The organism is Pseudomonas sp. GW821-FHT07E12 (assembly GCF_058986605.1).
In genome coordinates, this window is record NZ_JBYSVX010000029.1 from 1 (window position 1) to 55959 (window position 55959).

Below are 55959 nucleotides of genomic sequence, written 5' to 3' on the forward strand. Positions count from 1 at the left end.
CCCCCCCCCCCCCCCCCCCCCCCCCCCCCCCCCCCCCCCCCCCCCCCCCCCCCCCCCCCCCCCCCCCCCCCGCTCCTGCGAGGAGGGTGGAATCCTGCGGATGTTAAGCTTCGCGGCTTGTCAGGACTGTCTTTCCGATGAATCTCCTCGCCTTCGAAACCTCCACCGAAGCCTGCTCCGTCGCCGTCCATGTCGATGGTCGCGTGCTGGAACGTTTCGAGGTCGCGCCGCGCCGGCATGCGGAACTGGCGCTGCCCTGGGCCGAGCAACTGCTGGCCGAGGCCGGGCTTGCGCGTGCGCAGCTCGATGCGATCGCAGTCAGTCGTGGCCCGGGCGCGTTCACTGGCGTGCGGCTGGGGATCGGGCTGGCGCAGGGCATCGCGTTGGCGCTGGATCTGCCGGTGGTGCCGGTGTCCACGCTGCACGTGCTCGCGTTGCGCGCGCCGGCGGATGCGGCGCGCGTGCTCGCCGCGATCGACGCGCGCATGGGCGAGGTCTATGCGGCGTCATTCGAGCGTCGTGACGGCGTGCTGGTGCCGGTATCGACGGAAGTGGTCTGCGCGCCGGAGGCGGTGGAACTGCCAGGTGATGCCAACGACTGGTATGCAGTCGGCACCGGCCTGGGCGCAGCCAATGGTGTGTTGGCCGAACGCCTCGCCTCGCGGCTGGCCGGCGTCGATGCCCAGGCGTTGCCGCATGCGGCGGACCTGCTGGCCTTGGTGCTACCGGCTTTCGCGCGCGGCGAAGCGATCGCGCCGGAGAAGATCGAACCGGCTTACCTGCGCGACAACGTGGCGCTGACCCTGGAACAGCAGCGCGCTGCCCGCGAAGCAAAAGCGTAGAGCAGAGCTCGCTCGGCTGGGGCATTACCGGGAAAGCTTCAGCCGAGCGAGCTCGGCTCTACGAATCCCTGCTTTCCACAGCCGAATGGCTGGTCATTCCCAACCCCCGCCCTTCACCGATCATCCCGCAGCTCGCCGCCAGGCAGAAACAGCCACGTCCGCGTGACCTCGAGAATGTCGACGTTGTCGTCGGTCTTGGGCAATGGCGGGAACGGTTGAGCCAGTTGGACAATACGCAGCGCCGCTGAATCGAGCACCGGTGTGCCGCTGGATACCAGCACGCGGCTGCTCTCGATGCTGCCGTCGCGACGCACGCCGACCGAGATCACCACGCGCCCGCTGAGCCGCTTCTGGCGCGCTTCGTCCGGATAGTTCAGGTTGCCGACGCGCTCGGCACGATCCACCCACGCACGCAGGTAGTTGGCGTAAGCGTATTCGCGGGTGCTGGCCGAGACGAACTTGCGATTGGGGCGCTTGGCGTACTGCTCCGAGCGCAGGTGCACTTCGGCGGCCAGCCGCGCCATTTCGGCGTTGCGCCGCTCGCGCTCGGCGTCGGCCGGGGTCTGCGGTGGCTCGGTCTGCGGGTTGGTCTGCGGCGCCGGCAGGCGGTCCTCACCGTGCCGGCTGGTGACCACGCGCGCCTCGGGCGGCGGGGTCTGCGCCGCGGTGGTGGCCTGCTGCGGTTGCGGCGCCAACCCGGTGCGCTCCTGCGGCACCACGCCGGGCTGGCTGTCGCGCGGGCGTTGCGGCTTGTCGCTGTCGCCGCCGCCCTGCTGGTTGGCCTGGGCGAGGAAATCTGCCTGCTTCGGGGTCAGCGGGGTGCTGGTCTGGCTGAAGATCACGTCCAGGGTCGGCACCAGTGGTGCGTTGTCGCTGACCGCGAAGCCCACGCCCAGGATCAGCAGGCCGTGCACGATCAGCGACAGCACCAGGGTCGCGCTCAGGCGCTGGTTGGCATCGATGCGCGGCGATGCGACCACGGCGCTCATTGCGGACGGCCGGCCTCGATCGCGTCGAACAGCAGCCCGGCGATGTTCAGGCCGAACTGCGCATCCAGTTCGCGCACGCAGGTCGGGCTGGTGACGTTGACTTCGGTCAGGTAGTCGCCGATCACGTCCAGGCCGACGAAGCGCATCCCGCGCGCCTTCAGTTCCGGGCCGACCTGCGCGGCGATCCAGCGGTCGTGCTCGCTGAGCGGACGGCCCTCGCCGCGGCCGCCGGCGGCCAGGTTGCCGCGGAACTCATCGCCCTGCGGGATCCGCGCTAGGCAGTAGTCGACCGGTACCCCGTCGATCAGCAGGATGCGCTTATCGCCGGCGCTGATGTCGGGGATGAAGCGCTGCACCAGGGCCAGCTTGCGGCCGCCGTCGGTCAGCGTTTCCAGGATCACGTTCAGGTTGGGGTCGCCGGTGCCGCTGCGGAAGATCGAGCGGCCGCCCATGCCGTCCAGCGGCTTGAGCACGGCCTGCCCGTGTTCGAGCACGAACGCCTTCAGCGCGGCGGCATCACGGCTGACCAGGGTCGGCGGACAGCACTGCGGGAACAGCAGCGCCGCCAGCTTCTCGTTGTAATCGCGCAGGCCCTGCGGATCGTTGACGATCTCCGCGCCGGCGCGCTGGGCCACGCTCAGCACCTGGGTGTCATAGATGAATTCGGCATCGACCGGCGGATCCTTGCGCATCAGCACGACCTGACCGGGGCCCAATGCCTGCTCGGCGAACGCGCCGAGGGTGAACCAGCCGGCCTTGTCGTCCTTGACCGTCAGCGGCGCCAGCTGCGCCACCGCCACCCCCTCACGCAGGGCCAGCCCGCCGGGGCGGACGTAGTGCAGGCGGTGGCTGCGGCGCTGGGCTTCCAGCAACATGGCGAAGGTAGTGTCCTTGGCGATCTTGATGCTGGCGATGGGGTCCATCACCACGATGACGTCGAGCGGCATGGGGGCAGCCTGAAAAGAGTGCCGCCGATGTTAACGGTTGAGGCGGTGGCGATGCGATCCACAGGGGAAGATGCCGGGTTCCACGCGGTCCGGGGAACTGCGAACCCGGTCGCAGTGGTCCCTCCGGTGCAAGGGTCATCCGTCACGTGCTCTTGACAGCATGAGCCGGTGCTGGGATATAGATGGTGTTTCGCAGTGGCGTCGGAACGGATGAAGCGCCACGCGTGCCGGGGAAATTGGAATGACTGAAAACATGGCTGCGGGTGGGGAACTCGCAGGACTGAGGGTGATGGTCATCGACGATTCGAAGACCATTCGCCGCACCGCTGAAACACTGCTCAAACGTGAAGGCTGCGAGGTCGTCACGGCGACGGACGGGTTCGAGGCGCTTGCCAAGATCGCCGACCAGCAGCCGCAGATCATCTTCGTCGACATCATGATGCCGCGGCTGGACGGGTATCAGACCTGTGCGCTGATCAAGGGGAATCAGCTGTTCAAGTCGACGCCGGTGATCATGCTGTCGTCCAAGGATGGCCTGTTCGACAAGGCGCGCGGCCGCATCGTCGGGTCCGAGCAGTACCTGACCAAGCCATTCACCCGTGAAGAGCTGCTGAGCGCGATCCGTACATACGTCAACGCCTGACCAGGGGGGAAGGGCAACAATGGCTCGAATCTTGTTGATCGAGGACTCGCCGACTGACCGGGCGGTCTTCAGTCAGTGGCTTGAAAAAGCCGGCCACCAGGTCGTGGCCACCGACAATGCCGAGGACGGCCTTGAGCTGGCACGCGGCCAGGCACCGGATCTGGTGCTGATGGACGTCGTGCTGCCGGGCATGAGTGGCTTCCAGGCCACCCGTGCGATGTCGCGCGACGAGGCCACCAAGCACATCCCGGTGCTGATCGTCAGCACCAAGGGCATGGAGACGGACAAGGCCTGGGGCATGCGCCAGGGCGCGGCCGACTACATCGTCAAACCCCCGCGCGAGGAAGACCTGATCGCGCGGATCAAAGAACTGGTGGGCTGATGCGTTCCCCGTTCGACATCCTGGAAGGCTACGAGCAGCGCAGCCTGGCCCATGCGGTGCAGTTGCCCGGCCGGCAGTTCGCCGCGGACATCTGGCGTGGCGTCGGTTACCGCGTCGGCACGCGCCGGTTGGTGTCCGACTTCCGCGAGGTGGTCGAAATCGTGCCGATGCCGCCGGTGATCCCGGTGCCGGGCGCGCAGCCGTGGCTGTTGGGCGTGGGCAACCTGCGCGGCAACCTGTTCCCGGTGGTGGACCTGAAGCAGTTCCTGGAAGGGCGCCGCACCGTGCTGCACGAGGGCCAGCGCGTGCTGATCATGCGTCAGGCCGGTGGCGACGTCGCGCTGACGATCGACGAGCTCTATGGCCAGCGCAGCTTCGAGCAGGACCAGGCGATCGAGCCGGGCGAACTGGCCCAGGGCCGTTACGCCAACTTCATCGACCGTGCCTTCCGCAGCGACACCCAGGAGTGGGGCGTGTTCTCGCTCTCGCTGCTGTCGCGTACTCCCGAATTCCGACAGGCCGCCGCCTGAGCGCGGCCGTCATGCATCAGACCTAGAGGTTGCCCATGAGTAGCACCGCTCCGGACACCAGCAAGAACCATAAGCTCGGCAGTGTCAGCACCAATTTCTGGTTGGGCCTGCTGGTGTTGTCGATCGTTGTGTTCGGCGCCAACACCGGCGTGGCGACCTGGCAGGGCAGCCGCTTGGCCGGCGCCAGTACCGGCGCGGCCGACCTGCAGGTGCTGTCGCAGCAGATCGCCAACCAGGGCCGCGAGGCGGTCAGCGGTGACGCCAAGGCCTATGCGGCCTTCAAGGACACCAAGGCGCGCATCGAAGCCACGGTCAGTGACCTCGACGGCCGCTACGGCAACGAGACTGGCGTGGCGGGGGCGATCCGCCAGCTCAAATCGACCTGGACGCCGCTGGGCAAGAACGCCGGCCAGGTGGTCACCTCCGAAGCGGCGGTACTGGCATTGGCCGGCAATGCCGACCGCTTCAGTGCCAGCGTGCCGCAGTTGCAGGCACAGTTGAACGAAGTGGTGCGCGCGATGACCGTCAGCGGCGCGCCGGCTGCTCAGATCTACAACACCCTGCAGCAGGTGGTGGTTGCCGGCACCATGGCCCGGCGCGTGACCGAAATGCGCGCCGGCGGCACCGGTGCCGCGGCGGCCGGCGACGCACTGGCGCGTGACTCGGTGGTGTTCAGCCAGATGCTGGAAGGCCTGCGCAACGGCAACGAGGAACTCGGCATCGCGGCGGTGCGCAACGCCGCGGCGCTGTCGGCGCTGGAGCAGTCGCAGGCGCAGTGGACGTCGATGAAGACCGACCTCGACGCGATCCTGGCCACCTCGCGCAATCTGTTCGCCGCGCAGTCCTCGGCGGCGGCGCTGACCGCCGGCTCGGGCAAGATGCTGGATGACAGCAAGAAGCTGTTCGATGCGTTCTCCGCGTTCGGTTCCACCCGCGATACCCGCATCTTCCCGAATTTCTGGTTGAGCGTGGCCTCCGGCTTTCTGCTGATCCTGTCGCTGGGCATGTTCATCTGGTCCACGGTGCGTTCCCGCTCGCGCGAACAGGAAGCCCGCTACCAGAACCAGGTCGAGTTCAACAGCCGCAACCAGCAGGCGATCATGCGGTTGCTGGACGAAATCAGCTCGCTCGGCGAGGGCGATCTGACCGTGAAGGCCTCGGTGACCGAGGACATGACCGGCGCGATCGCCGACGCGATCAACTACGCGGTCGACGAACTGCGCCATCTGGTGACCACGATCAACACCACCTCGGCGCAGGTCGCGGTGTCGGCGCAGGAAACCCAGTCCACCGCGATGCAGCTGGCCGAGGCGGCCGGCCATCAGGCCAATGAAATCACCACCGCGTCCGAGCGCATCAACGAAATCGCCTCGAGCATTGAACAGGTCTCGCGCAACTCCACCGAATCGGCCGAAGTGGCGCAGCGCTCGGTGGTGATCGCCGCCGAGGGTGCCGGCGTGGTGCGCGAGACGATCCAGGGCATGGACCAGATCCGCGACCAGATCCAGGAAACCTCCAAGCGCATCAAGCGGCTGGGCGAGTCCTCGCAGGAGATCGGCTCGATCGTGGAACTGATCAACGACATTTCCGAGCAGACCAACATCCTCGCGCTCAACGCGGCGGTGCAGGCGGCCTCGGCGGGCGAGGCCGGTCGCGGTTTCGCGGTCGTGGCCGACGAAGTGCAGCGCCTCGCCGAGCGCACCTCCAGTGCGACCAAGCGCATCGAGGGCCTGGTGCAGGCGATTCAGGCCGATACCAACGAGGCGGTGACCTCGATGGAGCAGACCACCTCCGAAGTGGTGTCCGGTGCGCGCCTGGCCGAGGACGCCGGCACCGCGCTGACCGAAATCGAGCGCGTGTCCAACGCGCTGAACAACCTCATCAAGAACATCTCGATCGCCGCCCACCAGCAGGCCGCGGCGGCGACCGACATCACCCAGACCATGAGCGTGATCCGCCAGATCACCGGCCAGACATCGCAAGGAGCCGGGCAGACCGCGGATTCGATCGGACACCTGGCGCAGCTGGCATCGGACCTGCGCCGCTCGGTTGCCGACTTCAAGCTGCCGGTGTGATCGATGGACGGGCGGCGGGCAAAGGAAGCGCAGATGACGCGTCGTGATACGTCAATGCAAGTGATCGCGCGGCAGACGCGTGTGGTCACAGGAAGGGGATTGGAATGAGTGCGCTTGCCGATGCGATGAGCCACGCCGCACTGGGCTGGGTCAAGCCGGAACTCGACGAGACCATGCGCCAGGCGCGGGCCGAGATCGAGGCGTTTGCCGAGACACCGTCCGACACCAGCCGCATGCGCTTCTGCGCCGGCTACCTGCACCAGGTGCAGGGCACGCTGCGGATGGTCGAGCTGTACGCCCCGGCGATGGTGGCCGAGGAACTGGAACTGCTCGCCAACGCGGTGCAGGCCGGCCAGATCGCCGACCGCGACGAAGCCTGCGCGATGCTGATGCGCGGCACCGTGCTGCTGCCGGATTACCTGGAGCGCCTGCAGAACGGCCATCGCGACATCCCGATCGTGCTGTTGCCGCTGCTCAACGAGATCCGCGCCGCGCGCGGCGAACCGGGACTGAGCGAGAGCGTGCTGTTCGCGTTCGACCCGGTGGCCGGCGACGCCACGCCCGCCGAGCTGGAACACGCCCGTGGCAGCCTGAGCGGGCGCAACCGCGAGCTGCTGGATACCGTCGGCAACGCGGTCAAGGAAGAGCTGCTGCGGGTCAAGGACGCACTGGACCTGCATCTGCGCACCGGCGGCGATGCCTCCGAGCTGCGCGGCCAGGTCACCGAACTGGGCGCCGTGGCCGACACCCTCGGCATGATGGGGCTCGGCGTGGCCCGCAACGTGGTAGTGCAGCAGCGCGACGCGCTGCGCCGCATCGTCGATGGTCAGCAGACGGTCGATGAGGGCCTGCTGTTGGATATCGCCGGCGCGTTGCTCTATGTCGATGCCTCGCTGGATGACCAGGTCGCCAGCTTGGGTGCCGATGTCGGCGACGCCGACGTCAATGCCAGCGCGAATGCTTCGGAAGTCCGTCGTACCGTCGAGGTGCTGGCGCACGAGGCGATCGCCAATTTCGCCGCCGCACGCGAGCATTTCGTCGCGTTCATCGAAACCAACTGGGACCACTCGCGCCTGACCGAAGTGCCGCACCTGCTCGACGAGGTCGGCGGCGCGATGCGCATCCTCGATCTGCCGCAGCCGGCTGATTATCTGGAAGGCGTGCGCCGCTACGTACGGCACGAGCTGATCGACCGGCAGCGCATCCCGAGCGGTCGCCAGCTCGACACCCTGGCCGATGCGATGGCCAGTCTCGAGTATTACCTCGAGGCGCTGCGCGAACGCCGTCCGGGCCGCGAGGAAATCCTCGACATCACCCGCAACAGCCTGGAAACGCTGCGCTACTGGCCGTTGCCGACGATCGCCGACGAGCCGCTGCCGGAACCGGTGCAGGTGCCGGCACCTGCGCAGACATACGTGGCCGAAGCCGAAACAGCGGCACACGCACTGACCGTGGAACATGCCGAATCCGCGCCCTCGACGGGGGCATGGACAGTCGCTCCGCTGGAATACGACGGATTCGCGCTCGACGATGCTGCCGCCGAACCGGCAGCGCCGCTCGAAACGTCGGGCGCCGCCTTCTCCTTCGATCCGGTGGCAGCTGAAGAAGAGCACCCGGGCATCGATGCTGCCGCGCCGACACAGATCGCGCCGATCGAGCTGTCCGTGGATGGTGGTCAGGCGCCGGGCAACTGGAGCGCCAGCTTCGTCCTGCAGAAGGGCGAGGCCCCGGCATTCGATCCGGTGGCCGCGGAACAGCTCGAGGAACCGCCGGTCGAGCCTGGCGAGGTACATGAGGCCGATGCGGCGCATTACGTCTTCGACGTGGCCGCACCGGACGCCGCCGTGGACCACACGCTGGCAGCGCAGGCGGAAGCCGCGCATGAGCCGTCGCTGGAAGCTTCCGTGCCGGAAGCCGTGGAAACGTCCGCTTTCGTTGAAGGCGGTATCTCCGACGAGACATCCGCCGTAACGGAGCCGAAGGCCGAAGCCGGGAACGTTGCCGAAGAGGTACAACTGCCGGCATTCGAGCAGGACAGCCCGTTCGTTGAATCGGCCAAGGCCGAGGACGTCGCGGAACTCGAAGAGGAAAATTCGCACCAGGGCGTGCATGAAGCCGTGGTCGGTACGATCGAGCTGGACGAGGCATCGCGCGCGTTCCTGGCCGAGCTGGATGCGGCCGCGGCCGGGTTCACGCTGGATGCGTTGGAGGACGAGGCGCCTGAAGCGCCCGTGCAGCCGGTCGAATCGGCGCCGGCCATCGCGATCCAGGGCGGGTTCGAGGACAGCGGCAACGAGATCGACAGCGATATCCGCGAGGTGTTCCTCGAGGAGTTCGACGAGGAACTGTTCAACCTGTCGCAGTTGCTGCCGGTCTGGCGCGCCGCGCCGGGCAGTGTCGAGAACCTGCGGCCGATCCGACGTGTGTTCCACACCTTGAAGGGCAGCGGCCGCCTGGTGGGCGCGCGCATCCTGGGCGAGTTCAGCTGGAAGATCGAGGGCATGCTCAACCGCGTGCTCGATGGCAGCCGCCCCGCCAGCCCGGCGGTGGTGACGCTGGTCGAGCAGGCCCAGGAGGTGCTGCCGCAACTCAACGCCGCGCTGCGCCACGGCACGCCGATCCACGCCGACCTGCCGGCGATGCAGGCGGTGGCTGACCGCGTCGGTGCGGGCGAGGAAACGTTCTACGTGCCCGTGCTGGCGGATGCTGCGGCGGCCGTGCCGGAATACGCGGCCGAAGAGGGCACGCCGGCCTCGGTGGACAGCGTGTTGCGCGAGATCCTCGAAGCCGAGGTCGCCACCCATCTGGAAACCGTGCACGCCTGGCTGCAGGCCTCGCAGGAGCAGCCGCAACCGGCCACCGAGCCGCTGTTGCGCGCGGTGCACACCATGAGCGGTGCGTTCGCGATGACCGACGTGCCCGAGATCACCACGGTGACCACGCCGGCGGAGAGCTACGTCAAGCGCGCCCTGGCCGCCGGCGTGACGCCTTCGCGCGAAGCGGTGGAGGGCATCGGCGCGACCGCCGCGGCGATCGCCACCACGATTTCCGCGCTGCAGACCGAGTCGCCACGGGTTCCATCGTTCGCCACCCTGGCCGCGCACCTGCGCGAGCTGGTGGACAGCCTGCCCGAGGCGCAGTGGCCGCCGCAGCATTTCGATGAAGAGGCCGAGCTGGACGCTGAGTCGGCGCAGGCCCCGGAGCAGGACCGCGAGCTGACCGGGGTCGAGGACCTGAGCGCGTATCTGGACGAAAGCGCGCTGTCGTCGGCAACCCAAGTACCGGTGTTTCCGCTGGTCGAGCCGCCGACGGGTGCCCACGCGTCCGAGCCGTCGGCGGAAGCGCCGGCTGCACATGCCGAACCCGAGGCGTTCGACATCGCCGCGCTGTCCTTCGAAACAACACCGGAAGCACCTGCCGAATCCGAAGCCACGCCGTTGGCGGGTGAGGCGTCGGCTTTCGTCGCTGAAGCAGACGAAAGCACGCTGGAGACCGAGGCCTTCGATCCGTCCGCATCCGACGATGTGGAAGAGATCACGCTGGAATCGCTCGAGCTGGCCGAGCCGGTCGAGAGCGGGGCGACCATTGAGTTCGATGCGCCGTCGATCACGGACGCATCGTCGCTCGACGCCGATGGCTACATCCGCTTCGACGAGTCTGCCGAGACCGCCGACGAAACCACCGCATTCGATTTCGCGGCGTCGAACGACGAACAGGCCGAACCGCTGGCTACCGAGGTCGATGACCACGCGGTGTCCTTGCAGGATTCGCAGTCGAAGACGCCGGCCGAAGCGCCGGATCACCTGCAGGAATTGACCGAACTGGCCGAAGAGGCCAGCGCCGCCGCCGGCTATGAGGCCGCCAGCGACCTCGACGCGCATGCAGTGGCCGAGCCGTCACAGGCGGACGCCATCGCGCCTGTCGTCGAGTCCGTCATCGACGAGCCGGCCGCCGAGGCCGATCCGGTTGATCTCGGCCCGCTCGACGCCCACGAGCTGGACGCCGAGCTGGTGGACATCTTCGTCGAGGAAGGCAAGGACCTGCTCGACCATTGCGATGGCCTGCTCGCCAGCCTGCGCGAGACCCCGGACGAGCGCGAATCGCTGATCGGCCTGCAGCGCGACCTGCATACCCTCAAGGGCGGCGCGCGCATGGCCGGCATCAATGCCATCGGCGATCTCGGCCATGGCATCGAATCGCTGCTGGAAGCCGTCGCCGCCCGTCGCACCGAACTGGCACGCGACGACGTCGGCCTGCTCGAACGCGGTTTCGACCGTCTGCACCGGTTGCTGGTGCTGACCGGCAACCACCGCGCCGTGGCGATGCCGACGGACCTGATCGAGGCCTTCGACGCACGTACCCACGGCCGTGGCGAAACCGTTGCGGAAGCGCCTGCGCCGGTGGCGTCGGCACGTCCGAAGCCGGCCGCCGAACTGGTCGCGCCGGCGCCGCTGTCCGCGCCGGTGCCGATCGAACCGCAGGTGGAGGAAGAGTTGCTGCCGCGCGTGCAGCAGGAACAGGTGCGCGTGCGCGCCGACCTGCTCGACAGCCTGGTCAACCACGCCGGTGAAGTGGCGATCTACCGCTCGCGGCTGGAGCAGCAGCTCGGCGCCTTCCGTGGCGCGATGGGCGAGTTGGACCGCACCAACATCCGTCTGCGCGACCAGTTGCGCCGCCTGGATCTGGAGACCGAGGCGCAGATCGTCGCGCGCTACCAGCGCGAGCAGGAACATGGCGCCCGCGACTTCGATCCGCTGGAGCTGGATCGCTTCTCGACCCTGCAGCAGCTCAGCCGCGCGCTGAACGAATCCGCGGCCGACCTTGCCGGTCTGCAGGGCGTACTCGACGACCTCGCGCGCCAGTACGACGGCCTGCTGCAACAGCAATCGCGGGTCAGCTCGGAACTGCAGGACGGCCTGATGCGCGCGCGCATGGTGCCGTTCGAAGGCTTGGTGCCGCGTCTGCGTCGTGTGGTGCGTCAGGCCGCCAGCGAAACCGGCAAACAGGCGCAACTGGTGCTGGAAGGCACCCACGGCGAACTTGATCGCAACGTGCTCGATCGCATGGTCGCGCCGCTGGAACACATGCTGCGCAACTCGGTGGCGCATGGCCTGGAGGCGCCGGCGGCACGTCGCGCTGCCGGCAAGCCCGAAGACGGCACGATCACCCTCCGGCTGCGTCGTGAAGGTTCGGAAATCGTGCTGGAAGTGGCCGACGACGGCGCCGGTCTCGACCGCGAGGCGATCCGCCGCCGTGGCGAGCAGCGCGGTCTGATCGCGCCCGGTGAAGTGCTCGGCGATGCCGAGCTGGACGATCTGATCTTCGCCTCCGGCTTCAGTACTTCCGAGCAGGTCAGCCAGCTGTCCGGCCGCGGCGTCGGCATGGACGTGGTGCGCAACGAAGTGCGCCAGCTCGGCGGCTCGGTCGACATCCACTCGGTGCGCGGCCAGGGTGTCACCTTCACCCTGCGCCTGCCGCAGACGCTGGCGGTCACCCAGGCGGTGTTCGTGCGCATCGGCGAAACCACCTTCGCGGTGCCGGTCGCCTCGGTCAGCGGTATCGGCCGGATCGCCCGCGCCCGTTACGAGTCCGGCGAAGGCGGTTACCACTACGCCGGCGAGGAATATGCGGTGTACGACCTCGGCTCGCTGGTCGGGCAGGTCGCCGCCAGCGCCGATGGCGCCGCGCAGGTGCCCTTGCTGCTGGTGCGCGCCGGTGATCTGCGCGCGGCGGTGGCGATCGACCAGGTGCTCGGCAACCGCGAAATCGTGGTCAAGCCGGTTGGCCTGCAGATCGCCTCGGTGCCGGGCATCTACGGCGCGACCATCACCGGCGACGGCCGCGTGGTGGTGATCCTCGACGTCGCCCCGCTGGTGCGCCGCCATCTCACCCAGCCGGCACGCCCGGTGATCGAGGCCCCGGCCGAGACGCAGCGCATCGCGCCGCTGGTGATGGTGGTCGACGACTCGCTGACGATGCGCAAGGTCACCGGCCGCGTGCTGGAGCGTCACAACCTCGAAGTGGTCGTTGCCCGCGATGGCGTGGAAGCGTTGGAGAAGCTGGAAGAACGCGTCCCCGACCTGATGCTGCTGGACATCGAAATGCCGCGCATGGACGGCTACGAGCTGGCCACCGCGATGCGCGCCGACGAGCGCTTCAGGGCGGTACCGATCGTGATGATCACCTCGCGCAGCGGCGAGAAGCACCGCCAGCGCGCGTTCGAAATCGGCGTGCAGCGTTACCTGGGCAAGCCATACCAAGAGTTGGATCTGATGCGAAACGTATACGACCTGCTGGGGATCGCCCGTGTCCGCGAGTAACACTGCAGGCCTGGGCAAACCGGTCGCGCTGCTCGGACGTGCCGGCCCGGCGCGCGAGCGCCTGCGCGAAGCGCTGGCACTGGCCGGCGCCGTGGTGGTGCTGGAGGACGAACCGGCCGCCGTCGATGCGCAGGCATTGCGCGACGCTGAACCGGTCGCGGTACTGGTGGCGCTGGAACCGGCCATCGAGGACGCGCTCGACGCACTGGAACCGGCGCTGAGCGTGCCGGGCCTGACCGTGATCTTCGACGAGGCCGATCTGGCCGCGCGCCGCGTCGGCTGGGATGCACAGCGCTGGGCCCGCCACCTGGCGGCCAAACTGCACGGGCATGGCGACGTACTGCCGCCCGGTGCGGAAAGCGAAACCACCTTCCTGCCCGAACCGGGCCTGCCGGTGACCCCGGCGCAACTGCACTCGCACTACCCGATGGACCTGCACCTGGAAGCGGCCGCGTCCGAGCTGGACCGGATGCCGGGCGACACGCTGTTCGTCGCGGAGGATGTGCTGGCGGACCTGCCGGTGCCTGCAGTCGAAGCCGCGACCATTTCCCAGGTACCGGTGGCAGCGCCAGCACTGGCGTTGGGCGATTCCAGCACCTGGGGCCTGGTCGATGTCGCCGTGGAGCAGGCTCCACGCACCGAGCGTGATTTCTCGCACCTGGCGACGGGTGGCCTGTCGTTGGTGGGTATCGAGGAAGAAACCGGCAAGCCGTCGGCGGGCGTGGTGCTGGTGATCGCCGGGATCGGCGGTCCCGATGCGATCCGTCGCCTGTTGGCCGCACTGCCGCCCGAATTCCCGCGCGCGGTGCTGGTGCGGATGGCGCTGGATGGTGGCCAGTACGGCAACCTCGTGCGCCAGATGGGCCGCGTTTCGGCGTTGCCGGTGGAACTGGGCGAAGTGGATGGCCCGGTGCTGCCAGGCAAGGTGTACATCCTGTCCGACGGGCTGTCGGTGGCCGAGCACGCCAGCGGGCGGGTGTTCACCACCGGCCGCGATACCGCCACGTTGGTGGCCGCGCTGCCGGCAGGCGACAGCGCCGTGCTGCTGCTCAGCGGCGCCAGCGAGGCGCTGGTCGAGGACGTGCTGGCGCTGGCCAAGGCGGGCGCCTGGGTCGCCGGACAGGCGACGGACGGCTGTTACGACCCGGCTGCGGCCTCGCGGCTGGCACAGCATGGCCTGCCTACCGCCGAGCCGTCCCAGCTTGCGCAGGCACTGGCCGAACGCTGGCCCTGATATCGGAGGAGTGCCATGAGCTACGCCAACAACGATGAGATCCGCGGTGTCCTGATCCAGGTCGGGCCGGAGCGTCTGCTGCTTCCGAATGCGACCGTCGCCGAGGTGATGTCGCGGGTGCCGGTCGAGCCGGTGACCGAGGCACCGCGATGGCTGGTCGGGCAGATCGCCTGGCACGGCTGGAAGGTGCCGCTGCTGTCGCTGGTGCGCCTCAGCGGTCTCGGCGAGGAGCCGCCTGCGGTCAACAACAAGGTGATCGTGCTGAAGGCGCTCGGCGGACATCCGTCGCTGCCGTACTTCGCGCTGTTGACGACTTCGTTCCCGCAGCTGATCTCGGTGCCGCGCGATGGCCTGCTGGCCGACGCATCGGAAGATGCGTTGCCGCAGGGGGTGCATATGCGGGTGCTGCTGGGTGAGCAGAGTGCGTTGTTGCCGGATCTGGATGCGATCGAGGCGAGTGTGCTGGAGGCGCTGCCGGCTGCGGCTTGAGGGTCGGTTCCTCTGGACGCCGTGTAGGAGCGGCGTCAGCCGCAATGGGGCTTTACGCTTAGTGTCGTGATTGTCTGTGAGTCTTGTGGGTCTGTGGGAGGGACTTCAGTCCCGACGAGCTTTCCCAGCGATGCTTCGGTTTGCTAATTGAAGCAACGGTAACGGCAACCGCAATCTCCCTACCGTCGTCCCCACGCAGGCGGGGACCCAGCGACTTCCGCACCAGTTCTCTACCGTTCCCGCTATCTCTCTACCGTCATCCCCGCGAACGCGGGGATCCATGGACGTTGCTTCTAGGTCTGAGGTTGCAGTGACGGCAACAGCAACAGCAACAGCTTTCGCTCCTTCGGAGCGAGTCACCTTTCTTTGCTCGTGCAAAGAAACGTAACCCAAAGAAACACGCCCCAGTCCTCGCGCCCTTCGCTGCGCTACGGGTGCACTGCGCCAGCGGGATTTTCTGACGCGGCATCCATGCCGCGGCAGAAAATCCCGCTGGCTCCGTCGCTGCGGATGGGGGCCCCGGGTAAGTCAAAGTCCAAGGCAACTACAGAAGCAAAATCACGAGCAACCGCAACCGCAACCGCAACCTCAACCTCAACCTCAACCTCAACCGTCGCAGCCATCTCTCTACCGTCGTCCCCGCGCAGGCGGGGACCCAGCGACTTTCGATCCGATCACGCCGGAAGTCACCCTGCACCGACCCACGCGGAGTGACGCAATACTCGCCCCCGGCGGTGCGCTAACTAAAGATCCCCAAACCGCGCCTGCAGCGCCGCAATCGCCGCTAGCCCCGCAGTTTCGGTACGCAGGATGCGCGGCCCCAGTTGCAAACCCTGGAAACCCGCCTGCGCCAGCACCTCGCGATCGCGCGGTGACCAGCCGCCTTCCGGTCCGATCGCGACGACCACCTGCGGCACATCGATCATCATCGTCTTCAGCCCGTGCTCGCCCTGCGGATCCAGCGTCAGCCGCAGCGCATTGCCCGGCAGTTGCGCCGCCAGTTGTGCCAGCGCCGTCGGCGGCGCCAGCGTGGGCAGCGTCGCGCGGCCGGATTGTTCGCAGGCCGAGACGATCACGCTGTGCCAGTGCACCATGCGCTTTGCGGTGCGTTCGGCATCGAGTTTGACCTCGGTGCGTTCGGCGTTGACCGGGATCACCGCGGCCACGCCCAGCTCGGTCGCCTTCTGCAGGATCAGGTCCATCTTCTCGCCACGCGCGATGCCCTGTACCAGGGTGATCCGCAGCGGCGATTCGTTCGTCAGCGGTTGTGCCGATTCGATCCGCACCCGCGCATCGCGCTTGCCGGTGGCGACCACCGTGGCGGCGTAGTCATGGCCGTCGCCGTTGAACAGCACGCAGCCGTCGCCTTCGCGCAGCCGCAGTACGCGCAGCAGGTGGTTGGCGGCGTCCTCCGGCAGCGTGATCTCGCTGCCGGCCTGCAGCGTCTGTTCGACATGGCAGCGGGTCACGCGCATGCGGTGGCCTCCTCGATCGCGGTGAGCGTGGTTTCGGCGAGCAGCGCCAGCTGCGTCTCGTCGATGCAGTAAGGCGGCATCCAGTACAGGATGTCGCCGAGCGGGCGCAGCACCACGCCGCGCGCCAGCGCCGCCTTGTACGCATGCAAGCCGACCCGCGCCGCGGCCGGGAACGGGGTGCGCTTGTCGCCGTCGCGGGTCAGCTCGAAGGCGACCACCATGCCGGCCTGACGCACGTCGGCGACGTGGCGATGGTCGCGGAACGGCGCGGCCAGCCGCCGCATCGTCTCGGCGGTGGCACGGTTGCGTTCGAGCACGTCATCGCTGGCGAAGATGTCCAGCGACGCCAGCGCCGCCGCGCAGGCCAGCGGGTTGCCGGTGTAGCTGTGCGAGTGCAGGAAGGCGCGTTCGCGCGAGTCGTCGAGGAAGGCGTCGTACAGCTCCTGCGTCGCCAGCACCGCCGACAGCGGCAGGAAGCCGCCGGTCAGGCCCTTGGACAGGCACAGCAGGTCCGGCATGACGCCAACCTGTTCGCAGGCGAACATCGTGCCGGTGCGACCAAAGCCGGTGGCGATCTCGTCGGCGATCAGGAACGCGCCGTGCGCATCGCACAGTTCGCGGGCCCGCTTGAGGTAGACCGGATCGTGCATGCGCATGCCGCCGGCGCATTGCAGACGCGGCTCCAGGATCACCGCGCAGATCTCGCCCGGGTGCTGGTCGAACAGGTTGGCCAGTGCGTCGGCGGCCTGCATGGCGCGCTCGGCGGCGGACTGGCCGGGTTCGGCCAGATAGGCGTCAGGCGAGGGCGCGAACAGCGCTTCGGCCAGCAACGGCGCGTAGACGCGACGGTACAGCGGGATGTCGCCGACCGACAGCGCGCCGATGGTCTCGCCGTGGTAGCCGTTCTCCAGCGCGACGAAGCGGGTACGGTGTTGCTCGCCGCGGTTGCGGAAGTAGTGGAAGGCCATCTTCAGCGCCACTTCCACGCCGGCCGAGCCGTTGTCGGCATAGAACACCTTGGCCAGCGGTGCGCGACCAAGCTGGCGCGGCGCGATCGCCAGCAGGCGCTCGGCCAGTTGCACCGCCGGCTCATGGGTGAAGCCGGCCAGCATCACCTGTTCCAGCTGCGTGGCCTGGCGCGCGATCGCCGCGCCGATGCGTGGCTCGGCATGACCGAACAGGTTGGTCCACCAACTGCTGACCGCATCCAGGTAGTGACGGCCGTCGTGGCCGATCAGCCAGGCGCCCTCGCCACGGGCGATCGGCACCAGCGGCAGGATGTCGGGGTGTTCGCGCATCTGCGTGCACGGATGCCACAGCACATCGAGGTCGCGCCGGCGCCAGTCGGCGGACCGCTCCGCGTCGGTGGCGTCTGCTAGCATTCCGGATTCATGGACATGTTCTTGCATCCGCGCATTGTATCCAGGGCGTGTCAGCCGCTCCCAAGCAGGTCGCGTTGGCCCGGCCCGGCCGTCCGTTGCGCTGCGAGGTGGTCATGAGCCGCTCCCTGCCGATCATCCACAAGGTCACCGAAGTGGGTGACGGCGCACTGCGCCGGCAGCAGCTCGACCTGGAGTTCTCCAACGGCGAACGCCGGCTCTACCACCGTCAGCTCAGCCAGGGCCACGGCGCGGTAGTGGTAGTGCCGATGCTGGACCCGGAGACGGTGTTGCTGGTGCGCGAATATGCCGCCGGCGTGCATCGCTACGAACTGGGCCTGGTCAAGGGCCGGATCGACGCCGGCGAGACGCCCGAACAGGCCGCCGACCGCGAGCTGAAGGAAGAGGCCGGCTACGGCGCGCGCGAGCTGCAGGTGCTGCGCGCGATGACGCTGGTGCCGACCTACATGAGCCACCAGTCGTGGCTGGTGGTGGCGCGCGATCTGTATCCGGAGCGCCTGCCCGGCGACGAACCGGAGGAGCTGGACGTGGTGCCGTGGAAGCTGGCCCGACTGGACGAACTGATGCTGCGCGAAGACTTCTCCGAAGGCCGCTCGCTGGCGGCGCTGTTCATCGCCCGCGAATGGTTGGGGCAGCACGCATGATCCGCCTGACCCCCGATCTGCGCGAGACAGTGATCGCGATCGCGGCCGATGCCGGCGCGGCGATCATGGAGGTCTACGCGCGCGACTTCGAGGTCGAGACCAAGAGCGACCGCAGCCCGTTGACCGAGGCCGATCTGGCCGCCCATCGCGTCATCGTGCAGGGTCTGACCCGGTTGACGCCGGAACTGCCGATCCTGTCGGAAGAGTCGGCGGCGGTGCCGTGGGAAGCGCGCCAGCAGTGGACCAGCTACTGGCTGGTCGACCCGCTCGACGGCACCCGCGAATTCATCAAGCGCAATGGCGAATTCAGCGTCAACATCGCGCTGATCCACATGGGCACGCCGGTATTCGGCGTGGTGCAGGCACCGGTGGACGGGCGCGTCTGGCACGCGATGCGCGGCGAGCAGGCCTACCGCCGTGATGGCGCGTTCGATACCGCACTGCGCGTGCGCCGCCCCGCCGATGCACCACTGCGCGTGGCTGCCAGTCGCTCGCATCGCGATGCACGTACCGAGGCAGCGCTGGCACGGATGGGCGAGATCGAACTGCTCGCGCAGGGTTCCTCTTTGAAGTTCTGCCGGATCGCCGAGGGCGATCTGGACGTGTACCCGCGTTTCGGTCCCACCTCCGAGTGGGATACCGCCGCCGGGCAGTGCGTGTTGCTGTCGGCCGGCGGCGCGCTGGTGGCAGCCGCGACCGGCAAGACCTTCCGCTACAACCGCCGCGACACGCTGCTCAACGGCGATTTCATCGCGCTCGGCGATACCTCGCTGCCGTGGCGCAGCTGGCTGGAAACGCCGTAGGAACACAGCACTCTGTAGGAGCGGCTTCAGCCGCGATGGGGCTTTCATGCGTGCAGGTCCCTCTGCGAAAGCCCGCACAGCCATGTGCGGGGATTTAAATGAGAACGCCCCATCGCGGCTGAAGCCGCTCCTACAATGACGCCTTCTTTCTTGCCGGAGCAACTGGCGTGGACCAGCCGAGCAACCCCGACCGGCGCGACGTCGCCGAGCTGCTGCGCATCATGGCGCGCCTGCGCAATCCCGACGGCGGTTGTCCGTGGGATCTGGAGCAGACCTTCGCGACGATCGCGCCGTACACGGTGGAGGAGGCCTACGAGGTCGCCGACGCGATCGATCGCAATGATCTGGCCGGGTTGAAGGACGAACTCGGCGATCTGCTGCTGCAGGTCGTGTTCCATGCGCAGATGGCTTCCGAGCAGGGCGCGTTCGGCTTCGGTGATGTGGTCGCGGCGATCTCCGACAAGTTGATCCGCCGCCATCCGCACGTATTCGCCGATACCGCGGCCGACGATGCCGACGCGGTCAGCGCCAACTGGGAAGCGATCAAGCGCCAGGAACGCCAGGACGCCGGGCAGGTCGACGACTCGGCGCTGGCCGGTATCTCGCGTGGCCTGCCGGAGTGGATGCGCGCGGTGAAGCTGCAGGCGCGTGCGGCGCGGGTCGGTTTCGACTGGCCCGGCCCGGAGCCGGTGATCGACAAACTGCATGAGGAAATCGGTGAGGTGCGCGAGGAATTCGCACGTGGCCCGGTGCAGGACAACCACGCACGCCTGCAGGATGAGATCGGCGACCTGCTGTTCGTCTGCGCCAACCTCGCACGCCACGCCCAGGTCGATCCGGGCGCCGCGCTGCGCCATGCCAATCTCAAGTTCGAACGCCGTTTCCGTGCGATGGAAACGGCGGCCGCCGCAGACGGCACGTCACTGGGCGCGCTGTCGCTGGAGGAACAGGAGCGCTACTGGCTGCGCGCGAAGCTGGCCGAACGTACCTCTGCATGAAGACGTTGTTGCTGTTCTCCCTCACCGCGCTGGCCGAACTGGTCGGTTGCTACCTGCCGTACCTGTGGCTGCGCAAACAGGGCAGCGTGTGGCTGTTGCTGCCGGCCGCATTCAGCCTGGCGCTGTTCGTCTGGCTGCTGACCCTGCACCCGACCGCGTCCGGGCGTGTCTACGCCGCCTACGGGGGCGTCTACATCGCCTCCGCGCTGCTGTGGCTGTGGTGGGTGGACGCGGTCACGCCGACCCGCTGGGACCTGCTCGGCGCCGGCCTGTGCCTGCTCGGCATGGCGGTCATCATGCTGTCGCCGCGCCCGGCCTGATCGCCGCCGCCCGCGCCGCGACGTATGCTGGGCGCGGAGGGCACGCCCATGAAACGTTTCAGCAGTTTCCGCGAGTTCTATCCGTTCTACCTCAGCGAGCACGCCAACCGCACCTCGCGCCGGCTGCATTTCGTCGGCAGCTGCGGCGTGCTGCTATTGGTGCTGGTCGCTATCCTGCGCGGGCAGCCCGGCTGGCTGCTGGCGGCGCTGGTATGCGGCTACGGTTTCGCATGGGTCGGGCACTTCTTCTTCGAAAAGAACCGCCCGGCGACGTTCCGCCACCCGTTGTATTCCTTCATCGGCGACTGGGTGATGTTCCGCGACATCGTGTTGCGGCGCATCCCGTTCTGATGCCGGGCATCCGGCATACTGGCTCCACGCATTATTTCGGATAAAGGAGAGGGCAGATGTCGAGTGGATTCCTGGCGCTGGTGGTATTGATCGCCGGCGTGGTGGTGCTGTTCAAGACCGTGCGGATGGTGCCGCAGGGCTACGAGTGGACAGTGGAGCGCTTCGGCAAGTACACCCAGACGATGACGCCGGGTCTGCATTTCCTGATCCCGATCGTCTATGGCGTCGGCCGCAAAGTGAACATGATGGAGCAGGTGCTGGAAGTGCCCAGCCAGGACGTCATCACCAAGGACAACGCGGTGGTGCGCGTGGACGGGGTGGTGTTCTTCCAGGTGCTGGACGCGGCCAAGGCGGCCTACGAAGTGGCCAATCTGGAAGTGGCCACGATCGCACTGGTGCAGACCAACATCCGTACCGTGATCGGCTCGATGGACCTGGACGAATCGCTGAGCCAGCGCGAGACCATCAACGCCAAGCTGCTGAACGTGGTCGATCACGCCACCAATCCGTGGGGCATCAAGGTCACCCGCATCGAGATCAAGGACATCCAGCCGCCGCAGAACCTGGTGCAGTCGATGCAGCAGCAGAAGATGGCCGAGCAGAACAAGCGCGCGGCGATCCTTGACGCCGAGGGCGTGCGTCAGTCCGAGATCCTGCGTGCCGAGGGCGAGAAGCAGGCGGCCGTGCTGGAGGCCGAGGGCCGCAAGGAAGCCGCGTTCCGTGATGCCGAGGCGCGCGAGCGTTCGGCCGAGGCCGAAGCCAACGCGACGCGGATGGTGTCCGACGCGATCGCCCAGGGCAACGTGCAGGCGATCAACTACTTCATCGCACAGAAGTACGTCGAGGCGTTCAAGGAACTGGCGACCGCGCCGAACCAGAAGTTCGTGCTGATGCCGATGGAGTCGGCCGGCATCATCGGCTCGATCGCCGGTATCGCCGAGCTGGCCAAGGAAGCACTGGCCAAGCCGGGTGGAGCGCCTGCACCGTCGCGGCCGCAGCCACCGCCGTCGCGCTTCGGGAACTGAGCCATGCGCTGGGACGTGATGGGTTGGGCGGCAGTGGCATTGCTGCTGTTCGCCGCCGAGGCGATGGCGCCGGGCGCCTTCATGTTGTGGATGGGCTTCGCCGCGGTGGTGGTGTTCGTCGGCGTGCTGGTGGTGCCGGGCACGTCGCTGCTGCTGCAGGTGGTCGCATTCGTGCTGCTGAGCTTCGTCTCGATCCAGGTCTATCGCACCTGGTTCCGCCGGGGCGACCGCCCCAGCGACCGGCCACTGTTGAACCGTCGTGCCGAGCAGTTGGTCGGTCGCGTGGTCACGCTTGACCAGCCGATCCGCGATGGCCGCGGCCGCGCCAAGATCGACGATTCATTCTGGGTCGTCGCCGGCCCCGACCTGCCGGCTGGTGCCGCAGTGCGAGTGGTGGCGGTGGATGGCATGACCTTGAAGGTGGTCGAGCCGTGATGACCAGCCTGCGGCTGTTGTAAAGCGCTCCGGGATGGGGGATTCGCAAGGGCCGTCGCCGGACGGCTCTTGATCTTCTACGGGTCATCCGTCGCGGCCGCATGGGATAATGCCGGACTTTCTTTTACGGACTCCGGCCATGACCCAGAAGACGATCCTCAACGACAGCCATCGCGCGCTCGGCGCCAAGATGGTCGACTTCGGTGGCTGGGACATGCCCATTCACTATGGCTCGCAGATCGACGAGCACCACCAGGTACGTCGCGACGCCGGCATGTTCGACGTCAGCCACATGACCGTGGTCGATCTGCATGGTGCGCGCGTGCGCGAGTTCCTGCGCCACCTGCTCGCCAACTCGGTGGACAAGCTGAAGCTGCCGGGCAAGGCACTTTACAGCTGCATGCTCAACGCCCACGGCGGGGTGATCGACGACCTGATCGTCTACTACCAGGCCGAGAACTTCTTCCGTCTGGTGGTCAACGCCGCCACTCGCGAGAAGGATCTGGCGTGGATCGGCGAGCAGGCCGCCGCGTTCGAGGTACGGGTACAGGAGCGTCCGGACTTCGCGATGATCGCGGTGCAGGGACCGAACGCCCGCGCCAAGGTGATCGGACTGCTGGTCGAATCCGACCGCGTCGCGGCCAACAAGCTGGGCCGCTTCGCCGCGCTGCAGACGACCTCGATCGATGGCGTGCCGCTGTTCCTCGCCCGCACCGGTTACACCGGTGAGGACGGCTTCGAGATCGTGCTGCCGGAAGACCAGGCGGTCGCGTTCTGGAACGCATTGCTGCAGGCTGGCGTGCAGGCGGCCGGACTCGGCGCGCGCGACACGCTGCGCCTGGAGGCCGGCATGAATCTCTACGGCCAGGACATGGATGAGCAGGTGTCGCCGTACGAGGCGGCACTGGCTTGGACGATCACGCTGGACGAAGGTCGCGACTTCATCGGTCGCAGCGTGCTCGAGCAGCAGAAGGCCGCCGGTGCGCCGCGCCAGATGATCGGTCTGGTGATGGACGAGAAGGGTGTGCTCCGCCATGGCCAGAAGGTGCTCACCGCCAATGGCGAGGGCGAGATCCTGTCGGGTACGTTCTCGCCGACGCTGGGCAAGGCGATCGCGTTCGCGCGCGTACCGGCCGGCGAGCCGGGCGAGGTGCGCGTGGACATCCGTGGCAAGGAAGTGCCGGTGCGCGTGGTCAAGTTCCCGTTCGTGCGCGATGGCGAGGCGCAACCGGGCGTGCTCGGCTGACCGCGCTGCCGTCTCTCTTATATATAGGTGCATCGTCCGTGCATGCCGCGACGATGTCGCCCTCCGGCTGCTGCTTCGCCGCAACTGCCGGTTAAACTAGCATCCCGTCCCGAACCCTGTTTTCCCGGAGCATTCCATGAGCGAGATCCCTGGCGACCTCAAGTTCCTCAAGTCCCACGAGTGGGCACGTGTCGAAGGCAATGGCCGCGTCACCATCGGCATTTCCGATCATGCGCAGGGCTTGCTGGGCGACCTGGTCTACGTCGAGCTGCCGAATGTCGGCGACACCCTCGAGGCCGGTAACGCTGCGGCCGTCGTCGAGTCGGTCAAGGCGGCCTCGGATGTCTACAGCCCGGTCTCCGGCACGGTGGTCGAGGTGAATTCGGCGTTGAGCGACAAGCCGGAGACCATCAACGAGGACGCCTACGGCGACGGCTGGATCCTCGTGGTGGAGATCAGCGATACCGACCAGCTCAACGAGCTGCTCTCGCCCGATGACTACGCCGAGCTGCTCGCGGACGAGGACTGAGTCCTTCCGCGCTGCTTTGGTGGTGTCCGAGACGGCCGCGCAAGCGGCCGTTTCCATTTCCGGCGATGCGTGTGGATGAGCGTGATGGTCGCGTGATGCGATCGAGCCGATACCCGCGTCGTAGACGTCGTGTGGACACTCGCGGGCGCGTGGAGGTGGTTGGAAGCGATGCTTCGATGTGGCGTCGAGGCGTTCGAAGTTTGCGCATTTCAGCTTGTGCGACGCCGGAATGGCGTCGCCGACGAAAAAAATTTTCAGGCGCTAGACAGTTGCGGTTGCGGTTCCAGACGGCATCTGCGCGTGGCGATGCTGTATGTCCATGTGCATGTCCTGCAGCCGATGCGCCGAGCGAGAACAGCTGAAAACAAGCTTATTTTTTCAAGCGTGTCTGCAATGGCGCGTGGATGCAGGTGATGGCGGTGGCGCTTCTTTCGCCAGTACGCGCCGCCGCTGCCGGGCATGCCCGGGCAGGCCCCGAAAAAAAATTGCGCGCGAGTGTTGACAGTAAAAAAAACCGTGATTAGGTTTCGCCCCAGCAGACGATGCTGCCGAAAGAGAGTGAGTCGAATCGACATTCTGGCGACAAGCACAACCCGTACATCCACCGGCAAGCCTTCGATGGTGGAGTTGGGTCAGCTTCCCTCCGAGAAAAGCAGCATCGTTCCCGAGCAAGCACCCGCGTCGGCGTCTGACGCGGGTGTTTCTGTATCCGCCGAGTCATGCCCCGCATGCCGACGGTTCCCGCAGGCAGTCCATCGCCGCGGGCTTGGTTCCACTGGGCGTTTTAACTCCATAGTTCACTGACGAGGAGCCATCTCATGGCCACGAAGAAAGTTGCGAAGAAGAAACCCGCCGCCAAGAAAGCGGTGAAGAAGGTTGCCAAGAAAGCTACCGCCAAGAAGGCGGTAAAGAAGGTAGCTAAGAAGGCCACCGCGAAGAAGGCGGTGAAGAAGGTCGCCAAGAAGGCTGTCAAGAAGACCGCCAAGAAGGCGGTGAAGAAGGTCGCCAAGAAGGCCGTCAAGAAGACCGCGAAGAAGGCAGTGAAGAAGGTCGCCAAGAAGACCACTGCGAAGAAGGCGGTGAAGAAGGTTGCCAAGAAGGCCGTCAAGAAGACCGCCAAGAAGGCTGCCAAGAAGCCGGCTGCCAAGAAGGTTGCCAAGAAGAAGCCGGTCGCTCGCAAGAAGAAGGCCGCTCCGGTCGCACTGCCGGCAACCCCGGCGCCGCTGATCTAACCGATCTCGGTCGCAGTACTCCATAAACTCTCTCCCCGGTGCCCAGCGGGGAGGGAGTTTTTTTATGAGCGATCTGTTGCGGTGTTATGCGGGCCCGGCTCGGTCCGGTTCTGCTCCCAGCCGCAATGCGGGAGGCGCGCGGCGTTTCCGGTCGGTCCAGGGGCGGCGACTATTTGCCATCCAGACGCGTAGCGATGCGCTCGGCACGGCGGTTGCCGCGCGGGTAGCTGCGGTGCCGCTTCAGCGCGGCGAGGCTACCGACTTGCTGGACGAGGAGCCCTTCTTCGGGTCGGGCTTGTCGGCGAGGATGTTGTCGCTGCCGAAGTCATCGTTCACGTCGATGTCCAGCCAGCGTTGCGTCGGCAGGCCAAGCGCACGATCGAGGATGGTCGGCATCAGGCCGGAAGGCAGGCCGCTCTCGCCGTTCCACATGATCGCGATGCCCAGGTCCCGCTCCGGCAGCAAGGCGACCAGGCCGCGATAGCCCTGCACCGCGCCGGCATGGAACACCACCTGGTGGCCGGCATAGTCGAACACCCGCCAGCCCAGCGCATAGCCGGCCGAGTCGACGCGTTCATGGCGCCAGCCCGAACGCATTTCGCCGGGCGTGGAAATCAGCGAGGCATGCAACGTCGCCAGCAACGGTGCCGGCAGCACGTCCGGACGATGCCCGGTATGTGCCAGCAGCCACTGCGCCATGTCGCTGGCGCTGGCGTTGACGCCGGCGGCGGGCGCCAGGCGGTAGTAGCTCGGCTTGGGTGTCAGTGAGACCCAGCCGTTGCGGCTGCGCACGTGCGGACGCGCCCAGCGCGAGCTGGCCTGGATGCCGGCCAGGCCGAGGCTGGCGTCGTTCATGCCGAGCGGCTTGAAGATGCGGCGTTCCACCGACTGCTCGTAGAAGCTGCCCGAGGCGGCGAACACCACGTCACCGACCAGGCTGAAGGCGACGTTCTGGTAGGCATAGCACTCGCCCGGCGCGCAGCGCAGCGGAGCCGAGGAGAGCCGATGAGTGAGGGTGTAGTAATCGGCGTTGGATTCGACGTCGCGGTCGTAAGCGTTGCGGGTCAGGCCGACGCGGTGGCTGAGCAGGTCGGCGACGGTGAGTTGGCGGGTCGCTTCCGGATTGCTGAGCTGGAAGCCCGGCACGTAGTCGGTGACCTTGCTGTCCCAGCGCAGCAGGCCGTCGTTGACCAGCAGCCCCGCCATCGTGCCGGCGAAGGCCTTGGACAGTGATGCGAGCCGGAACACGGTATGCGCATCGACCGGTTCGGGTTGGTTGACGTTGGTGACGCCGTAACCGCGCGCGCTGAGCACGTGGCCGCCCTGGACGATGGCCATCGCCAGACCGGGAACGCGTTGGCCGTAGGTGAGCTGGTCGGCCATCGCCTCGAACTCGGCGACGTTGAAGCCGGCGGCCGGCGCCTGCACGTTCTGGCCCAGCGCGGTGCGGTAGGGCGCGGGCTGGGTCGACGACACGGAGCTGGCGAATGACTGCAGTGACTGCGTGGCAGGCGAGGGCGTCTGAGCCGTGGAGGACAGTGCGAACGGGATCAGGATCCCGAGCAACCCCGATGCGACCGGCCGCATACGCCGATGCCTGCTCTTCTTTTTCATACGCCTATCCGTCAAAGGGCTACCACCTCCCCGGATTCTAGCGCTGCATTTCTGTATTGCACAAACAGGGCAAGAATGAATGGGCATCACATTGAAAAACCAAGATTTACCGGATCAAAACGGCGTGAAGCAGCGGCCGGGTGCGACGAACGCGGAAACGGCGGCGGACGGCCGGATGCGGTGTTCTCCAGGGCGTGTGGGCAGGCTTGCCGACGTCATGCGCTTGGCGGCGGTGTGCGATTGCGGATCAGGTCGGCGGCGCGCTCGGCGATCATGATCGTCGGGGCGTTGGTGTTGCCGCTCGGTAGCGTCGGCATCACCGAGGCATCGACCACGCGCAGGCCGGCGATGCCGTGTACCCGCAGTGATGGATCGACCACCGCGTGCGCATCCATGCCGATGCGGCAGGTCCCCACCGGGTGGTAGATGGTCTCGGCCTTGCGCCTGACGAAGTCGATCAGCCCGGCCTCGTCAAGGTCGTCGCGCTCGGGGAAGATCGGTGCACGGCGGAATCCGTCGAAGGCAGGCTGTCCCAGGATGTCGCGCGACAGGCGTGCGCATTCGACCATCATCCGCAGATCGAAGCCGGCCTCGTCGGTCAGGTAGTTGGCGGCGATTAGCGGCGCGCTCCCCGGATCGGTATCGGCCAGCGTGATCCGCCCGCGGCTGCGTGGATGCAGGAAGCAGGCATGCAGGGTGAAGCCGTCGCCGGGGAGGCGATGGCGACCGTGGTTGTCGAGCATCGCCGGGACGAAGTGCAGCTGGACGTCGTTGCGGGCATCGCTGGCCAGCGACGAGCGCAGGAATCCCCCGGCCTCGGCGACATTGCTGGTGCCGGCGCCAAGGCGGCCGCGCAGGTAGTAGTCGAATGCGATGGCGATCTCGCTGGTGCGGTCGTAGCTGAGGCCGGGGCGGGTATGGCGCAGCGTGCAGATGTCCAGGTGGTCCTGCAGGTTGCGGCCGACGCCGGGCAGATCCAGCTGCGGGGCGATGCCCAGGGTGGACAGTTCAGCGGCTGGCCCGATGCCGGAAAGCATCAGCAACTGCGGTGTATTGATCGCGCCGGCGCAGAGGATCACCTCGCGCGCGGCCTGCACCTGATGCTCGGCGCCTCGCTGTGCATAGGCGATGCCGGTCGCGCGTCCACCCTCGAACACGACGCGGCGTACCAGCGCGCCGCAGACCACGTCGAGATTGCGGCGTCCTTTAGCCGGTCGCAGGTAGGCGACCGCGCTGGAGCAGCGCGCGCCATCCTTCTGGGTGACCTGGTAATAGCCGACGCCGGTCTGCCGGGAGCCGTTGAAGTCGTCGTTGCGTGGATAGCCGGCCTGCTGCGCGGCGGCGATGAAGACCTCCGAAAGCGGATTGTGGTGGCGCAGATCGGAGACGGCGAGTGGGCCGTCGTCACCATGCAGTGCATCCGCGCCGTGCTGGTTGGCCTCGCTGCGGCGGAAGTACGGCAGCACGCTGTTCCAGTCCCACCCCTCGGCGCCGGCAGCGGCCCAGCCGTCGTAGTCGGCCGGTACGCCGCGCACGTAGCACATCGCGTTGATCGAGCTGGAACCGCCGAGCACCTTGCCACGCGGCCACCACAGACGCCGTCCGCCGAGTTGCGGCTCGGGCTGGGTGGTGAAGTTCCAGTTGATGCGACGGTTGTTGACCAGCCGTGCCAGTCCGGCCGGCATGTGGATGAAGGGATGACGGTCGCGCGGACCGGCTTCCACCAGCAGCACCCGGCAGGTCGGGTCTTCGCTCAGTCGGTTGGCCAGCACGCAGCCGGCCGAGCCGGCGCCGACGATCACGTAGTCGTACATCTGCCTCTCCCAAGGTATCGGCCTGTCGAGGCCGATGGCGACGGAACAGTGCCATGCCGGCGCGACGCTGGCGATGCTGCGGTGCATCGGATACCTTGCGCGCTTGTCCGTCCGGAACCTGTTTCTTGATGAGTTTTTCCCGTCTCCCATCACGGCCGGAAGGGACGCCATGAACCTGCCCCCGGACACACGCCATTGGTCGGCACGGTTGCGCGAGGCGCTGCGCGAATCGCCGCCGCTGATCTGGGCCTTCGTGTACTTCTTCTGCCTGCTCAGCGGCTACTACGTGCTGCGGCCGGTGCGCGAGGCGATGGGCGCTTCCGCCGACGTGGCCACGGTGTTCCCGCCGGCGATGATCGCCTTCTTCACCACGCACGGGATCGAACTGGGCAACTTCACCCTGCAGGTGCTGTTCACCGGCACCTTCCTGACCATGCTGCTGTTGCAGCCGGCATATGGATTCCTGGTCAGCCGCTATCCGCGCCGGGTGTTCCTGCCGGTGGTGTATGGGTTCTTCATCGCCACGCTGCTGGTGTTCTACGCGATGTTCCACTGGAACGTGCCAGGCCGGGGCATGGCGTTCTTCCTGTGGCTGGCGGTGTTCAACCTGTTCGCGGTGGCGGTGTTCTGGAGCTTCATGGCCGATGTGTTCAACAGCGGGCAGGCGCGGGCCTACTATGGCTACATCGGCGCGGCCGGCACGATCGGTGCGCTGCTTGGTCCGGTGCTGGTGCGCAGTCTGGTCGGGCAACTCGGCGTCGGCAGCATGATGCTGGTGTCGGCCGGTTTCCTGGCGATATGCATGCTGTGCATCTTCCGGCTGCGTGGCTGGGCGGTGAAGCGCGAGCGTGAACGCAACCTGGTGTCGGGCGAGGTCCCGATGGGCGGCGACATACTCGGCGGATTGAAGCTGATCGCGCGCGAGCCGGTGTTGCGCTGGCTCGCGGTGATGGTGCTGTTCGGCGTTGGCGTCGGCACGCTGCTCTACAACGAACAGGCGGCGATCGTGCGACGTCTGTACACCGACCCGGCGGCGAGCGCGCAGTTCTACGCCAACATCGACCTGGCGGTGAACGGCCTGACCCTGCTGCTGCAGCTGACGATCACGCGCACGTTGTTGTCGCGTTTCGGGATCGGCCCGGCGCTGTTGATCCCGGGGGCGGCGATCATCGTCGGCTACGCGGTGCTGGCGGCTTCGCCGTTGCCGCTGATGGTGGCGGTGGTGCAGGTGGTCGTGCGTACTGGCGAGTTCGCGCTGGCCAAGCCGGCGCGCGAGACCATCTACACGCGGGTCGGCCGGCAATGGCGCTACAAGGCCGGTGCGGCGATCGATACGGTGATCTACCGTGGCGGCGACCTCAGCTTCGGCTGGCTGCACAAGGGGCTGTCGCTGCTGGGTTCGTCCAGGGCGGTGTTCGTCGCCGGGCTGGTGCTGGCGCTGGGCATGACCGCAGGCGCCTGGCGGCTGCTGCGTGCGGCGCAGCAACTGCCTGCCGGGCAGGAAGGTGATGAAATGGCCGCTGATGTACCGGCTGCACGTGCGACGGGTTGATCGACCTCCCATCCATTGTTTTCTCAAGGACGTTCCACATGCCCCTGTTCGCCACGATCTTCACCGCTCTGGTCGCTGCCCTGCACCTGTACATCCTGGTGCTGGAGATGTTCCTGTGGACGCATCCGCGGGGCTTGAAGACCTTCCGCAACACGCCCGAGAAGGCACAGGCCACGCGCGTGCTGGCGGCCAACCAGGGGCTCTACAACGGCTTCCTGGCTGCAGGTCTGGCCTGGGGCGCGATCAGCGGTCGCGCCGACGTCGCGACGTTCTTCCTGGGCTGCGTGGTCGTGGCGGGCCTGTACGGCGCGTGGAGCGTCAATCGGCGCATCCTGTTCGTGCAGGCGGCACCGGCCGCGCTGGCGCTTGTGCTGCTGTGGCTGGGCGTCTGACTAGGCCGCCGCGCGCTGGCGTGGCGATACCCACATCATGATCCGCGCCTGGAACACGGCCTCGCCGGCCGTGCTGCGCACGACGACTTCCACCGGCAGGTCATAACCCTCGCTCGATTCGCGCAGCGGCACCGCCGGCAGCGCGGTGGCATGCATCGTGCCGGTCGCCTTCTTCAGATACTCCACCTGCATCCCTTTCGGGATCCAGCGCATTGAACCCGGCAGGCTGGCATCGACCATGACACCGGCGACCAGCTCGGCGAGGTTGCACAGCGCGATCGCGTGCACGGTGCCGAGGTGGTTCTGCACGCGGCGGCGATGGGCGATGGTCGCTTCGCAACGACCCGGTTCGAGCACGGTGATGCGCGGCGCGATCGTGGCGAAGTAGGGTGCCTTCAGGCAGATCGCACGCGAGAACAGCCAATGGCCGGCAGGCCAGCGGGTGATCCGCCGGTACAGCGAAAGCAGCTTGCTCATGTTCGGAATCCGGATGCGAAAACGGCGGGCCGAAGCCCGCCGTTCTGGTGTTCGCCGATCAGGCCGCTTCGCGCGACGGGTTCGGCTGATGACGATCGTAGTAGCTGGCCGAGCGCAGTTCGTGCGGATCGAAGTCGTCGACGGTGATGGTGTCCATCGTGAGTTCGCGCAGTTCTTCCAGCAGCTTGCGCTCCTCGCCGGTGATCACGCCCTCGGCCACCGCCTCGTCCAACTGAGCGGGGAAGTCCAGCGCCTCGATGCCCTTGGACTTCAGCGCCTTGAGGAACTTGCGCTCCACTGGCTCGGCGGCAACCGCCTTGGCCAGATAGCTGGCGATGCGACCGCCCGGGTTGTTCTCGCACGGGGTCAGGAACACGCCACGGGCGAGGCTGTCGCGGGCATCGTTGGGTGCCATCAGCAGCGCGGCGACGCGACGCGACAGGCGGTCGCCCGGAGCCTCGGCACGACGACCCAGCGGGAAGATCAGCGCCCACATCAGCCAGCCGACCGGACGGATCGGGAAGTTGCGCAGCGCCGCCGACAGCGCCTCTTCGATTTTGTGCACGCTGTTGTGGAAGGCCCACGCCAGCAGCGGCTGCTCGGCCTGCGGCGCGCCCTCGTCGTGGTAGCGCTTGAGCATCGCGCTGGTCATGTAGATGTGGCTCAGCACGTCGCCCAGGCGGCCGGACAGCGATTCCTTGAACTTCAACTTGCCGCCCAACATCATCATCGACACGTCGGCCATCAGCGCCAGGTTGGCCGAGTAGCGATCGAGCTTGCGGAAGTAGCGGCGGGTGTAGTCGTCGCCCGGGGCCGAGCCAATGCGCGCACCGGTCAGGCCGAACCAGAACGAACGCACCGCATTGGAGATGCCGAAGCGGATGTGGCCGAACAGGCTCTGGTCGAAATCCTCCAGACCACGCGCGCTGTCGCTGTCCTGGGCGGCCTTCATTTCCTTCATCACCCACGGATGGCACAGGATCGCGCCCTGGCCGAAGATCAGCAGGCTGCGGGTCATGATGTTGGCGCCTTCGACGGTGATGCCGATCGGCGAGGCCTGCCAGGCGCGGCCGGCGAAGTTGCGCGGGCCGAGGATGATGCCCTTGCCGCCGATCACGTCCATCACGTCGCCGACGACCTCGCGGGCCATCGCGGTGCAGTGATACTTGGCGATCGCCGACGGCACCGACGGCACATCGCCGCGATCCACCGCCGCCGCAGTCGCCTGCGACAGCGCGCTGACCACATAGGCCTTGCCGCCGATGCGCGCCAGCGCTTCCTCGACGCCTTCGAAGCGGCCGACCGACAGGCCGAACTGCTTGCGGATGCGCGCATAGGAGCCGGTCACCACCGCGCCGAACTTGACGCCGCCGCTGGAGGTGGAGGGCAGGGTGATCGAACGGCCGACGGCCAGGCACTCGTTGAGCATGTTCCAGCCCTTGCCGACCATGTCCACGCCGCCGATCAACTGACTCAGCGGGATGAACACCTCGCGGCCATGGATCGGGCCGTTCTGGAACGGCGAGTTCAGCGGGAAGTGGCGGCGACCGATCTCCACGCCTGCGGTCTCACGCGGCAACAGCGCCAGGGTGATGCCGATATCCTTGGTGTCGCCGATCAGGCCGTCCGGGTCGTACATGCGGAAGGCCAGGCCAATGATCGTCGCCACCGGCGCCAGCGTGATGTAGCGCTTGTCGAAGGTGAGCTTGACGCCGAGCACGTTGGCGCCATTCCACTCGCCCTTGCAGACGATGCCGTAGTCCGGGATCGAGGTCGCATCCGAGCCGGCGAACGGGCCGGTCAGGCCGAAGCAGGGGACTTCCTGGCCGGCCGCGAGCCGCGGCAGGTAGTAATCCTTCTGGTCCTGCGTGCCGTAGTGGTTGAGCAGCTCACCCGGGCCGAGCGAGTTCGGCACGCCGACGGTGGAGCTGACCACGCTGCTGACCGACGCCAGCTTCTGGATCACCTTGTGGTGCGCCAGCGCGGAGAAACCCAGGCCGCCATAGGCCTTCGGAATGATCATGCCGAAGAACTTGTTCTTCTTGATGAAGTCCCACAGCTCCGGCGGCAGGTCGGCGTAGACGTGGTTGATCTCCCACTCGTTGACCATCTTGCACAGCTCTTCGACCGGGCCATCGAGGAAGGCCTGCTCTTCAGTGGTCAGCTGCGGCTTGGGGTAGTTCAGCAGCTTCTGCCAGTCCGGATCGCCGGTGAACAGCTCACCTTCGAAGCCGACCGAGCCGGTTTCCAGTGCGATGCGCTCGGTCTGCGACAACGGCGGCAGCACCTTGCGGAACACCTTGAGCAGCGGCGCGGTGATCAGCGGCTTGCGCAGGAACGGAAGCAGTACCGGCGCCGACACCAGCACCACCAGCACGGCCGCGACGATCGTGGCGACGGCATTGGCGCCGAGCAGCCAGCCGGCGACCAGCAGGGTTCCGGCGATGGCCACCCAGGCGGCCAGGCGCATGCGGTGGTAGGCGGCGAAGCCGACTGCCAGCAATACGAGGAGGAACGGCGCAACGATGCTCATGATTTTGCTCCAGTGACGTGCTCGATGGCGTGCTTGGTGGCGAGGGACGTCGCGGCATTTGCCGAGGGCAGCGAGTCCAGATAATGCAGCACAGCCGTAGTAAACGCGGTGTTGTCGTCGCCGGCCACCATGTGGGTGGCTTCGGGGAGCTGCACATGCTGCGCGTGCGGCACCAACGACATGAATTCGGAAATCGTCTGCGGCGTCACCAGATCGCTGCGCCCGCCGCTGACCAACAGGACCGGACAATGTACCTGCCGGGCGGCTTCGATCATCACCGCCTGCTGCTGTGCGGCATCGCCGCCGGCCAGTTCGGCGATCAGGCGTGGATCCCAGTGCCAATGCCAACGGCCTTGTGCATCCGAGTGAAGCAACCGGCGTAATCCATCCTCGGATTTGCGCGGGCGGTGCGGCAGGTAAGCAGAAATCGCATCCGCTGCGGCCTGCAGCGAATCGAAGCCATCCGGATGCGCCGTCATGAAGGCCAGGATGCGCTCCACGCCCGTGGTATCCCAGCGTGGCGTGATGTCGACCAGCACCATCGCGCGGAACAGGCCGGGCCAGCGCGCCTCGGCCAGCAGGCCGAACAGACCGCCCATCGACGCCGCCACCAACACGGGAGGCTCGCTCATCTCGCCAGCGATGACGATCAGGTCGTCGGTGAACTGCTCGCCGCTGTAGGGCGTGTCCTTGTTGTTCCAGTCCGATTCGCCGTGGCCACGCGCGTCATAGGCGATCGCGCGGAAGCCGGCTTCGGCCAGAGCAACTGCGGTGGAATCCCAGGCGCTGTGGGTCTGCCCGAAACCATGCGCCAACAACACGGGAACGCCATGGCGTGGACCGTAGGCACTGGCCTGCAGCCGTACCGAATCGGCGCCGACGAGCGGATTCGGTGATGCAGACAATGTGGTGGAAGGTGTGTTGACCATACCTAATGGTATGGATTGCTTGTCGGGAGTGTCAATACTGATGGGTATGGGGTGTAAGTCGCTGAATCGGGAGGATTCAGGGCTGTGAAAAGCGCCCGCATACTGCAACCGACCCGGGCGTATGGTTAAATCGTCCGATGAGCAATGACACCGATTCCAGTTCCACCCAGGAACGCCCCGGCAATGGACGCAGTTCCCGCCTCAGCGCGGAAGATTGGGCGCAGGCCGCCCTCGACCTGATTGCAGAACAAGGGGTGGGAGCGGTGGCGGTCGAGCCGCTGGCCCGACGCCTGGGCGTGACCAAGGGCAGCTTCTACTGGCACTTCCCCTCCCGCGATGCACTGCTGCAGGCGGCACTGGAGCGCTGGGAGCAGTTCGAACAGGAGCAGGTGTTCGGCAGTCTGGAAGAAGTAGCCGACCCGCGTGCACGCCTGCGCGCGCTGTTCCAACTGGTCGCGCATGAAGTCAGGCCGCACGTCATCTATAGCGAACTGCTGAAAGCGCTGGATCACCCTGCGGTGCGCCCGGTCATTGATCGGGTGTCACAGAGCCGGATGGATTACTTGATCGCCTCATTTCGTCAAGCTGGTCTTCCATCTACCGATGCGCGCCATCGCGCGCGCTTGGCTTACGCTGCATATGTCGGGTTTCTGCAACTTTCGATCCAGCTTCAGCAGCCCAAGCAAGCTCGTGAAGATTTTGAGGCCTATGTGGAGCATGTGATCCACACTCTGATTCCGGGTGAACAATAGCGCTTGTGCGCTGTTTCATCTTCGCAAGCTTTCGGTAGATTGGTTGGTATGTGGCGTCGCTAGCTTCTTGGCGAACGCTGCCGTGCTTGCGAATAGTTCGGGTCTCGGAATATTGCGCGGATTACGCTGAAAAAAATGGCCCCGTTTCCGGGGCCATTTCTGCTTGCGATTTCCAACGAGTGCTTAGAAACGCTGGGTGTACTTCGCGTAGATGAAGCGGCTGATATCGAAGCCGCCGTAGTACGGGTAGTTGCTGTTAGGTGCGGAGAACTGGATGGCTGCCTTGTGAGCAAACACATTGTTTGCACCCAAGGCAATGGTCGCGTTCCACGGTGCCTTCCAGCTGATCTGCACATCATGGAACGTGTTGGAACCAGTCCAGCGGACCGGATCGGCTTCGCCATTGGCAAAGTGGTCAGGATCGGTGCAAGGCCGGTTCGTGACGCAGCTTTCCTTTATGCCCGAGTAGTAGCGAGCAGTGTAGTTGACACCGAAGTCACCCAGTTCCCAGTTGATGCCGAGGTTCGAGCGCACACGGAAGATGCCGGCGCTGCCGACCTCGCCGACCATGATCTCGTCACCATCGCTGTTCTGGCTGGCCGAATCGTACTTGCTCACATAGCTGGTTTGCCAGTCGACACTGAACTGACCAATGCCCAGCTCCGGCAGACGGTACTTGATGCCGAGATCGTAGCCTTCGGTTTCCAGCTTGCCGAGGTTGGCCAGGCCGAAGAACATACCGGTGATGTGACCATCGGCAGCACGTGTAATACCCGCGCAGCGCGAGGCATTACCAAGCACATAGCAGTCACGCAGGATGCGATCCACGCTGTCGGAGATGATGGCATCGGTGAGCTTGTAGCTGTACCAATCCAGCGAGATGTCCAAGCCCTGAACCCAGCGGGGGCTCCAAACCAGGCCGGCAGTACGGCTCTTGGACTTTTCGGGCACGAGGTTGGGATTCGAACCGCTGGTGAACTGATCCGGTGTCTGGCACGGATAGGTCGTGCATGGCACCAAGCCTTGGCCCAGCTGGACGTAGTTCAGCGGTACGCCCGCAGCGCTACAGGCAGCATTGCCATTCACGCTTGCGGAGGCGCCTATGCCGCATGGATCGGTGTAGGACTCGAAGCTGCCGCCAATGCCGCCGTATAGATTGTCGATGGTCGGTGCACGGAAGCCTTCCGCATAGGTGCCACGAACGAGCAGTTCTTCGATCGGACGCCACATCAGGCCGAACTTCGAATTGATGGTGTCACCGAAGTTGCTGTAGTCCGAGTAGCGGCTGGCAATGTTGACAGTCAGTTCCTTGGCAAAAGGCAGGTCAGCCAAGAGTGGGACGTTCAGCTCAAGATAGAACTCGTCCAGCTCATACTTGCCTTCGGTAGTGGTCGCGGGCAAGCCGGTGCTTTCACCTGCTTGATTGAATGCGTCCGGCACAAATCGGCCTTGCTCCTCACGATGCTCATATCCCACGGCCAGACCGAGGTCGCCAGCAGGCAGGGTCAATATGCTGCCCGAGAGGTTGGCGGTATAGCTATTGGTCTTGGTGCGGCCGGTGTCTGTGTAGTAAGGGAACAGGAACTTCTGGAGGTCCGCGTCGGCCAGAGATCCCTGGCCGGCGACGCCGTAGGGCAGCAGCGGGTTCCATGGGCGGCACGAGTCAAGCGCGATCGGGCTGGCTGCGGTCCCGCACTGAGCGACACCGTTCGAATTGATGAATGAAGGCCCCAACGCCTGTTCTGCGGCGATCAGGCTCATGTCACCATGGCCCGTCTTGGTCGTATCGTTACGGTTCCACAGGGCGCCGACGTCCCAATCCCAGGTTTTTTCACCTATCTCGAAGTAGCCGCTGATCGTCGGTGCGAAGCGAATGGTCTTCAGTTCGCTCTCGGTGGTACGGGGTACTTCCCACAGGCGACGGCGGAACGCGACATCCCTGCTGCCCAGGGGATTGAAGGCGCTGTCCGCATCCAGCGGAGTTCCGAAGGAGCCGGATTGGTATGGGTAGCCCGCGATCTGCTGATCGGTGTTGCGCTGGTTATAGAGTATGTCTGCGTTGAAGGCGATGGTGTCGGTCAGGTCGTAGTTGGCGTTGACATATACCGACTTACGCTCAATCCCGGTCTGCAGAAACATCTGCTGGTTCGAGTTTGCATACTCCGATGCGGTGATCGGGTGGTAATCAGCTGCATTGGTCGGATCGCCGCCGCTGTTCAACGTGCACCAGGCGTTCGCGCCGCCGCTTCCGCAAGGCCCAAACCAGGAGCCGTTTTGGCTCACCGGGCTCCAGCCCGATCCAGGGTAGTTCGGGCCGGCGTTGCCATACTTGGAGAACCAACGGTCCTTGGCGAAGACGGGATCTTGCTTGTTGTACTCCGCGGAGAGGGTTACGCCACCACGTTCGCCCTGCGAGCCGATGGTGAAGTGATATTGCGAGGTATCACCGTCGCCCTCGCTGTACTGACCGAAGTAGACACCAGCTTCGGCGCCATCGAAGCGCTTGCGAGTGATGATGTTGACCACGCCCGCAATGGCGTCGGAGCCATAGATCGAAGAAGCACCATCCTTGAGGATGTCGATGCGTTCAATTGCCGAGAACGGAATCTGGCTCAGGTCCTGGTAGCCAGCGGTAGTGGCACCAAGACGCTTGCCATTCATCAGCACCAGTGTGCGGGGGGCGCCGAGATTCCGGATGTCGATGTAGTAGCCGCCCACATTCTCGCCGGATGCCAGTGCCTGTGCGCGAGAAATGGCGGGAGAGCCAGCAGACGTCAAGTTCTGCAGCACATCTGCAACCGAGGTGAAGCCCTGCTTCTCCAGAGTTTGGCGATCCAGAGAAATGATCGGTTGCTGGGTTTCCATCTCCGAGCTGCGAATGCGCGAGCCGGTGACTTCGATGCGGTCGAGATTGGTCGGGTTGCTGGAGCCGGAGTCCTGGGCGAATGCGGTGCCGGTGCCGGCCGCGCCCACGACAAGTGCGAACACAACTGCATCACGCAGTTTGTTGGTCTTGCAATTCATTAGCTCTCTCTCCAAGTGAGATCTTGGGTACTACCAAGGGATTGCCTGAGGGCAGCTTCGAAAGAGCGAAGCCAAAACCGTCAGGGTGAACCGATGGTATCTGCGTTCTGCAGAGAATTAAAGTCCCGTTAACAATTGGCTAGGAACAGGTGAAAACCCTGCGTCCAGTTGGGCTATCAAGCCCTGAGGCACAAAAAAGCGCTGCCCGGTCGGACAGCGCTTTTATGATTTTTAGCTATGTGGGGCGGATGCCGGAACTACAGATCCTGTTCGTAGCGAACGTATGGGACCGTGCTGTCGCTGTTGCTTTCGTTGTTGGGAGCGAACGGGTTCTTGCCGCGGGTCACGATGTTTTCCGCGCCGACGGTGAGTTGTCCGCTCCAGGGCATGCGCCAGGTCAGGCCGAGGCCGAGGCCTTGCCATTTTTCCGGTTGGCCGGGAACGTCGACGACGCGGCCGATGATGTTGGCGCTAAAGGCGCCGTAGCCGCCGCCGATGCTCAGGGTCTTGCTGTCCCATTGGTCGACCATGCCGGGAGCGGCTTCGGTCAGTGGAACCAGGCGGGCACGTGCGTAGGTGCCGCCGATCGATACGAATCCTTCCTGGCCGATGTTCTTCTGTCCGAACACCGTCAGGTCGTTCTGCTCCATTCGAACAGGCGCTGCCTTGGTGCCGGCGGTCAGCCAGCCCGGGAGGTTGTCGCGGCCGTTGCCCAGGCTGACGCCCACGCGGGTGCCGCCGCGGTTGAAGCCGACCGTTGCCGAGGCGTGCTTGCTGGTCACGTCGTCATCGTCGCCCAGGCTGGCGAGCAGGCAATGGCTGGCCAGTCCGCTGATGCTGGTGCCGCGGCTGCTGTTGCACAGCAGGCCGAGCGAGTCGCCCGAGGACAGGCCGAACGCCGCATCCAGCGAGTTGCGGCCGAAATGCCAGCGCGCCCCCGCCTTCTGCTCGCCGGTGGGTTCAAGGTAGAGAAGTGCCTCGACCTTGCCGCTGCCCTGGTTCCAGACCGGCAATACCGTGCTGCTTGATGCCGTGCTCTGCGCATGCGCGCCCGTTGCCACCGCAAGTGCGGCACACAGGGCAAACGGCAGTCGCAGGAAGGCTTTCATGACGAACAGTCAGACCCAAGGGCAGGTGTTAAGTTCCCGGGAAGGCGGGGTGAAGATACTAGGTGATTTATGATTTTTTAACAAGTCTCAGTTCTCCCCAGAACTCAAACTGTTACGGCTATTGGAGCCTTTCGGAGGCGGGCGCTTGTACCGGCCGCTCAGCGAACAATATAGGCAATTCAGTCAAAGGGAAGTGATACTCGCGTCCGCAGAATTCGCAACGGACCTCGACCGCACCGGTCGGCTCGGCCGCCGCCCTGGCTTCTTCCTCGCCCAGGGACTGCAGCATGGTCGCCACCCGCTCCCGCGAACATGAACAGGCGAAGCGCAGCGCTTTCTCGCCGAGCAGCTCGGGTTTTTCCTCGTGGAACAGCCGGTGCAACAGGTCGGGGCCCTGGGTGGCCAGCAGTTCGGGGGTCTCCAGGGTGTCGAACAGAGCTCCGCTGCGGGTCCAGCCGTCGTTGTCGCCTTCGTCGCCGGGGAGCTTCTGCAGCAGCAGGCCAGCGACGTGGTCGCGGTCGGCAGCCAGCAACAGGCGGGTGGGGAGCTGCTCGGACTGGCGGAAGTAGGCCTCGAAGGCTTCGTCCAGCAATGGCGCATCCAACGACACCAGGCTCTGGTAGCGCTGCGGTTCGCGCGGATCCAGGCCGGGATTCTCGATGGTGATGGCCAGGACCGAAGGCTCGCCCAGTTGGGTCAGGTCGTCAGGAGCATCCATGCCGTCTTCCAGGCGGGCGATACCACGCAGGGTGCCGGCGGCCGTGCACTCGGCGAACAGGGTGCGCAGGCCGTGTTCGCCGCGCAACTGGATCGACAGGCGCCCGTCCACTTTGGTGTGACCGGTGAACAGCGCCGCCGCCGCGCAGGCCTGGCCGAGCAGGGCCTTGGCCTGCGGCGGATAGGTGGCGTGCTGGGTGATGTCGTGCCAGGTGTGGCTGAGGCGAACATGGACGCCGCGCACGCCGGCAGCGGGCAACAGGAAGCGGATCAGATTGTCTTCGTGGGTTTCGTTGGCAGGCATGCGCGGGTTCCTGTTGCCGGATAATGCGGACAGGCTATGTCATGTATTGAGGGTGGCAAAACGATGGGGGCAGATCGGCGGGATCACAAGACGGTGCGGCCTCGCCGCCGCTGGGGGCGCTGGCTGCTGGCCTTGCCGCTGCTGTTTGCTGCCGCCAGTTTCATGCAGGTGCTGGTGCTGCGCTTCATCGATCCGCCGGTGAGCATGGTGATGGTCTGGCGCTGCGCGGAGGCGTTGGGCGAGGGCGACTGGAAATTCCGGTTGCGCCACGAATGGCGCGACCTGGACCGGATGGCGCCGAGTCTGCCGATCTCGCTGGTTGCCGCGGAAGATCAGCGCTTCCCGCTGCATGACGGCTTCGACCTGCAGGCGATCGAGAAGGCGCGTGATCACAATGCGCGTGGTGGCCGCCTGCGTGGTGCCAGCACGATCAGCCAGCAGGTGTCGAAGAACCTGTTCCTGTGGCAGGGGCGGGGCTGGGTCCGCAAGGGGCTGGAGGCCTGGTACACGGTGTTGATCGAGGCGTTGTGGCCGAAGCGGCGGATCATCGAGATGTACGCGAACATCGCCGAATTCGGTGATGGCATTTACGGTGCGCAGGCGGCAGCCGTGGTCTTCTGGGGCAGGAATGCCGACCAGCTGACGCCGGCGCAATCGGCGCGGCTGGCGGCGGTGTTGCCGTCGCCGCGCCGCTACGATGCGCGCAATCCGGGGGCTTACGTACAGCGTCGCGCCGCCTGGATCCAGCGCCAGGCCGGGCAGTTGGGTGGCCCTGCTTACTTGGGGGCGGAATGAGCGCGTCGCAGCGTTTGACCGTGGTGATTGCGGCCTATAACGAGGCGACGGCGCTGCCGCTGTTGCATCCTCGGCTGCGCGCTGTGCTCGACACGCTGCCGGAGTTGCAGGCACGTGTGCTGTACATCGATGACGGCAGCTCCGACCGGACCTGGGAAGTGCTGGAAACGCTGCTGCAGACCGATCCGGAGGCAGGTGCGATCCGGTTGTCGCGCAATTTCGGCAAGGAGGCTGCGATCACGGCCGGGCTGGACAATGTCGAGGATGGCGCGGTGGTGCTGCTGGATGCGGATGGGCAGGATCCACCGGAGCTGATCCCGCAGTTCGTCGCACATTGGCGTGCCGGCTACGACAACGTGTTCGGCACCCGCATCCAGCGCGATGGCGATGGCTGGTTGAAGCGGGCTGCGGCGGCGAGTTTCTATCGTGTGATCGGTCGCCTGTCGCATACGCCGATCCCGGCCGATACCGGTGATTTCCGGCTGCTTTCGCCACGTGCGCTGGCGGCGTTGCGGCAACTGCGCGAGCACAACCGGTTCATGAAGGGCTTGTTCGGTTGGGTGGGCTTCCGGCAGCTGTCGGTGCCTTACCGTCGTGCGCCGCGGTTGTCGGGACGCAGCAAGTTCACGTTGTGGAAGCTGTGGAACTTCGCGCTGGAAGGCATCACCAGTTTTTCCACCGCGCCGCTGCGTGCGGCCACTTATCTGGGATTGCTGACGGCCGCGTTCGCGCTGGTATTCAGCGTGTGGGTGGTGGTCAAGGCGGCGTTGTTGGGCGATCCGGTGGCCGGCTGGCCGACGATGATGGCGGTGATCCTGTTGTTGGGCGGCGTGCAACTGGTGGCGCTGGGCATGATCGGCGAGTACCTGGGGCGGCTCTATGACGAGGCCAAGCATCGGCCGTTGTACTTCGTCGACGCCCGTGCCGGGGCGGCGGGAGTATCCTCCGGCCACCAGTCCAGCGACGGAGCAGGCCATGCAAACGGTTCGGCAACTGTTGGGAAGGAAGAAGACCGCTGAGGTCTTCGCGGTGGGAATCGAGGCCGCAGTCATCGATGCGATCCGCCTGATGGCGGAGAAGGGCATCGGCGCGGTGCTGGTGATGCGTGGCGAGCGCCTGGTCGGGATCCTTTCCGAGCGTGACTACGCCCGCAAGGTGGTGCTCCGCGATCGCTCTTCGGCCACGACACAGGTCGGTGAAATCATGACCGCGCATGTGGTCACGGTGGCGCCTGCCGAAAGTGTGGAGCACTGCATGCAGGTCATGACCGAGCGGCGGATCCGGCATTTGCCGGTCATGGAAGGCGATCGCGTGGTCGGCGTGGTCTCGATCGGCGATCTGGTCAAGGCGGTGATCGAGGAGCAGCGTCGCGATATCGATCAGTTGCAGCGCTATATCGCCAGTTGATGCGTGGAGCTGCCTGTGGGAGGGGCTTCAGCCCCGACGGGGTCTTCCTGGAAAGCGTCGGGGCTGAAGCCCCTCCCACAGGAGGCGGTCACAGCACCTGTGCGGTGACGGCGACGAAGTGGCAGACGCTGCCGGCGAGCACGAACAGGTGCCAGATCGCGTGGAAGTAGCGGATCGAGTCGCGCTGATAGAACCAGGTGCCGAGTGTGTAGAACAGGCCGCCGGCGAGCAGCCAGCTCAGGCTCCAGGCATCCACCGAGCGCAGCAGCGGCTCGATGGCCACCACGATCAACCAGCCCATCGCGATGTAGATGAAGGTGGACAGGCGGCGGAAGCGCCCGGTGAAGAACAGCTTGAACACCACGCCTGCCGCCGCGATCGTCCAGATGGCCGCGAACAGGCTCCAGCCCCAGGCACCGCGCAGGTTGATCAGGGTGAATGGTGTGTAGGTGCCAGCGATAAGCAGGTAGATGCAGCAGTGGTCGAAGACCTGCAGCCGCGCCTTGACGCCCGGGTGCGGAACGGCGTGGTAGAGCGTGGAGGCCACGTACAGCAGCAACAGGGTGGCGCTGAACACAATGGACGTGGTCAGCTGCCAGACGTCGCCGTAGATGGCCGCCAAGGTGATCAGCACCGCACCGCCGGCCAAGGCGGCGATCGCACCCAGGCCGTGGGTGAGGGCGCTGGCCAGCTCGTCGCGGAAGTCGGTGGAGGGGCGGGCTTCGGCGGTCATGTGGGCAAGGTACCCCAATCGCGAGACATTCGCATTGCCGGCGCTGTCATTTCCGGGATGTCGCGCACGTGGCGGTTCAGGCGGTGCGGTGATTTGGTGCGTGCGTATTGGTGTGTTGCGAAGAGGGTATTGCCGCTTCAGTGTAGAGCCGTATGTTCCGGAGGAGCCTCAGCGTAGCCTCGAAAAGGGATGCAAGCACAAGCTCCGCTTACAAGGCCTTAGTCGATCGCCACGCTGTGGGCGTGCTCGCGAGTGGCCGAGAAACGCACGCCGGGCGCACGTTCCTGAGCCAGTTGCAGGTTGACCCGGGTCGGTGCCAGGTAGACCAGTTCGCCGGCAGCGTCCAGGGACAGGTTCATCGCGTTCTTCTCGCGGAACTCCTCCAGCTTCTTCGCATCATCGCAATGCACCCAGCGTGCAGTGACGACACCGACCGGCTCGAACGCCGCGTCCACGCCGTACTCGTCCTTCAACCGGTAGGCGACCACGTCAAACTGCAGCACGCCGACCGCGCCGAGAATCAGGTCGTTGCTCATCAGCGGGCGGAAGAACTGGGTAGCGCCTTCTTCGGACAGCTGCGCCAGGCCCTTCTGCAACTGCTTGAGCTTGAGCGGATCGCGCAGGCGCGCGCGCCGGAACAGTTCCGGGGCGAAGTTGGGGATGCCGGTGAACGACAGCGCCTCACCCTCGGTGAAGGTGTCGCCGATCGAGATGGTGCCGTGGTTGTGGATGCCGATCACGTCGCCCGGATACGCCTCGGCGGCGATTTCGCGGTCGGAGGCCATGAAGGTCAGCGCGTTGGCCAGCTTCACTTCCTTGCCGCTGCGCACGTGCAAGGTCTTCATGCCGGCGCTGAAGCGGCCCGAGCACACCCGCATGAAGGCGACGCGGTCGCGATGCTGCGGGTCCATGTTGGCCTGGATCTTGAAGACGAAGCCGGTCAGCTTCTCTTCGGTCGGCTGCACCACGCGGCCGGTGGTGGCGCGCTGCTGCGGCGAGGGCGCGTGCTCGGCGAAGAAATCCAGCAGCGGCTGCACGCCGAAGTTGTTGACGCCCGAACCGAAGAACACCGGGGTCTGTTTGCCGTCCAGGTAGGCCTGCTTGTCGAACGGATGGCTGGCGCCTTGCACCAGTTCCAGTTCATCGCGCAGATCGGCGAGCATCTTCTCTCCGATCTTCTCGGCCAGGCCGGGGGCATCGATCGACGGGAAGATGGTCGAATCCTGGCGGGTGAAGTTACGGCCGGGTTCGTACAGGTGGACCTCGCCGGTCACCAGATGCACCACGCCCTTCAGGCGCTGGCCCATGCCGATCGGCCAGGTCACCGGCGCGCACTGGATGCCGAGCACGCTTTCCACTTCGTCGAGCAGATCGATCGGGTCCTTGCCCTCGCGATCGAGCTTGTTGATGAAGGTCATGATCGGGGTGTCGCGCAGGCGGCACACCTCCATCAGCTTGATGGTGCGCTCCTCCACGCCCTTGGCCACGTCGATCACCATCAGTGCCGAGTCCACCGCGGTCAGCACGCGGTAGGTGTCCTCGCCGAAGTCGGCGTGGCCGGGGGTGTCGAGCAGGTTGATGATCTTGCCCTCGTACGGGAACTGCATCACCGAGGAGGTGACCGAGATCCCGCGCTCCTTCTCCAGCGCCATCCAGTCGGAGGTGGCGTGGCGCGCAGCCTTGCGGCCCTTGACCGAGCCGGCCATCTGGATCGCGCCGCCGAACAGCAACAGCTTTTCGGTCAGCGTGGTCTTGCCTGCGTCGGGATGGGAAATGATGGCGAAGGTGCGGCGGCGCGCGGCTTCGGTGGCGACTTCGGACATGGAAAATGCGCCCGGCCGGGCACTGGAGCGGAAAGGGAAGTCCGCGATTATAGCGGGCTTCCCGGTTGCGCCGTTCCGGTCGCTGTCTCTGCCGGATGCGCGAAGCGCAGTTCGCCGAGCGGGCCGGCCATCCGGAACGGGACCGAGACCAGCTTCGTGCTGCGGTTGAGCTGCACGGCGAAATGCAGGTGCGGACCGGTGCTCAGGCCGGTGTTGCCGGACAGACCGAGGCGGTCGCCGGTGCGCACGGTCTGGCCGATCCGCACGACGATGCCGCCGGGGGCGAGGTGGGCGTAGATGGCCATGCTGCCGTCGGCGTGGAGGATGCGGACGAGGTTGGCGCCGTTGCCGAACTGCGCGGGGTCGCGTCCGGCTTCGCGGAAATCGTCGCGCACTTCCATCACTACGCCGTCGCGTGCGGCCAGCACCGGGGTACGCTCGGGCAGGGCGAAATCCAGCGCGTAGTGATTGGCGGGATCGGTGTGGCTGAAGCTGCCTCCGAATCCCTGGTCGATGCGTACGGGCGTGCTGGCGAAGGGCAACTGGTAGACGACATCGTCGGCATGGCCGCGCGGCGAGCCGGGGATGGCGTCGACGTTCAGGCCCAGCAGGGGCTTGCTGCCGGGTTGTAGCGGGTAGATGCGCGTCGCGAGTCGCCGCTCTCCGGCTTTCAATTCCAGGGTCACTGGCAAGGCCGGCACGGCGCGGAATCCGTCGCCGCCCTGGTCGTGCAGGCGGACCTGGGCTGGGCCGCCGAGTGGGTTGGCCAGCCAGACCTGTTGGATTTCGCCGTGGTCCTCCACTTGCAGCCAGGGTTGTGGGGCCGGTGCGTTGGCGTGGGCCGGGACGGTGGCCGGCGGGGGCACGGTCCGTTCACGCCAGTCCATCAGCCGCTGCGCGGTTGCGAGAAGTGGGGCACACGCCAGCAATGCCGCGGCGAAAGAGGGGTAATGGGGGCGTCGCGGCACGGGCGGGATCGGCTGAACAGGAGGCCGATTATGGCCGGCGGATCGGTATCCGCTGAAATCATATCTCTCCATCCGAATAAAGCGATTGACAGGCCTTTGGGGCGGTGGCATCGTAGCTGGACCATCGAGACCGGCGGAGGGACAGGCCCTTTGATGCCGGGGCAACCAGCGCAGCGCAAGCTGCGTGGTCGGTGCCAAATCCTGCGGGGACCCAGCGTCCGCCGAAAAGATGGTTCGTACTTGCCTTCCGCAGGTCGAACGCGAGCTCCGCGAAGCTCGATGGCCGTTTTCCCCCAGGAATACCGCCATGAGCCTCGCCCACGCCGCACCCAGCACTGCCTATGTCTACACGCCCGTCGCCGATGACGAGGGGCGTATTGCCGTGCGTGGCGAGGTGGTGGCGGCGCTGCCGATGCGTCATGCCGGCCTGCGCAGCGTGGTGTTGCGCTATGAGCTGGTCGGCGCGGCCGAGGCGCCGGTGGTGTTCGTGGCGGGCGGTATCTCCGCGCACCGCCATGTCACCTCCGGTGCGCTGTTCCCGGAGAAGGGCTGGGCGGAAGGACTGCTGGACGCCGGCCGCACGCTGGATCCGGCCCGGCGCCGGATCCTGTCCTTCGATTTCCTCGGTGCCGACGGGCTGCTCGATGCGCCGATCGACACTGCCGATCAGGCCGATGCGATCGCGGTGCTGCTCGATGCGCTCGGCATCCAGCAACTGCAAGGCTACGTCGGCTATTCCTACGGCGCGCTGGTGGGCCTGCAGTTCGCGATCCGGCATCCGGCGCGGGTGCAGAAGCTGGTCGCGGTCAGCGGCGCGCATCGTGCACATCCGTACGCGGCGGCCTGGCGCGCGCTGCAGCGTCGCGCGGTCGCGCTGGGGCAACTGCAATGTGCCGAGAGCCACGGGCTGTCGCTGGCGCGCCAGTTCGCGATGCTCAGCTATCGCACGCCTGAGGAATTCGGTGAGCGTTTCGACGCCGCGCCGGAAGTGATCAACGGCCGCGTGCGCGTGGCCGCCGAGGACTATCTCGATGCGGCCGGCGCGCAGTACGTCGCGCGCACCCAGGTCAATGCCTACCTGCGCCTGTCCGAATCCATCGATCTGCATCGCATCGATCCTGCCGCCGTCAGCGTGCCGACCGTTGCGGTCGCGGTCGAGGGCGACCGGCTGGTGCCGCTGTCGGACATGGTCGCGCTGGTCGAAGGCCTGGGCCCGCGCGGCAGCCTGCGCGTGCTGCGTTCGCCCTACGGCCATGACGCCTTTCTCAAAGAAACCGATCGCATCGACGCGATTCTCGCCACCACCTTTCGCGCTACCGGAGACAACGCATGAGCTTCCACAACACCGACATCCCCTGTAGCTTGGCCACCGGCGCCGTGCGCGCCGGTATCGATCGCGATACCGCTTATGGCGCGGTGACACCGCCGATCGTGTTGTCGTCGAATTTCTCCTTCGACGGTTTCGGCAACAAGCGCGAGTACGACTACACCCGCAGCGGCAATCCGACCCGCGATCTGCTCGGCGAGGCGCTGGCGCAGCTGGAAGGCGGCGCTGGCGGCGTGGTGACCTCGACCGGCATGGGTGCGATCAATCTGGTGCTCAATGCGCTGCTGCAGCCGGGCGACAAGCTGGTGGTGCCGCACGATGCGTACGGCGGCAGCTGGCGCTTGTTCAACGCGCTGGCCAACAAGGGCCACTTCGAGCTGATCACTGCCGATCTGACCAACCCGGTATCGCTGGGCGAGGCGCTGGCGCAGTCGCCGAAGCTGGTGTTGATCGAGACTCCCTCCAACCCGTTGCTGCGCATCACCGATCTGCGGCTGGTCATCGAGGCCGCGCACAAGATCGGCGCGCTGGCGGTGGTCGACAACACGTTCCTGTCGCCGGCACTGCAGCGCCCGATCGAGTTCGGCGCCGATCTGGTGATCCACTCCACCACCAAGTACGTCAACGGTCACAGCGATGTGGTCGGCGGTGCGGTGATCGCGCGTGATGCCGAAGTGCATCAGCAACTGGTGTGGTGGGCGAATGCGCTGGGCCTGACCGGCTCGCCGTTCGATGCGTTCCTGACCCTGCGCGGCCTGCGCACGCTGGATGCGCGCCTGCGCGTACACCAGGAGAACGCGCACGCGGTGGTGTCGCTGCTCGACGGCCACAGCGTGGTACCGAAGGTGTACTACCCCGGGCTGCCCACGCATCCTGGCCATTTGCTGGCGGCGCGTCAGCAGCGCGGCTTTGGCGCGATGATCTCGTTCGAGCTGGACGGCGGCGAGACGGCGGTGCGCGCGTTCGTCGAGGGCCTGCGCTACTTCACCCTGGCCGAGTCGCTCGGTGGCGTTGAAAGCCTGGTCGCGCACCCGGCGACGATGACGCATGCGGCGATGACGGCGGAAGCACGTGCCAAGGCCGGTATCTCCGATGGCCTGCTGCGGCTGTCGGTCGGCATCGAGTCCGCTGAAGATCTGGTGGCCGATCTGCGCGCCGGCCTGGCACGCGCCGAGGCAGCGGTGGGCGAGTCCAAACGCAAGCTCGCCGACGCATGAGTTCGGTCGTACGACTGGCCTCAGCGGCGGCGCCGAGGCGGCGTTTGGCATTGCTCGGTACCGGCGTGGTCGGGACTGCGTTCGTGGCCCGCTACGAACGCTTGCGTTCGCGCGGCCTGACCCTGCCGCCGCTGGCATGGCTGGCGAACTCGCGCGCGCTGCAGCTTTGCGATGAAGACACCGGGTATGCGCTGCTGCAGGCGCGCAACGCACCGGCACGGCTGGACGAGAGCGGTCTGCCGCCGTGGGCGGAAGGCGAGGCGCTGCATGCCGGCGACATCGTGGTCGATGCTACCGCCAGCGATGCGGTCGCCGGCTGGCATGTGGACTGGCTTGCGCGCGGTGTGCACGTGGTCACCGCCAACAAACTCGGCAACGGTGCGGCGCTGGTGCGTGCGCAGGCGATCACGCGGGCGCGTGCCGAGTCCGGTGCGCGCTATGGCGACGCCGCCACGGTCGGTGCGGGGTTGCCGCTGCTACGCAGTCTGCGAGCGCTGGTGGCCGGTGGCGATCACATCCATCGTGTGGAAGGCGTGCTGTCCGGTTCGCTGGCGTGGCTGTTCAATCACTACGACGGCATGCGGCCGTTCTCTGGGTTCGTGCGGCAGGCGCGCGAGGCCGGTTACACCGAGCCGGATCCGCGTATCGATCTGTCCGGTGAGGACGTGCGCCGCAAGCTGCTGATCCTGGCGCGTGCGGCGGGGATGACCTTGCAATCGGACGATGTGCAGGTGGCCTCGCTGGTGCCGGCATCGTTGGCGCGGTTGCCGCTGGCGGAACTGGATGCGGCGTTGGGTGAACTGGACGAGCCGCTGGCCGCGCGTTTCGGGCAGGCCCATCGCAACGGTGCGCGACTGCGCTTCCTGGGACGCTTCGAGGACGGGCAGGCCAGTGTCGGCTTGCAGGAGTTGCCGGTCGATCATCCGTTGTGCGGCGGTGGCGGTACCGACAATCGCGTGGCGATCTACAGCGATCGCTATGACGTGCAGCCGCTGGTGGTACAGGGGCCGGGTGCGGGCGCGGAAGTGACCGCGGCGGCGTTGCTGGATGACGTGTTGCAGGTGATTGTCGGCTGACAGCGTTGGCGTCTTGTAGGAGCGGCTTTAGCCGCGATGGGGCTTTCTCAGTAAAGCCCCATCGCGGCTGAAGCCGCTCCTACAGGGAAAGGTGTCGTCAGTGATCCAATGCCTTCAACAACGCGGCGTTGAAGCGGACTGGGTCTTGTACTTGCGGGGAATGTCCAAGTTCTGCGAATTCGACCAGCGTTGCGCCGGGGATCGCAGCGGCGGCGCGCTTGCCTAGTGCCGGGTAGTTGCCGAGCTTGGCTTTCACCTCGGGTGAGGCCAGCGCCTTGCCGATCGCGGTGTTGTCCTTCTGGCCGATGAAGAGCGTGGTGGGCACGCGCAGCTGCGGCAGTTCGTAGACCACCGGCTGGTTGAAGATCATGTCGTAGGTCAGCGCCTGGTCCCAGGCCACTGCCTGCTTGCCCGGGCCGGCGTACATGCCGGCCTGCATGCGTGCCCAGTGCTCGAACTCGGGCTTCCATTCGCCGGCGTAGTAGGTCGCAAGCTGGTAGCGCTTGATGCTGTCGAAATCAGTCTTGAGTTCGCCGGCGTACCACGCGTCGATGTCCTGCCAGGGCACACCGAGGGCTTTCCAGTCTTCCAGTCCGAGCGGGTTGACCAGCGCGAGGTGCTCGGTGGCTTGCGGATAGGTCAGTGCATAGCGGATCGCGAGCATGCCGCCCATCGAGTGACCGACCACGATGCTCTGGGTGATGCCGAGCTGTTCCAGCAAGGCATGGGTGTTCGCCGCCAGTTGCGCCAGTGAAAACTGATAGCTGGCCGGCTTGCTGGATTTGCAGAAGCCGATCTGGTCCGGTGCGATCACCCGATAACCGGCCTGGCTGAGCGCCTCGATGGTGTGCTGCCAGGTTCCCGCGCAGAAGTTCTTGCCGTGCAGCAGCAGTGCGGTGCGTCCGTTCGGCGGGCCGGCGGCGGGGACGTCGAGGTAGGCCATTTCCAGCGCCTGCCCTTGCGAGCGGAATGCGTAGACATGCGGCGGATACGGGTAGTCGAAGCCTTCCAGGCGCTGGCCATAGGCGTTGTCGGCGGCGTGGCTGGAGAAGGCTGCGGCGAGCAGCAGGGCCGGAAGCAGGGATTTCATCGGGGCCACCGTGACGGGGATGTCCGAATCTAAACGATCCGGGCAGCGCGCCGCGACGACGGCACGCTCACATGCGTGCACGCCGCCGGCAGGATCAGCACTCGATGACGTTCACCGCCAGGCCGCCGCGGCTGGTTTCCTTGTACTTGTCCTGCATGTCGCGGCCGGTGTCGCGCATGGTCTTGATGACCTTGTCGAGCGAGACCTTGTGCTTGCCGTCGCCGCGCATCGCCATGCGCGAGGCGTTGATCGCCTTCACCGCGCCCATCGCGTTGCGCTCGATGCAGGGGATCTGCACCAGCCCGCCGATCGGGTCGCAGGTCAGGCCGAGGTTGTGTTCCATGCCGATCTCAGCGGCGTTCTCCACCTGGCCGGGATTGCCGCCGAGCGCGGCGACCAGGCCGGCGGCGGCCATCGAGCAGGCCACGCCGACCTCGCCCTGGCAGCCGACTTCGGCACCGGAGATCGAGGCGTTTTCCTTGTAGAGGATGCCGATGGCGGCGGCGGTCAGCAGGAAGTCGAACACGCGCTGCTCGCTGGCGCCGGGGCAGAAGCGGTCGAAGTAGTGCAGCACCGAAGGGATGATGCCGGCCGCGCCATTGGTCGGTGCGGTGACCACGCGTCCGCCGGCGGCGTTTTCCTCGTTGACGGCGAGTGCGTACAGGTTGACCCAGTCGAGCGTGGTCAGCGGGTCGCGCATCGCCGCTTCTGGCTTGGACGACAGTTCGCGGTACAGCGCCGGCGCGCGGCGCGTCACGTGCAGTCCGCCAGGCAAGGTGCCTTCCTCGCGGATGCCGCGCGCCACGCAGCTCTGCATCGCGTCCCAGAGTTCGCGCAGGCCAGCGCGGATCTCGTCCTCGCTGCGCCAGCACTTCTCGTTTTCGAACATCAGCGTGGCGATGCTGAGGCCGCTGCGTGCACACTGCGCCAGCAGTTCGTCACCGCTGTTGAACGGATACGGCAGCGGGGTGGCGTCGGGCACGATGCGGTCGTCCGCCGCGTCGTCGGCATTGACCACGAAGCCGCCGCCGACCGAGTAGTAGTCGCGCGTGGCGATCACTTCCTCATCGGCGCCGTAAGCGGTGAAGCGCATGCCGTTGGTGTGGTACGGCAGCTTCTGGCGCTTGTTCATCAGCAGGTCGCGCTTCTCCTCGAAGGCGATCTCGTGCGTCCCCATCAACTGGATGCGCTTGTCGGTGCGGATGCGCTGCAGCGTCGCCGGGATGATGTCCGGATCGATCAGGTTGGGGCGGTGGCCTTCCAGGCCAAGCAGGATCGCCTTGTCGGTGCCGTGGCCGCGCCCGGTCAGGGCCAGTGAGCCGAACACCTCGGAGCGCACGCGCACCACGTCCTGCAGGCGGCCGGGGTCGAGCAGCCAGCGATGGATGAAACGTTCGGCCGCGCGCATCGGGCCCACGGTATGGGAGGAACTCGGACCGATGCCGATCTTGAACAGGTCGAACGTACTGACAGCCATGCTTGCCGAAGGGTGAGGAGGCGAATCGGACTATTCTACGGGCCCGCCGTTACCGACACGGCCTGCATTGCAGCATCCGACGCCCGCACGATGTCACTGACCCTGTATCAACGCGACGACTGCCATCTGTGCGACATCGCCATCACGGTGCTGGCGCAGGCCCGTGCCGGCGATTTCGCCAGCGTATTCATTGATGACGACGCGGCGCTGGAAGCGCGCTACGGCACGCGCGTGCCGGTGCTGGCCGACATGAACGGACGGGAACTGGACTGGCCATTCGATGCGACGCGGTTGCGAAGCTGGCTCGACTCCACCGTGAGCGGATGAGCCCGCGCGATCTGCCGATCAATGCCGGTTGCCCGGCACGTCGAGCAATCGCGTGATGTGGGCCTTGGCGAAGTGGATGAAGGCTGCGGTGCGTTCGGCATCAGGTTGCAGGTCGCCCGCGACGATGCCGCGATAGCCATCGCGGGCCTCGCGCAGGAGGGGCTGGTGCTCGCCGGGCAGGCGTTCCAGCAGCCAGTCGGCTGCGCTGTCCTTGGGGGCGATCTGTCCCGTCGAAGCGCTGTACCAGATGCGGGCGAGCGCGAGCATGATGTGTGGTTCTTCGCCTTGCCAGTCCTCGGCGGAATTCCATTGCGCCACGGTGTCGGCCAGGGCGTGGAAGAAATCACGCTCCGGTACGGGCTCGAACAGGGCAGGCGCCGGCGGGCCGAACAGGGCAAGGCTGTGCTGTCTCGCCTTCGTCAGCAGGATCGCGAGGTCGTGATCGACCATCGGCGGCTCGAACGTGCCCGCCAGCAGGTCCTGCCTGAGCCATTCGCCGAACTGCAGTTCGCGCCGGGCCGGGTAGCGCCAGGGCACCACTTCGGCGCGCGCGAGGACGGTTACTTCCAGGGGGCGCCATGTGGCATCGCCAGGCGGCGCCGAGACGGACAGCAGATCGAGCAGCAGCGCCCGGCGCAGGGATTCATCGGGTGCGCTGCTGGTGGTGACCAGCAGGTCGATGTCGCTTTGCGGCTTGAGGCCGCCATCCATTGCCGAGCCGAACAGGTGGATGGCCTGCAGGGTGGCGCCCAGATGGCGTTCGATCGTGGCGCATGCGCGAGTGGTCTGCTGGGCGATTTCGTCGGGCAGATGTTGGTGCATTCCGGTGTGTGTGCAGATGATGAGCGCCGGATTCTGGTGCATGCAGCAGGCAAAAAAAACGGCGGACCCGACGAGTGGTCCGCCGCCGGAGGGGCCGGCAACGCCGGCCAATGGCGATTATTTCGCCTTGAGAATCACTTTGGTGCTGATCGCGGTTTCGTTCGGGATGGTCTTGGTATCGGCCCAGTCGCCGCTGCCGACACCGAAGTCCAGGCGCTTGACCGTGGCCTTGCCGGCCAGCACCGGCTGCGCGCCGGGTGTCCAGGTGAAGGTCAGCGTCACCGGCTTGCTGACGCCGTGCAGTTCCAGCGTGCCGTCGGCGGCGTACTGGTTGCCGCCGAGCGCGCGGAATTTCTCGGCGCGGTAATGGGCGGTGGCGAACTTGGCGACGTTGAAGAAGTCCGGGCCCTGCAGGGTCGAGTCGCGATCGTTGTTGCCACTCTTGGCGCCGGCCAGCGGGATGGTGACGTCGAGCTTGCTGGCGTCGAGATTGGCCGGATCGAAGCTGACCTGGGTATCGAAACCGGGAAAGCTGCCGGTGAACACTTCACCGTCGTACTTGCTGGCGAAGGCCAGCACCGAGCCCGGCGCCTGCACGTAGTCGGTGGCGAAGGCCGGGGCCGCGGCGAGCATCGCGGCCAGCGAGGCGGCCACGGCGGCCGGAGTGGGAAAGCGGGACGACATGGCGGAAATCCTCATTGCTTGGGGGAGAGCCAGCCCTGCGGCAGCATGCGCGCCAGGGTGGCGTCACGCTGGACCAGGTGATGGTAGAAGGCGGCGCCGGCATGCGCGAGCACCACGGCGATCAGCAGCCAGAAGCCCCATTCATGCGCGAAGTGCGAGAGCGCGCGCAGTTGCTCGTCGGGCGGGCTGAGCTTGGGCATCTCGAACAGGCCGAACCAGCGGAATGGGCGCAGGCCGCTGGCCGAGTCGTACAGCCAGCCCGACAGCGGGATCGCGAAGATCAGCGCATACAGCAGCCAATGGGTGATGGAAGCGATGCGCTCCTGCCAGGTCGGCGTGCCCGGCACGGGTTCCGGCGCGCCGGCGTACAGGCGCCAGCCCAGGCGCGCGACCACCAGTGCCAGCACGGTGATGCCCAGCGACTTGTGCGCGGTATAGACCCAGAAGTATTTCGGCGTCTTCGGCAGCTCGCCCATGGTCAGGCCGACGATGCCGAGCAGCAGGATCAGCAGGGCGATCAGCCAGTGCAGCAGTTGGCTCACGCTGCCCCAGCGCTGGGCGGTGTTCTTCAAGGTCATGACGTGGCTTCCGGATGGGGTGGCGTGTCGTCGGTGGGAGGATCGGTCTCGGTGTCGGCCTTGCCCTGGCGGATGGCCTCGGCCTCGATGCGCAGCTCGACGCTGTCGCCGATCATCGATTTCCAGGCGTCGATGCCGAACTCGGCGCGGCTGAGGGTGGCGGTGGCGGAGAAGCCGGCGGTGCGGCGGAACGGCGGCAGCGGATGGCGCTTGAGCGCATTCAGGGTCACCTCCAGGGTGACCTCGCGGGTGACGCCGTGCAGGGTCAGGTTGCCGACAACCCGGGCATGCTCCGGGCCCTGCGGCTCGATCCGGGTGGAGACGAAGTGGGCCTCGGGGAAGCGTTCGCCATCGAGCAGGCTGCGCGCCAGCGTGGCCTGGTTCCATTTGGGATCGCCCAGGTCGACGCGGGCGATCGGCACGTTGACCTCCAGATGCGCGCCGGTCCAGTCGTCCGGGTCGAACACCAGCGTGCCGGTGCTGCCGGAGACGGTACCCAGTGCCTTGGAGAAGCCGGCGTGGTCGATCGCGAACAGCACCCGGGTGTGGACCGGGTCGAGTTCGTAGCGGGCCGGGGCCGCGCTGGCCGCGAATGCGGCGAGGGCGAGGGCCGGGGCCAGCAGCAGGCGGAGGCAGGGGTGCGTCATGGGCCGGATTCTAGGCATATCCTCGTGAGGGCCGCGCGGCTTGCGCCCGCAACGATCCGTTGCGAGCATCCGGGATGGACGTGGCGAAAGGAAGCCCATGCGTGTGCTGAGAATCCTGCTGGCAGTGGCGCTACTGCTGCACCTGCCGGCCCTGTGGGCGGCGGTGCCGCAGATGCCGCGCTTCCGCGTGATCGATGCGGCCTCGGGGCTGCCGTCCAGTTCGATCACCGCGATGGCGCAGGATCGCGCCGGTTATCTGTGGCTGGCCACCGGCGACGGCCTGGCGCGCTACGACGGCACCGCCTTCCGGGTCTGGCGCCACGATCCGGCCGATCCGCACTCGCTGGCCGGCAACTCGCTGCAGGTGCTGTATATCGATGCGCAGGACCGGGTCTGGGTCAGCTCGGAGAGTGCCGGCATCAGCGTGCTCGACGCTGCCCGCACCGGGTTTCAGCGCTTCAACCGCGCCAATCGGCCGCAGATGAGCAACGACGATGTGTTCGTGCTCACCGGACGTGGCCGGGAAATCTGGTTCGGCAACTATGGCGGTGACCTGCATCGTCTCGATGCCGAGGGCCGCGTCACCCGCTTCGATCTGACCCGGATCGACGACCCGCTGCCGCGCAGCCACGTGGTGGCGCTGGCGACGGATGGCGCTGGCGAGGTCTGGGCGGGTACGCCGGACGGGCTGGTCCGGTTCGACGGCGAGCGCCTGCATCGCGAACGGCTGCCCGATCCCAAGGCCGGCGTGTATGCGCTGGCCTGGACCGGCGGGCTGCTGTGGGCCGGCAGTTCCAGCGGTGTCTACCAGCGCGGCGCGGACGGGCAATGGCGGACGCCGCCGTGGTCGCCCATGTTCGCC

50 protein-coding genes and 1 riboswitch (1 of these 51 only partly in view) are annotated in these 55959 nt (G+C 66.4%); of the genes, 29 read left to right on the plus strand and 21 right to left on the minus strand.

The window, feature by feature from the left end; genetic code table 11:
* Positions 1-137 precede the first annotated feature (137 nt).
* Positions 138-842, plus strand: coding sequence for a tRNA (adenosine(37)-N6)-threonylcarbamoyltransferase complex dimerization subunit type 1 TsaB (gene tsaB / locus AC3WJE_RS15065; protein WP_493731632.1), 705 nt, complete (start codon positions 138-140; stop codon positions 840-842).
* Positions 843-955: 113 nt separating this feature from the next.
* Here tsaB and AC3WJE_RS15070 read toward each other — a convergent pair whose 3' ends face one another.
* Positions 956-1831, minus strand: coding sequence for an energy transducer TonB family protein (locus AC3WJE_RS15070; protein WP_493731633.1), 876 nt, complete (start codon positions 1829-1831; stop codon positions 956-958).
* Entirely contained in the window at positions 1828-2778 is a 951-nt protein-coding gene (gene gshB, locus AC3WJE_RS15075) for a glutathione synthase (RefSeq protein ID WP_493731634.1), read from the minus strand. The genes AC3WJE_RS15070 and gshB overlap by 4 nt, the downstream gene beginning before the upstream one ends.
* 253 nt (positions 2779-3031) lie before the next feature.
* On the opposite strand from gshB, the gene pilG reads away from it, so the two are divergent.
* From pilG to AC3WJE_RS15110, 7 genes are all read left to right on the plus strand, one after another.
* On the plus strand, positions 3032-3421 hold the full coding sequence (gene pilG / locus AC3WJE_RS15080; protein ID WP_493731683.1) for a twitching motility response regulator PilG: 390 nt from the start codon (positions 3032-3034) through the stop codon (positions 3419-3421).
* Positions 3422-3440: 19 nt separating this feature from the next.
* Positions 3441-3803: a response regulator gene (locus AC3WJE_RS15085; protein ID WP_493731635.1), complete on the plus strand. Its 363-nt coding sequence runs from the start codon at positions 3441-3443 to the stop codon at positions 3801-3803.
* The gene (locus AC3WJE_RS15090; RefSeq protein ID WP_493731636.1) at positions 3803-4333 is read left to right on the plus strand and encodes a chemotaxis protein CheW; all 531 of its coding nucleotides are present in this window, start codon (positions 3803-3805) and stop codon (positions 4331-4333) included. Before AC3WJE_RS15085 ends, AC3WJE_RS15090 begins: the two co-directional genes overlap by 1 nt.
* A 35-nt stretch (positions 4334-4368) precedes the next feature.
* Positions 4369-6408: a methyl-accepting chemotaxis protein gene (locus AC3WJE_RS15095; protein WP_493731637.1), complete on the plus strand. Its 2040-nt coding sequence runs from the start codon at positions 4369-4371 to the stop codon at positions 6406-6408.
* Between the two features lie 104 nt (positions 6409-6512).
* Positions 6513-12728 carry a hybrid sensor histidine kinase/response regulator gene (locus tag AC3WJE_RS15100; RefSeq protein ID WP_493731638.1) on the plus strand — a complete coding sequence of 2072 codons (6216 nt, stop codon included), beginning with the start codon at positions 6513-6515 and terminating at the stop codon, positions 12726-12728.
* Positions 12715-13962 (plus strand): chemotaxis protein CheB, encoded by a 1248-nt coding sequence (locus AC3WJE_RS15105; RefSeq protein WP_493731639.1) that lies wholly within the window; start codon positions 12715-12717, stop codon positions 13960-13962. Before AC3WJE_RS15100 ends, AC3WJE_RS15105 begins: the two co-directional genes overlap by 14 nt.
* Before the next feature lie 15 nt (positions 13963-13977).
* Positions 13978-14451 carry a chemotaxis protein CheW gene (locus tag AC3WJE_RS15110; protein ID WP_493731640.1) on the plus strand — a complete coding sequence of 158 codons (474 nt, stop codon included), beginning with the start codon at positions 13978-13980 and terminating at the stop codon, positions 14449-14451.
* Between the two features lie 743 nt (positions 14452-15194).
* Here AC3WJE_RS15110 and AC3WJE_RS15115 read toward each other — a convergent pair.
* Positions 15195-15926, minus strand: coding sequence for a 16S rRNA (uracil(1498)-N(3))-methyltransferase (locus tag AC3WJE_RS15115; protein ID WP_493731641.1), 732 nt, complete (start codon positions 15924-15926; stop codon positions 15195-15197).
* Positions 15917-17308, minus strand: a complete 1392-nt coding sequence (gene bioA / locus AC3WJE_RS15120) for an adenosylmethionine--8-amino-7-oxononanoate transaminase (protein WP_493731642.1) — start codon at positions 17306-17308, stop codon at positions 15917-15919. The genes AC3WJE_RS15115 and bioA overlap by 10 nt, the downstream gene beginning before the upstream one ends.
* Before the next feature lie 113 nt (positions 17309-17421).
* Here bioA and nudE point away from each other — a divergent pair, with 113 nt between their 5' ends.
* From nudE to AC3WJE_RS15170, 10 genes are all read left to right on the plus strand, one after another.
* The gene (gene nudE / locus AC3WJE_RS15125; protein WP_493731643.1) at positions 17422-17970 is read left to right on the plus strand and encodes an ADP compounds hydrolase NudE; all 549 of its coding nucleotides are present in this window, start codon (positions 17422-17424) and stop codon (positions 17968-17970) included.
* Positions 17967-18773 carry a 3'(2'),5'-bisphosphate nucleotidase CysQ gene (cysQ, locus tag AC3WJE_RS15130; protein ID WP_493731644.1) on the plus strand — a complete coding sequence of 269 codons (807 nt, stop codon included), beginning with the start codon at positions 17967-17969 and terminating at the stop codon, positions 18771-18773. The genes nudE and cysQ overlap by 4 nt, the downstream gene beginning before the upstream one ends.
* Positions 18774-18940: 167 nt before the next feature.
* On the plus strand, positions 18941-19771 hold the full coding sequence (mazG, locus tag AC3WJE_RS15135) for a nucleoside triphosphate pyrophosphohydrolase (protein WP_493731645.1): 831 nt from the start codon (positions 18941-18943) through the stop codon (positions 19769-19771).
* Entirely contained in the window at positions 19768-20091 is a 324-nt protein-coding gene (locus tag AC3WJE_RS15140; protein ID WP_493731646.1) for a YnfA family protein, read from the plus strand. The genes mazG and AC3WJE_RS15140 overlap by 4 nt, the downstream gene beginning before the upstream one ends.
* A gap of 48 nt (positions 20092-20139) precedes the next feature.
* A complete protein-coding gene (locus AC3WJE_RS15145) occupies positions 20140-20442 on the plus strand; it encodes an Mpo1-like protein (protein ID WP_493731647.1) in 303 nt (100 codons plus the stop codon).
* Positions 20443-20498: 56 nt separating this feature from the next.
* Entirely contained in the window at positions 20499-21467 is a 969-nt protein-coding gene (locus tag AC3WJE_RS15150) for an SPFH domain-containing protein (protein ID WP_493731648.1), read from the plus strand.
* 3 nt (positions 21468-21470) lie between these two features.
* Positions 21471-21902, plus strand: coding sequence for an NfeD family protein (locus AC3WJE_RS15155; RefSeq protein WP_493731649.1), 432 nt, complete (start codon positions 21471-21473; stop codon positions 21900-21902).
* 139 nt (positions 21903-22041) lie between these two features.
* Positions 22042-23148 carry a glycine cleavage system aminomethyltransferase GcvT gene (gcvT, locus tag AC3WJE_RS15160; protein ID WP_493731650.1) on the plus strand — a complete coding sequence of 369 codons (1107 nt, stop codon included), beginning with the start codon at positions 22042-22044 and terminating at the stop codon, positions 23146-23148.
* 136 nt (positions 23149-23284) lie between these two features.
* On the plus strand, positions 23285-23677 hold the full coding sequence (gcvH, locus tag AC3WJE_RS15165) for a glycine cleavage system protein GcvH (protein WP_493731651.1): 393 nt from the start codon (positions 23285-23287) through the stop codon (positions 23675-23677).
* 818 nt (positions 23678-24495) lie between these two features.
* Positions 24496-24909 (plus strand): hypothetical protein, encoded by a 414-nt coding sequence (locus tag AC3WJE_RS15170; protein WP_493731652.1) that lies wholly within the window; start codon positions 24496-24498, stop codon positions 24907-24909.
* Positions 24910-25149: 240 nt separating this feature from the next.
* On the opposite strand, the gene AC3WJE_RS15175 is transcribed toward AC3WJE_RS15170, so the two are convergent.
* Both AC3WJE_RS15175 and AC3WJE_RS15180 read right to left on the minus strand, forming a co-directional pair.
* Positions 25150-26523, minus strand: a complete 1374-nt coding sequence (locus tag AC3WJE_RS15175) for a serine hydrolase domain-containing protein (RefSeq protein WP_493731653.1) — start codon at positions 26521-26523, stop codon at positions 25150-25152.
* A gap of 215 nt (positions 26524-26738) precedes the next feature.
* A complete protein-coding gene (locus AC3WJE_RS15180; RefSeq protein WP_493731654.1) occupies positions 26739-28337 on the minus strand; it encodes a GMC family oxidoreductase in 1599 nt (532 codons plus the stop codon).
* A gap of 169 nt (positions 28338-28506) precedes the next feature.
* Between AC3WJE_RS15180 and AC3WJE_RS15185 the strand changes: the two genes are divergently transcribed.
* Both AC3WJE_RS15185 and AC3WJE_RS15190 read left to right on the plus strand, forming a co-directional pair.
* Entirely contained in the window at positions 28507-29889 is a 1383-nt protein-coding gene (locus AC3WJE_RS15185; RefSeq protein WP_493731655.1) for an NTP/NDP exchange transporter, read from the plus strand.
* Between the two features lie 38 nt (positions 29890-29927).
* Positions 29928-30281 carry a DUF1304 domain-containing protein gene (locus AC3WJE_RS15190; protein ID WP_493731656.1) on the plus strand — a complete coding sequence of 118 codons (354 nt, stop codon included), beginning with the start codon at positions 29928-29930 and terminating at the stop codon, positions 30279-30281.
* On the opposite strand, the gene AC3WJE_RS15195 is transcribed toward AC3WJE_RS15190, so the two are convergent.
* From AC3WJE_RS15195 to AC3WJE_RS15205, 3 genes are read right to left on the minus strand one after another with little or no spacing between them, the layout of a single operon-like run.
* Positions 30282-30758: a hotdog fold domain-containing protein gene (locus tag AC3WJE_RS15195; protein ID WP_493731657.1), complete on the minus strand. Its 477-nt coding sequence runs from the start codon at positions 30756-30758 to the stop codon at positions 30282-30284.
* A 58-nt stretch (positions 30759-30816) separates the two neighbouring features.
* Positions 30817-33291 carry an acyl-CoA dehydrogenase gene (locus AC3WJE_RS15200; RefSeq protein WP_493731658.1) on the minus strand — a complete coding sequence of 825 codons (2475 nt, stop codon included), beginning with the start codon at positions 33289-33291 and terminating at the stop codon, positions 30817-30819.
* A complete protein-coding gene (locus AC3WJE_RS15205; RefSeq protein WP_493731659.1) occupies positions 33288-34220 on the minus strand; it encodes an alpha/beta fold hydrolase in 933 nt (310 codons plus the stop codon). Before AC3WJE_RS15205 ends, AC3WJE_RS15200 begins: the two co-directional genes overlap by 4 nt.
* A 137-nt stretch (positions 34221-34357) precedes the next feature.
* Between AC3WJE_RS15205 and AC3WJE_RS15210 the strand changes: the two genes are divergently transcribed.
* Entirely contained in the window at positions 34358-34972 is a 615-nt protein-coding gene (locus AC3WJE_RS15210) for a TetR/AcrR family transcriptional regulator (RefSeq protein WP_493731660.1), read from the plus strand.
* A 183-nt stretch (positions 34973-35155) separates the two neighbouring features.
* Here AC3WJE_RS15210 and AC3WJE_RS15215 read toward each other — a convergent pair whose 3' ends face one another.
* From AC3WJE_RS15215 to hslO, 3 genes are all read right to left on the minus strand, one after another.
* Complete coding sequence (locus tag AC3WJE_RS15215) at positions 35156-37996, minus strand: TonB-dependent receptor plug domain-containing protein (RefSeq protein ID WP_493731661.1); 2841 nt, start codon at positions 37994-37996, stop codon at positions 35156-35158.
* Between the two features lie 257 nt (positions 37997-38253).
* Positions 38254-39105, minus strand: a complete 852-nt coding sequence (locus AC3WJE_RS15220) for an XOO1806 family protein (RefSeq protein ID WP_493731662.1) — start codon at positions 39103-39105, stop codon at positions 38254-38256.
* A gap of 118 nt (positions 39106-39223) precedes the next feature.
* On the minus strand, positions 39224-40126 hold the full coding sequence (gene hslO, locus AC3WJE_RS15225) for an Hsp33 family molecular chaperone HslO (protein WP_493731663.1): 903 nt from the start codon (positions 40124-40126) through the stop codon (positions 39224-39226).
* A gap of 63 nt (positions 40127-40189) precedes the next feature.
* On the opposite strand from hslO, the gene mtgA reads away from it, so the two are divergent.
* From mtgA to AC3WJE_RS15240, 3 genes are read left to right on the plus strand one after another with little or no spacing between them, the layout of a single operon-like run.
* Complete coding sequence (mtgA, locus tag AC3WJE_RS15230) at positions 40190-40921, plus strand: monofunctional biosynthetic peptidoglycan transglycosylase (protein WP_493731664.1); 732 nt, start codon at positions 40190-40192, stop codon at positions 40919-40921.
* Complete coding sequence (locus AC3WJE_RS15235) at positions 40918-41940, plus strand: glycosyltransferase family 2 protein (protein WP_493731665.1); 1023 nt, start codon at positions 40918-40920, stop codon at positions 41938-41940. Before mtgA ends, AC3WJE_RS15235 begins: the two co-directional genes overlap by 4 nt.
* Entirely contained in the window at positions 41897-42328 is a 432-nt protein-coding gene (locus tag AC3WJE_RS15240) for a CBS domain-containing protein (RefSeq protein WP_493731666.1), read from the plus strand. The genes AC3WJE_RS15235 and AC3WJE_RS15240 overlap by 44 nt, the downstream gene beginning before the upstream one ends.
* Positions 42329-42416: 88 nt before the next feature.
* Here the strand turns inward: AC3WJE_RS15240 and trhA are convergent, their stop codons facing one another.
* The 3 genes from trhA to AC3WJE_RS15255 all read right to left on the minus strand — a co-directional run bounded on the left by trhA (position 42417) and on the right by AC3WJE_RS15255 (position 45771).
* Entirely contained in the window at positions 42417-43061 is a 645-nt protein-coding gene (gene trhA / locus AC3WJE_RS15245; protein WP_493731667.1) for a PAQR family membrane homeostasis protein TrhA, read from the minus strand.
* Positions 43062-43279: 218 nt separating this feature from the next.
* Positions 43280-44884: a peptide chain release factor 3 gene (locus AC3WJE_RS15250; RefSeq protein ID WP_493731668.1), complete on the minus strand. Its 1605-nt coding sequence runs from the start codon at positions 44882-44884 to the stop codon at positions 43280-43282.
* Between the two features lie 47 nt (positions 44885-44931).
* Complete coding sequence (locus AC3WJE_RS15255; protein ID WP_493731669.1) at positions 44932-45771, minus strand: M23 family metallopeptidase; 840 nt, start codon at positions 45769-45771, stop codon at positions 44932-44934.
* A gap of 199 nt (positions 45772-45970) precedes the next feature.
* Positions 45971-46088, plus strand: a riboswitch (SAM riboswitch).
* 71 nt (positions 46089-46159) lie between these two features.
* On the opposite strand from AC3WJE_RS15255, the gene metX reads away from it, so the two are divergent.
* Genes metX through AC3WJE_RS15270 form a run of 3 tightly spaced genes read left to right on the plus strand, consistent with a single transcriptional unit; the run spans position 46160 to position 49472 of the window.
* Positions 46160-47185 carry a homoserine O-succinyltransferase MetX gene (gene metX, locus AC3WJE_RS15260; protein ID WP_493731670.1) on the plus strand — a complete coding sequence of 342 codons (1026 nt, stop codon included), beginning with the start codon at positions 46160-46162 and terminating at the stop codon, positions 47183-47185.
* On the plus strand, positions 47182-48396 hold the full coding sequence (locus AC3WJE_RS15265) for an O-succinylhomoserine (thiol)-lyase (protein ID WP_493731671.1): 1215 nt from the start codon (positions 47182-47184) through the stop codon (positions 48394-48396). Before metX ends, AC3WJE_RS15265 begins: the two co-directional genes overlap by 4 nt.
* Positions 48393-49472, plus strand: coding sequence for a homoserine dehydrogenase family protein (locus AC3WJE_RS15270; protein ID WP_493731672.1), 1080 nt, complete (start codon positions 48393-48395; stop codon positions 49470-49472). Before AC3WJE_RS15265 ends, AC3WJE_RS15270 begins: the two co-directional genes overlap by 4 nt.
* Positions 49473-49569: 97 nt before the next feature.
* Here the strand turns inward: AC3WJE_RS15270 and AC3WJE_RS15275 are convergent, their stop codons facing one another.
* Together AC3WJE_RS15275 and AC3WJE_RS15280 are read right to left on the minus strand one after the other, a co-directional pair.
* The gene (locus AC3WJE_RS15275; RefSeq protein WP_493731673.1) at positions 49570-50562 is read right to left on the minus strand and encodes an alpha/beta fold hydrolase; all 993 of its coding nucleotides are present in this window, start codon (positions 50560-50562) and stop codon (positions 49570-49572) included.
* A 94-nt stretch (positions 50563-50656) separates the two neighbouring features.
* The gene (locus AC3WJE_RS15280; protein WP_493731674.1) at positions 50657-52039 is read right to left on the minus strand and encodes an L-serine ammonia-lyase; all 1383 of its coding nucleotides are present in this window, start codon (positions 52037-52039) and stop codon (positions 50657-50659) included.
* Positions 52040-52129: 90 nt separating this feature from the next.
* On the opposite strand from AC3WJE_RS15280, the gene AC3WJE_RS15285 reads away from it, so the two are divergent.
* Positions 52130-52366 (plus strand): glutaredoxin family protein, encoded by a 237-nt coding sequence (locus tag AC3WJE_RS15285; RefSeq protein WP_493731675.1) that lies wholly within the window; start codon positions 52130-52132, stop codon positions 52364-52366.
* Positions 52367-52384: 18 nt separating this feature from the next.
* Here AC3WJE_RS15285 and AC3WJE_RS15290 read toward each other — a convergent pair whose 3' ends face one another.
* The 4 genes from AC3WJE_RS15290 to AC3WJE_RS15305 all read right to left on the minus strand — a co-directional run bounded on the left by AC3WJE_RS15290 (position 52385) and on the right by AC3WJE_RS15305 (position 55097).
* Entirely contained in the window at positions 52385-53188 is an 804-nt protein-coding gene (locus AC3WJE_RS15290) for an AadA family aminoglycoside 3''-O-nucleotidyltransferase (RefSeq protein WP_493731684.1), read from the minus strand.
* A 117-nt stretch (positions 53189-53305) separates the two neighbouring features.
* Positions 53306-53872, minus strand: coding sequence for a YceI family protein (locus tag AC3WJE_RS15295; RefSeq protein WP_493731676.1), 567 nt, complete (start codon positions 53870-53872; stop codon positions 53306-53308).
* Positions 53873-53883: 11 nt separating this feature from the next.
* Complete coding sequence (locus AC3WJE_RS15300) at positions 53884-54450, minus strand: cytochrome b (RefSeq protein ID WP_493731677.1); 567 nt, start codon at positions 54448-54450, stop codon at positions 53884-53886.
* Positions 54447-55097: a YceI family protein gene (locus tag AC3WJE_RS15305; protein ID WP_493731678.1), complete on the minus strand. Its 651-nt coding sequence runs from the start codon at positions 55095-55097 to the stop codon at positions 54447-54449. The genes AC3WJE_RS15300 and AC3WJE_RS15305 overlap by 4 nt, the downstream gene beginning before the upstream one ends.
* A 97-nt stretch (positions 55098-55194) precedes the next feature.
* Here AC3WJE_RS15305 and AC3WJE_RS15310 point away from each other — a divergent pair, with 97 nt between their 5' ends.
* Positions 55195-55959, plus strand: the 5' end (the start) of a protein-coding gene (locus AC3WJE_RS15310) for a hybrid sensor histidine kinase/response regulator (RefSeq protein ID WP_493731679.1). The gene runs 2808 nt beyond the window's last position; the window shows 765 of its 3573 coding nt (coding positions 1-765); it begins with the start codon at positions 55195-55197; the stop codon falls past the right edge of the window.

Bases quoted from the DNA above. Each gene is read 5' to 3' on its own strand.
- gcvH (WP_493731651.1), top strand. From the start codon at position 23,285: ATGAGCGAGATCCCTGGCGACCTCAAGTTCCTCAAGTCCCACGAGTGG.
- AC3WJE_RS15280 (WP_493731674.1), bottom strand. From the start codon at position 52,039: ATGGCTGTCAGTACGTTCGACCTGTTCAAGATCGGCATCGGTCCGAGT.
- AC3WJE_RS15145 (WP_493731647.1), top strand. From the start codon at position 20,140: ATGAAACGTTTCAGCAGTTTCCGCGAGTTCTATCCGTTCTACCTCAGC.
- AC3WJE_RS15210 (WP_493731660.1), top strand. From the start codon at position 34,358: ATGAGCAATGACACCGATTCCAGTTCCACCCAGGAACGCCCCGGCAAT.
- mtgA (WP_493731664.1), top strand. From the start codon at position 40,190: ATGGGGGCAGATCGGCGGGATCACAAGACGGTGCGGCCTCGCCGCCGC.
- AC3WJE_RS15235 (WP_493731665.1), top strand. From the start codon at position 40,918: ATGAGCGCGTCGCAGCGTTTGACCGTGGTGATTGCGGCCTATAACGAG.
- AC3WJE_RS15155 (WP_493731649.1), top strand. From the start codon at position 21,471: ATGCGCTGGGACGTGATGGGTTGGGCGGCAGTGGCATTGCTGCTGTTC.
- AC3WJE_RS15265 (WP_493731671.1), top strand. From the start codon at position 47,182: ATGAGCTTCCACAACACCGACATCCCCTGTAGCTTGGCCACCGGCGCC.
- AC3WJE_RS15185 (WP_493731655.1), top strand. From the start codon at position 28,507: ATGAACCTGCCCCCGGACACACGCCATTGGTCGGCACGGTTGCGCGAG.
- AC3WJE_RS15090 (WP_493731636.1), top strand. From the start codon at position 3,803: ATGCGTTCCCCGTTCGACATCCTGGAAGGCTACGAGCAGCGCAGCCTG.
- AC3WJE_RS15255 (WP_493731669.1), bottom strand. From the start codon at position 45,771: ATGGACTGGCGTGAACGGACCGTGCCCCCGCCGGCCACCGTCCCGGCC.
- AC3WJE_RS15290 (WP_493731684.1), bottom strand. From the start codon at position 53,188: ATGCACCAACATCTGCCCGACGAAATCGCCCAGCAGACCACTCGCGCA.
- AC3WJE_RS15250 (WP_493731668.1), bottom strand. From the start codon at position 44,884: ATGTCCGAAGTCGCCACCGAAGCCGCGCGCCGCCGCACCTTCGCCATC.
- AC3WJE_RS15295 (WP_493731676.1), bottom strand. From the start codon at position 53,872: ATGTCGTCCCGCTTTCCCACTCCGGCCGCCGTGGCCGCCTCGCTGGCC.
- AC3WJE_RS15100 (WP_493731638.1), top strand. From the start codon at position 6,513: ATGAGTGCGCTTGCCGATGCGATGAGCCACGCCGCACTGGGCTGGGTC.
- AC3WJE_RS15240 (WP_493731666.1), top strand. From the start codon at position 41,897: ATGCAAACGGTTCGGCAACTGTTGGGAAGGAAGAAGACCGCTGAGGTC.
- AC3WJE_RS15205 (WP_493731659.1), bottom strand. From the start codon at position 34,220: ATGGTCAACACACCTTCCACCACATTGTCTGCATCACCGAATCCGCTC.
- AC3WJE_RS15305 (WP_493731678.1), bottom strand. From the start codon at position 55,097: ATGACGCACCCCTGCCTCCGCCTGCTGCTGGCCCCGGCCCTCGCCCTC.
- metX (WP_493731670.1), top strand. From the start codon at position 46,160: ATGAGCCTCGCCCACGCCGCACCCAGCACTGCCTATGTCTACACGCCC.
- AC3WJE_RS15215 (WP_493731661.1), bottom strand. From the start codon at position 37,996: ATGAATTGCAAGACCAACAAACTGCGTGATGCAGTTGTGTTCGCACTT.
- AC3WJE_RS15070 (WP_493731633.1), bottom strand. From the start codon at position 1,831: ATGAGCGCCGTGGTCGCATCGCCGCGCATCGATGCCAACCAGCGCCTG.
- AC3WJE_RS15195 (WP_493731657.1), bottom strand. From the start codon at position 30,758: ATGAGCAAGCTGCTTTCGCTGTACCGGCGGATCACCCGCTGGCCTGCC.
- AC3WJE_RS15110 (WP_493731640.1), top strand. From the start codon at position 13,978: ATGAGCTACGCCAACAACGATGAGATCCGCGGTGTCCTGATCCAGGTC.
- hslO (WP_493731663.1), bottom strand. From the start codon at position 40,126: ATGCCTGCCAACGAAACCCACGAAGACAATCTGATCCGCTTCCTGTTG.
- trhA (WP_493731667.1), bottom strand. From the start codon at position 43,061: ATGACCGCCGAAGCCCGCCCCTCCACCGACTTCCGCGACGAGCTGGCC.
- AC3WJE_RS15300 (WP_493731677.1), bottom strand. From the start codon at position 54,450: ATGACCTTGAAGAACACCGCCCAGCGCTGGGGCAGCGTGAGCCAACTG.
- tsaB (WP_493731632.1), top strand. From the start codon at position 138: ATGAATCTCCTCGCCTTCGAAACCTCCACCGAAGCCTGCTCCGTCGCC.
- AC3WJE_RS15170 (WP_493731652.1), top strand. From the start codon at position 24,496: ATGGCCACGAAGAAAGTTGCGAAGAAGAAACCCGCCGCCAAGAAAGCG.
- AC3WJE_RS15175 (WP_493731653.1), bottom strand. From the start codon at position 26,523: ATGAAAAAGAAGAGCAGGCATCGGCGTATGCGGCCGGTCGCATCGGGG.
- AC3WJE_RS15285 (WP_493731675.1), top strand. From the start codon at position 52,130: ATGTCACTGACCCTGTATCAACGCGACGACTGCCATCTGTGCGACATC.
- AC3WJE_RS15270 (WP_493731672.1), top strand. From the start codon at position 48,393: ATGAGTTCGGTCGTACGACTGGCCTCAGCGGCGGCGCCGAGGCGGCGT.
- nudE (WP_493731643.1), top strand. From the start codon at position 17,422: ATGAGCCGCTCCCTGCCGATCATCCACAAGGTCACCGAAGTGGGTGAC.
- AC3WJE_RS15180 (WP_493731654.1), bottom strand. From the start codon at position 28,337: ATGTACGACTACGTGATCGTCGGCGCCGGCTCGGCCGGCTGCGTGCTG.
- gcvT (WP_493731650.1), top strand. From the start codon at position 22,042: ATGACCCAGAAGACGATCCTCAACGACAGCCATCGCGCGCTCGGCGCC.
- gshB (WP_493731634.1), bottom strand. From the start codon at position 2,778: ATGCCGCTCGACGTCATCGTGGTGATGGACCCCATCGCCAGCATCAAG.
- AC3WJE_RS15095 (WP_493731637.1), top strand. From the start codon at position 4,369: ATGAGTAGCACCGCTCCGGACACCAGCAAGAACCATAAGCTCGGCAGT.
- bioA (WP_493731642.1), bottom strand. From the start codon at position 17,308: ATGCTAGCAGACGCCACCGACGCGGAGCGGTCCGCCGACTGGCGCCGG.
- AC3WJE_RS15115 (WP_493731641.1), bottom strand. From the start codon at position 15,926: ATGCGCGTGACCCGCTGCCATGTCGAACAGACGCTGCAGGCCGGCAGC.
- AC3WJE_RS15140 (WP_493731646.1), top strand. From the start codon at position 19,768: ATGAAGACGTTGTTGCTGTTCTCCCTCACCGCGCTGGCCGAACTGGTC.
- AC3WJE_RS15275 (WP_493731673.1), bottom strand. From the start codon at position 50,562: ATGAAATCCCTGCTTCCGGCCCTGCTGCTCGCCGCAGCCTTCTCCAGC.
- cysQ (WP_493731644.1), top strand. From the start codon at position 17,967: ATGATCCGCCTGACCCCCGATCTGCGCGAGACAGTGATCGCGATCGCG.
- AC3WJE_RS15085 (WP_493731635.1), top strand. From the start codon at position 3,441: ATGGCTCGAATCTTGTTGATCGAGGACTCGCCGACTGACCGGGCGGTC.
- pilG (WP_493731683.1), top strand. From the start codon at position 3,032: ATGGCTGCGGGTGGGGAACTCGCAGGACTGAGGGTGATGGTCATCGAC.
- AC3WJE_RS15220 (WP_493731662.1), bottom strand. From the start codon at position 39,105: ATGAAAGCCTTCCTGCGACTGCCGTTTGCCCTGTGTGCCGCACTTGCG.
- AC3WJE_RS15150 (WP_493731648.1), top strand. From the start codon at position 20,499: ATGTCGAGTGGATTCCTGGCGCTGGTGGTATTGATCGCCGGCGTGGTG.
- AC3WJE_RS15200 (WP_493731658.1), bottom strand. From the start codon at position 33,291: ATGAGCATCGTTGCGCCGTTCCTCCTCGTATTGCTGGCAGTCGGCTTC.
- AC3WJE_RS15190 (WP_493731656.1), top strand. From the start codon at position 29,928: ATGCCCCTGTTCGCCACGATCTTCACCGCTCTGGTCGCTGCCCTGCAC.